Here is a 40,925-nt window from a genome sequence, read left to right on the forward strand (position 1 = left end):
GGCCATCAGGCCGCGCAGCTCGGCCTGGCGCAGCTTGCTGATGTCCTGCCCGCCGATCATGATCCGGCCCGCGTCGATGTCCGTCATCCGCAGCAACAGCCGGGTGAGGGTCGTCTTCCCGCCCCCGGACCGGCCGACGAGGCCGATCTTCGCGCCCCCGGCCACGGCCAGGTCGAGTACCTCGAAGAGCGGCTCGGCGCCCCCGTGGGCGAAGGTCACCCCTTCGAAGCGCACGTCGGCGGCCTTCGTCGGCAGGGGTTCCGGGGAGGGCGGATCGAGGACGGTCGGCGGCTCCAGGAGCAGTTCGGTGAACTGCGCGGCCTCCGTCATCGAGCTCTCCAGGCGGCGGTAGATCTGGTTGAACTCGAACATGATCCGCGTCGCGCTGGCGTAGTAGGTGAAGGCGACGATGACCGCCTCCACACCGTGCTCACCCCCGCCGAGGGCGATGGCGAGCAACAGGCCCAGTACGTTGGTCAGTACGGACATCGGCGCGACCAGCGTGTCGATGCGCAGGTTGCCGTAGTCCCACGAACGCAGCGTGAGCCGCCGCGATTCCGCGACGCGGGAGCGGTGTTCCGCGGCCTCCCGCGCCTCGGCGCCGAAGGAGCGCACGGTGTCCATGTTCATCAGGCTGTCGGCGACGTGACCCGACACCCGGGCGATGGCCTCCTCGCGCTGGGCGACGAGCGCCTGGCGGCGGCGGATCAGGGGCGCGACGCCCACCGCCGTCAGTGTGATCATCGCCAGGAGTCCGGCCACGAGCAGCGGGTCGTACTGCCACAGCACGACCGATGCGAACAGCAGGGGCACGAAGCTGCCCAGGACCGAGAAGGTCAGCGTGTCGACGAACTCCTCGAAGCGGGAGGCGAAGCTGAGGACCCGTTTGGTCAGTGATCCTGCGAAGTTGTCGTGGAAGAACGCGGCGTCCTTCGCGAACAGTTCGTCCATGCCGATCACGTAGAGGTGCTCGATGCCGCGGGCGTCGAGGCGGTTCAGGAAGTGCAGTCCGATGCGCCACAGTCCCTCGCCGAGCAGCAGGACCCCGGCCAGGCCGAGGACGTAGGGCAGCGCCCAGCCGATGCCGGTTGCGCCGCCCCCGTCCCCGCCCTCGCCGGCGATGCGGCCGACAAGCTTCGCGATGACCAGCGGAGCGATGTAGTTGATGCCGATGTTGCCCAGCGCCGGGCACAGCATCGCGGGCGCCGTCAGCAGGCGGAGCCGGGTCAACTCCCGTCCGTAGTAGCGGAGTGCGAGGAGCACCGGGCCCCTGCCGGGCGAACCCTTGCTCGATTCTGGCGATCCCATCCCATACCCTGTCTTCTCGGACCGGTAGGCCAGGTCGCAGTGTTCCGCAACACCGTCCGCCCGGTCCAAGCGTTTTCCGGGAGCCGGTGACGCCTATCGCGTCCGGCGCCGGAACAGTACGGAGGTCAGGGCCACGGCGACCGCCAGGATGGCCCCGCACCAGGCCAGGGCGGTCCAGGGGGCGCTGCCCGCGGGCTGGTCCAGGAGCAGCGCCCGGAGGGATTCGATGACCGGGGTGAGCGGCTGGTGGTCGGCGAAGCCGTGCAGCCAGTCGGGCATCGTGTCGATGGGGACGAAGGCGCTGGAGGGGTAGGGCAGGAACATCATCAGGAAGGTGAACCCGCCCGCGGCCTCGGGGGAGTCGGCGGCCAGACCGAGGGCTGCGGCCAGCCAGGAGATGGCGGTGACGTACGCGACGAGCAGTCCGGCGGCCGCGAGGAAGCCGGCCGGGCCCGCCTGGGGGCGGAAGCCGATGGCGAGGGCGACGGCCAGGACCAGGGTGGTGGAGAGCAGGTTGCGCAGGACCGATGCGGTGACGTGCCCGGCCAGGATGGGGACGCCGCCGATGTCGAGGGAGCGCAGCCGGTCGATGACGCCGTTCTTCATGTCCTCGGAGACGCTGACGGCGGTGGAGGCCGCGCCGAAGCCCGCGCAGAGCAGCATGGCGCCGGGGACCACGTAGGTCACGTACTGCGTACCGGTGTCGATGGCCCCGCCGAAGAAGTAGACGAAGATCAGCATCAGCATGACGGGCAGCATCAGGGCGGTGATCAGCATGTCGGGGCGGCGGCTGCTGATGCGCAGGCAGCGGCCGGCCAGGGCGAAGGAGGTCACGGGCAGGGCGGTCATCGGTCGGCTCCCGTCAGGGCGAGGAAAACGTCGTCGAGGGTGGCGCTGCGCAGGGTGAACCGGTCGACGTCGGTGCGTTCCGGGTCGAGTTCGTCGAGCAGGCTCCGGACGTGGGCGGCGGTGCCGTCGGTGGCGAGGCCCAGGGTGAGCGCCTCGGGGTCGAGGTGGACGGCGCGCGGGGCGAGGGCCTCGTAGGCGGCGCCGGTGGTGAGGGTCAGGTCCAGCCGGTGTCCGGCGACGCGGGACTTCAGCTCGGCCGGGGTGCCCTCGGCGGCGATGCGTCCGTCGGCGAGGACTGCGACGCGGTCGGCGAGTTGGTCGGCCTCCTCCAGGTACTGGGTGGTGAGCAGGACGGTGGCGCCGTCGGCGCGCAGTTCCCGTACGAGGTCCCACATGCCCTGGCGGCTGCGGGGGTCGAGGCCGCTGGTCGGCTCGTCGAGGAAGATCACCTCGGGGCGGGAGACGAGGCTCGCGGCGAGGTCGAGGCGGCGGCGCATGCCGCCCGAGTACGTCTTCGCGGTGCGGCCGGCCGCGTCGGTGAGGCCGAAGCGGGCGAGGAGTTCGTCGGCGCGGGTGCGTGCGGCGCGCGGGGAGAGTCCGGTGAGGCGGCCCATCATGCGCAGGGTCTCGGTGCCGGTCAGCAGCTCGTCGACTGCGGCGAACTGGCCGGTGAGGGAGATGCGTTCACGGACCCGGGAGCGTGCGGTAGCGGTGTCGTGCCCGGCGACGCGGGCGGTGCCGGAGTCGGCTGCGGTGAGGGTGGCGAGGATCCGGACGGTGGTGGTCTTGCCCGCGCCGTTGGGGCCGAGGAGGGCGAGGACGGAGCCGCGCGGGACGGCGAGGTCGATGCCGTCGAGGACGCGCAGTGCGCCGTAGGACTTGGTGAGGCCGGCGGCGTGGATACCGAGGTCGTGCGTCGTCATGAGAGGACACTCCCTTCTGCGTATGGCTTACTCTGTGCTGTGTAAGTAATACACAGAACTAGAATGGAGGTCAATCGAGTAGGGGCGGTCATGGCGGACGAGGACAGCGGTACCGGGCTACCGGCCAGCCTGGAGATGGCCTGGGGCCTGCGCGAACGCCCCGGGAAGGGGCCGCGCCCCACGCTCACGCTGCCCCGCATCGTGGAGGCGGCCGTCTCGCTCGCCGCCGCCGAGGGCATGGACGCGGTGTCGATGGGCCGGGTGGCCAAGGAGCTGGGCGTCTCGACGATGTCCCTCTACCGGTACGTGGCCGCCAAGGAGGAGCTGTACGTCCTCATGTCCGACGCGGGCGTGGGCACCCCGCCGCCGCTGCCGCCCGAGTCGGACGAGCAGGGCTGGCGCGAACTGCTGACGCACTGGGCGTACGCGCAGCGGGCCGTCCTGATGGCCAACTCCTGGATCCTGCGCATCCCGATCACTGCCCCGCCCGCGACCCCGAACCAACTGGCCTGGATGGACCGGGGGCTCGACGCCATGGCGGAGACGGGCCTGACGGAGAGCGAGAAGCTCTCCACGATCATCCTGATCGGGGGCCTGGTGCGGAACGAGGCCACCATGGCCGCCGACATGATGGACGCCATCATCAAGTCGGGCGTCGCCCCGCAGCAGGCCGTGGCCCAGTACGTCCGCACCCTGCGGCTGCTCGCCGGCCCCGAGAGCCACCCTGCCGTGACGCGACTGCTGGACTCGGACGCCTTCACCGGCTCCGGAGATCCGGACTTCCAGTTCCGCTTCGGGCTCGACCGGATCCTGGACGGGCTCGCACCGCTGGTCGCGGAGCGGGAGGCACCGCCGGCCCGCTGAGCGCGTAACTACCCGGCCAGCACTGCGGGTGTGGGGCCGTCGGGGCGGACCGTGATGCTGTACGCGGCCTTCGCCGGGACGGAGCGGAAGCGCGGGGTGTGGGCGGGCAGCAGGTGCTCCAGGAGCACGGTCGTCTCACGGAGGGCGAACTGCAGGCCCAGGCAGGCCCGGGGCCCGATGCCGAACGGCAGGTAGCTCCCCGGATGGCCGGGGCGTCCCCCCGGAGTGGTGAAGCGCCGCGGATCGAACCGCCCAGGGTCTGCCCAGAGTTCCGGGTCCCGGTGCGTGAGGTAGGGGCAGACCAGTACGTCGGTGCCGGCCTCGACGTCGTATCCGGCGAGGTTGTCGTCCTGCGCCGCGCAGCGCGGCAGTATCCAGGCGGACGGGTAGAAGCGCAGCGTTTCGTGGACGAGTGCCTGGACGGCCTGGCGCCGCTCGGGCGAGCCCTCGGCGCCCGCGGCGAGGGCCTGCTCCCGCGCCTGCGGATTTCGGTCCAGCAGCAGGTGGAGCCAGGTCAGGGTGGTGGCGGTGGTCTCGTGCCCGGCGACCATCAGGGTGACCAGCTCGTCGCGGATCAGCCGGTCGGTGTACTCGGGACGGGTTCCGGCCGCCTCGATCAGGACGTGCAGCAGCCCCGGGCCGTCGGGCCCGGCCTCGCCGCCGCGGGCGGCGGCGATGGCGAGGCCCGCCACGGCGTCGATGCGGGCCAGCTCGGCGGCGACGGCACCGCGGGCGGCGGTGCCGTCGGCCGGGAGGCTGGGCAGCGCGGCCACCACCGTCGGCAGGGCGGCCAGTTCGCGCTCCGTCGCGGGGTCGAGGGGGTGTCCGGTCAGGGACCGCCAGATGGCGTCCAGGGCGAAGCGGCGCATCTCCTCGCCGACGTCGAGGACCTGCCCGGTGCGGGCGTACCCGGCCCAGCGCGCCGCGGTGGTCCGGGCGGCGCCGGTGATGCGCTGCTCGTAGCGGCGCATGCCACGTCCGGTGAACTGGGTCTGGAGCAGGCGCCGCTGCCGCTGCCAGGCCTCGCCCGTCGCGGCGAGGACCCCGTCGCCGATCAGGAGCCTGGCGCGGTGCGAGCGCTTCACGTACCGGTCGGGGTGGAGCGCGAGCACGTGCTGCACGGCCTGCGGAGCGGTGATCAGGACGGTCGGGCGCGGTCCGAGCCGCAACGCGGCCACGCCGCCCACCCGTTCCTGCGCCTGGGTGAAGAGGTCGATGAGCTCCCCTCCCCCGGCCTGCCACTGCGCGATGAGGGCGTGATCCAGCTCGGGCACCCGGCGACCCGCCGGGGACGGACTCGCGAGGGGGCCGGGGCGGGCGTGGGTGGCCACGGATCTGCTCCTGTACGTCGGCACGGGCGAAGCGCGAACATCACGCACTGTAGTCGAGCGGGAGCAAGGGGCAACAGCCCGCCTCCGGCGCTGGCCGAACTCCCCCGAAATCCGGCTGACGTTCATCTGGCCTACCCGCCCGGGTCACGCGAGGCTCCCTCTCCGGTACCCCGGGCGCGCTCTGCTGAGGGCGCTCAACCACCCCTCAACCCCCAGAGGTCGATCCCGCCATGGCAGAACTCAACCGCCGCCGCTTCCTGCAGCTCGCCGGGGGCGCCGCCGCCCTGACGATGCTCAACGACAGCATCGCGCGCGCCGCCGCCATCCCCGCACAGGGCAGCACCGGCACCATCGCCGATGTCGAGCACATCGTGGTCCTCATGCAGGAGAACCGTTCCTTCGACCACTACTTCGGCGCGCTCCGCGGCGTCCGCGGCTTCGGCGACCCGCGCCCGGTGACCCTGCCGAGCGGCAAGTCCGTCTGGCACCAGTCCGACGGCGCCAAGGAGACGCTGCCCTTCCGGCCGCCGTCCGACGACCTCGGCATGGAGTTCCTCCAGGGCCTCAACCACGACTGGGCCGGCGGCCAGAGCGCCTTCAACCAGGGCAAGTACGACAACTGGGTGCCCGCCAAGACGCCCACCACCATGGCCTACCTGACGCGCGACGACATCCCCTTCCACTACGCCCTCGCCGATGCCTTCACGATCTGCGACGCGTACCACTGCTCGTTCATAGGCTCCACCGACCCCAACCGCTACTACCTCTGGTCGGGTCACACCGGAAACGACGGCAAGGGCGGCGGCCCGGTCCTCAACAACGCCGAGGCCGGGTACGGCTGGACCACCTACCCCGAGCGGCTGGAGGCGGCCGGGATCTCCTGGAAGGTCTACCAGGACATCGGCGACGGCCTCGACGCCGCCGGCTCCTGGGGCTGGATCAACGACGCCTACCGCGGGAACTACGGCGACAACTCCCTCCTCTACTTCAACAACTACCGCAACGCCCGGCCCGGCAACCCGCTCTACGACAAGGCCCGCACCGGCACCGACGCCAAGGCCGGCGAAGGCTACTTCGACAGGCTGCGCGCCGACGTGGCCGCCGGCACCCTGCCGAAGGTCTCCTGGATCGCGGCGCCCGAGGCGTTCAGCGAGCACTCCAACTGGCCTTCCAACTACGGCGCCTGGTACATCTCGCAGGTACTGGACGCCCTCACCTCCAACCCCGACGTGTGGGCCCGTACCGCGTTGTTCATCACCTACGACGAGAACGACGGCTTCTTCGACCACCTCGTTCCGCCGTACGCCCCCGCGAGCGCCGCGCAGGGCCTGTCCACCACGCCCACCGCCCTGGACGTCTTCCCCGGCAAGGCCGGGTACGTCGCCGGGCCGTACGGCCTGGGCCCGCGCGTGCCCATGCTCGTGGTCTCCCCCTGGAGCACCGGCGGCTACTCCTGCTCCGAGACCTTCGACCACACCTCCGTGATCCGCTTCATGGAGCAGCGTTTCGGCGTGGAGGAGCCCAACATCTCGCCGTGGCGCCGCGCCGTCTGCGGCGACCTGACCTCCGCCTTCGACTTCGCCCGCAAGGACACCAGCACGGTCGGCCTGCCCGACACCGGCGCCTGGGAGCCGCAGGACCGGGAGCGCCACCCCGACTTCCTGGCCCCCGCCCCGCCCGTCGGATCCATGCCGCGCCAGGAGAAGGGCCTGCGCCCCACCCGTGCGCTGAAGTACGCCCCGTACGTGGACGGCGCGGCGCTCACCGCCGAGGGCAAGTTCCGGCTCACGTTCAGCGGCGGCCAGGCACTGGGCGCGCAGTTCTACGTCACCTCCGGCAACCGCACCGACGCCCCCTGGACGTACACCACCGAGGCCGGCAAGTCGATCGCGGACACCTGGAACACCCGGTACTCGGCCGGGGTCACCGACCTGACCGTGCACGGCCCCAACGGCTTCCTGCGCGCCTTCCGCAACCCGGGCACCACCGCCGGCCCCGAGGCCACCGCCCGACACAACGCGGCCACCGGGAACCTTGACCTCACCCTCACCAACGCCGGCGGGTCGACCGCCACCCTCACGGTCACCAACGCCTACGCCGGCGGGCCGAAGCGCCTCACGGTCGCCCCGGGCGCCACGGTCACGTACAGCGTGCCCCTGAAGAACACGCGGCGCTGGTACGACGTGACCGTCACCGCATCCGGTGCCCCGGACTTCCGCCGCCGCTTCGCGGGCAAGGTGGAGACCGGCGCGGCCGGCCTGTCGGACCCGGCGATCCTGACGGACCAGTCCTCCTGACCCGAAGGCCGTGCCCCTGCCCCCCATGGGCGGGGGCACTGCCGTCCCCGGAACATGCCTGCGCGTGGCGGGCGGTCAGGCGTGCGGGGCCGTGGCGGTGAGCAGCCAGCCCGTGCCGCGCAGGCGCAGGGCGCCGTCGGCCTCGTGGGGGCGCAGGACGTCGGTCAGGCGGGCCCGGGCGCGCTCGCCGGCGCCGGATCCGGCCCGGGCGACGAGGTGCCGGCCGGGCCCGGAGTCCAGGAGGAACCCGGCCGCGTCCGCCGCGTCGCGCCCCCAGGTCCCGTACGCCGACACGTGCGTGGCGCGGACGTCGCGCAGCCCCGCCCCGCTCAGCAGTGCGGCCGCCTCACCGGGCGCCGCGAGCGAGAACATGCCGGGCCCGCCGGGCTTACCGAAGCCCTCCAGCGGGAGCAGGTCGCCGAGCGCCGCCAGAGCGGTCAGCCATTCGTTGCCCTCGGGCTCGGCGGCGCAGATCAGGGCCACGCGGCCACCGGGGCGCAGCGCGGCGGCGATGTTCGCGAACGCCGCCGCGGGGTCGGTGAAGAACATGATGCCGAACCGGCTGATGGCGAGGTCGAAGGCGGCGGGGGCGAGGGGGTGCACCTGGGCGTCCCCGTGTTCGAAGCGGACGTTGTCCAGGCCTTCGGCCTCGGCGCTCGCCCTGGCGCGTTCGAGCATGGGTCCGGAGAGGTCGAGGCCCACGGCGCGGCCGGCCGGCCCGGCGGCGCGGGCGGCCCGCCGGGTCGTGGATCCGGCTCCGCAGCCGATGTCGAGGACGCGTTCGCCGCGGGTGACGGCCGCGGCATCGAACAGCGGCTGGTCGAATCCGGCGTTGACGGCGTCCCAGCGGTCCTGATGGGCGGCCCAGTGGGCGCCCTCGTATCCGTTCCAGGACTGCGCCTGGCCGGTGTTCGCGATGCCGTGCATGGATGGAACCTCCTGCGAGAGGGGGTGCGGGGCCAACGCCCGAACCTTAGAATGGGCACCTGCCCAAACAGTATGGGCGCTCGCCCATACTGGCAATCCCCCTTTCTCCGGGAGGTCTTGGTGTCACCACGTGGAGTGGCCATCCCCGATCTGCGCGAGCGGCTCTTCGACGCGGCGGAGCGCGTCCTGGCCCGGGACGGGGCCGCCGCCCTGACCAGCAGGGCGATCACGACCGAGGCGGACTGCGCCAAGGGGGTGCTGCACACCCACTTCGACGGGCTGGACGAGTTCGTGGCGGAGCTGGTGCTGGACCGTTTCACCCGCTCGGCCGCGCTGGCGGCAGCACTCCCCGCACGGGCGGGCCGCGACTCGGTGGCCGGCAACCTGGTGGAGCTGTCCGCGACCGTACTGTCCCTGGACCCCGGTGTCGTCGGTCTGGCGGTGACCCGGCCCGCGGCGGCCCGGCGGGTCCGCGAGGCCTGGGCCGACGGCGCCCCCGGCTTCGACGCGATCCAGACGTCGATCGGGGCCTACCTCGATGCCGAACGGCACCTGGGACGCATCGGCCCCGGCACGGACACCGCTTCGGTCGCGCTGGCCATGGTGGGCACGCTGCACCACCTGCTGATGACGAGCCGGCCCGACGGCCCTCCCCCGCAGGACCAGGTCGAGCGACTGGTCCACGCCCTGACGAGCCCGTCCTGAGCGAGTGCCCGTCGCACGGCGGTGGGCCGTTCGGGGCGGGAGTGCGCGCCACGCGCGGCTTCGCGCCGGGCTGATGGTCACACTGAACGGGCGTGGCCGGCCACCGCGCGCCACGCGGCCCGCACCCGGGCCGGCCGGCGACCGGCGAGCTGTCGCCGTTCGACGGCAAGCCGGCACCGCTCGGGCACCGGCCGGGCGACGTGATGTGGCCGTGGGTGAGCAGCGCCACCGGGTACGACGTGATTCTCGACGCGCAGGTCAAGCCCTTCCTGCCGGACTTCTCCGCGCAGGCCCCGGTGACGGTCGATCAGATGCTGGACACCGAGTCCGTCGACTCCGCCGGCTACCGCTACGAGCCGCCCGGCGGCCCGTGACGGGAGCCTGCCCGGCATTCCGTAGCTGCCCTCTCAGGCGCCCCGGCCGGCCCCCGCGGCCCGCATGCCCCTGGTGCGGGCGGCCCTGGACCCCGTATCGGAGCCGAAGAGGCCGAGGACCTCAAGGGCGAGGTCCGGCTCGCGGGCCGAGGCCAGTACGCCTCCGCCGAAGGTCGAGCTGATGGCCGTGTCACCCGGCAGCGGTCCGGCGATGACGACACCCGGCAGGTCCATCAGCTCGCTGTGCTGCTGGAACGCCAGGTCGGCCCGGCCGGAGGACAGCAGGCTGCCGGCCGGCACGCCCGGCGCCGCCTGGACGAGCCGGCCGTCGAGCGCGTCGGCGAGACCCAGCCGGCCGATCAGCTCGATCAGGCCCGTCCCGCTGGGACCGGTGGAGTAGGCGATCTTCCTCGCGGACCGCAGAACGTCCCGCAGGTCGGAGTCCGAGTCGAGCACCGGAACCGGTGATCCCGTCGGCACGGCGGCCACGACCTGGGAGGTCCACAGCGGTCGAGCCGTGCCTGCCAGGAGGTGGCCCTCCTCCTCCAGCGCGGTGAGCGCTCCGTCGGCGAGCACGAGCAGATCGGCCTCGGCTCCCTCGCGCACCCGCCGGGCGATCTCGACCCCGCCCGCGGCCTCGAACCGTACGGGAAGCCCGTGCACGAGCCCGATCTGCTCGGACAGCTCGGCCAGCAGCGGCCGTGTCGCCATCGAGGACAGCCCGCAGATCACTCTGTTCACGTCGCCTCCTTGGTGTCCGGCAGATGGTACGGCGCTCGTCGGGGCCGCTCAACGCGGGTCTGCGAAACTGACCGCGTGAGCGCAACCCGGAGCACGGCGGCTGGAAAAGTCCTCGAAGTCCTCGCGGCCTTCGACCGCGAGCACCCGTCGCAGACACTGTCGGAGATCGCCCAGCGCACCGGCCTCGCCCTGAGCACGACGCACCGGGTGGTCGCCGAACTGGCCGGGTGGGGAGCGCTGGAGCGCGGCGAGGACGGGTCGTGGCACGTCGGGTTGAGGCTCTGGGAGATCGCCTCGGGGTGCCCGCGCACCCAGATCCTGCGTGATGTGGCGCTGCCGTTCATGCAGGACCTCTACGAGGCGACCCACGAGAACGTCCAGCTCGCGGTGCGCGAGGGCACGGAGCTGGTGTTCGTCGAGCGGATCGCCGGGCACCGGTCGGTGGAGCTGGTGACGATGGTGGGAGCCCGTTTCCCGATCGGCTCCACCGGGATGGGGCGGGTGCTGCTCGCCCACGCGCCGCCGGACATCCAGGAGGAGGTCCTCACATCGCCGCTGCGGGCCTGGACCCCGCACACCGTCACCGACCCGAGGACCCTGCGCACGCAGCTGGACCGCATCCGTCGCGAACAGGTCTTCGTCAGCGACCGGCAGCTCTCGGAGAGCACCGTCGCGGTGTCCGCGCCGGTACGGATCGGCCGGAACGGGCCGGTGAGCGCCGCTCTGGGGATCGTGATCACGGCGCGCGGGGCGAGCCGTGCCCGCGGGCTGCGCGAGCCGCTGCTGAGGGCCGCGTACGGGATCTCCGACGAGCTGGGCCGGCGCACCCGCCCCACTGCCTGAGATCCGAGCGGGCTTCCGCCTGACGGAAACGCCGGAGACCGGCCGCGGCCCCGGGTGTCAACGTTCGACGTGTTCGGAACGTTCACAACTGCCCAGGAGATGCCATGGCCGACGCCGTCGTCGACTCAGTTGCCTCGGTTCCCGTCGCAGTCATCGGCGCCGGTCCGGCCGGCCTGATGCTCGCTCACCTCCTGGGGCGGGCGGGAGTCGACACGATCGTGGTCGACACCCGCACCCGGCGTGAGATCGCCACGACGCAGCGGGCCGGCATCCTGGAGGCGGACGCGGCCCGGGACCTGGTCGAGACCGGCGTCAGCGACCGGATCCTGCGCGACGGCCACGAACACGAAGGCACCGAGCTGCGGTTCGGCGGCCGGGCGCACCGCATCCACTTCAAGGCGCTGGTCGGCGAGTCCGTGTGGCTCTACCCGCAGACCGACGTGTTCATCGACCTGGCCGACGCCCGGGACCGCGACGGCGGCACGGTCCACTTCGGGGTCGAGGACACCGAGGTCCTCGGGATCACCACCACCGCCCCGCGGGTCCGGTACACCGCGGCCGACGGGTCCCGGCACGAGGTCCGCGCGCGGTACGTGGTCGGTGCGGACGGGTCCCGCAGCATGTGCCGCAACCTGGTCCCCGAGGACCGGCGGGTGCGGTACGGCAAGGAGTACCCCTTCGCATGGTTCGGCATCATGGCCGAGGCACCGCCGAGCGCACCCGAGCTGGTCTACGCCCATTCCGAGCACGGCTTCGCGCTGATCAGCCAACGGACCGAGGCCGTACAGCGGATGTACTTCCAGTGCTCCCCGGACGAGCCCGTCGATGCCTGGCCGGACGACCGCGTCTGGGAGACGCTCCAGGCCCGGGTGGCCGGTGAGGACGGCTTCCGCCTCAAGGAGGGTCCGATCCTGGAGAAGACGGTGCTGCGGTTCCGCTCGTTCGTGCAGGAGCCGATGCGCTGGGGCTCGATGGTGCTCGCCGGGGACGCCGCGCACACCGTGCCGCCGACCGGCGCCCGCGGACTCAATCTCGCACTGCACGACGTGAAGGTCCTGGCCGAGGTCCTCCTGCGGGCGCTCGGCGCCGCGGGCGAGGCCGCGCTGGAGGACTACCAGCCGCGCGCGCTGCAACGGATCTGGCGGGCGCAGAACTTCTCCCACTGGATGACCCAGCTGCTGCACACCCCGCCCGGCGGCACTCCGTTCGATCTGCGGCGCCAACTCGGCGAACTCGACAACGTGGCGGGCACGCTCGCCGGCCGCACCTATCTCGCCGAGCAGTACACGGGCTGGCCCGTCGGCTGCCGGGGCTGACCCCGACGACCCCCAGGAGACAACCCATGATCATCGACTGTCACGGTCACTTCACCACGGCGCCGCCCCAGCTGGCCCGGTGGCGTGACCGGCAGGTCGCGGCGGTCGGCTCCCCCGCCGACGCGCCCGGTCCCGAGGACCTCGTCATCACCGACGACGAACTCCGCGAGGCCATCGAGGGCAACCAGCTGCGCCTCATGGACGAGCGGGGCACCGACCTCACGGTCTTCTCCCCGCGGGCCAGCTTCATGGCCCACCACATCGGCGACTTCCGGGTCTCGTCGACGTGGGCACGGATCTGCAACGACCTGGTCCACCGCGTCAGCACGCTCTACCCCGGCCGCTTCGCGATGGGCGCCATGCTGCCGCAGTCACCGGGCGTCGACCCGGCCACCTGCCTGCCCGAGCTGCGCCGCGCGGTCGAGGAACTCGGTGCGGTGACGGTCAACCTCAATCCCGACCCGTCGGGCGGTGATTGGACCGCGCCGCCGCTGACGGACCGCAGCTGGTACCCGCTGTACGAGGCGATGGCCGAGTACGACATCCCCGCGATGATCCACGTCAGCACCTCCTGCAACCCGGCCTTCCACACCACGGGCGCCCACTACCTGAACGCGGACACCACGGCGTTCATGCAGCTGGTCCAGGGCGATCTGTTCGCCGACTTCCCGTCGCTGCGGTTCGTGATCCCCCACGGCGGTGGCGCGGTGCCCTACCACTGGGGCCGGTTCCGCGGTCTGGCGATGGCTCTGGGCCGGCCGGACCCCGAAACGCTGCTGGACAACGTCCTCTTCGACACCTGCGTGTACCACCAGCCCGGCATCGACCTGCTCACGCGGGTCGTCCCCAGCCGGTCCGTGCTGTTCGCCAGCGAGATGATCGGCGCCGTCCGCGACGTCGACCCGCGCACCGGCCACCACTTCGACGACACGAAGCGGTACGTCGAGGCCACCGCGAACCTCACCGACGAGGAACGGGCCGCCGTCTACAGCGGCAACGCCCTGCGCGCCTACCCCCGACTCGCCGCCCGGCTCACCGCCGCCGGCCACTGACGCAGGAGAAGGACACATGGAACACACCCGGCTCGGTGTCGTCCGCACCGCCATCACCCGCGCCGACCCGAAGGACGTCGCCGCACTGTCGGCGTTCGGCGTCGCGACCGTCCACGAGGCGATGGGCCGGGTGGGTCTGATGCGCCCGTACCTGCGCCCCGTCTACACCCGGGCCCGGCTCTGCGGCACTGCGGTGACCGTGCTGCTGCAGCCCGGGGACAACTGGATGCTCCACGTCGCCGCCGAGCAGATCGAGGAGGGCGACGTGGTGGTCGCGGCCTGCACGACGGAGAGCGAGGACGGGTTCTTCGGCGAACTGCTGGCCACCTCGTTCCGCGCCCGTGGCGGCCGGGGCCTGGTCATCGACGGAGGAGTGCGCGACGTGGCCGACCTGGAGGAGATGGACTTCCCGGTCTTCGCCCGGGCGGTCAACGCCAAGGGCACGGTCAAGGCCACCCTCGGTTCGGTCAACATACCGGTGGTCTGCGCCAACGCCCTGGTCAGGCCGGGCGATGTCGTCGTGGCGGACCGCGACGGCGTCGTGGTGGTGCCGCGCGAGCGGGCCGCCGAGGTCGCCGGGGCGGCTGCCCGGCGCGAGGCGGCCGAGGAGGGCAAGCGGGTGCGGTTCCGCGCGGGCGAGCTCGGCCTGGACATGTACGGCATGCGCGGCCCGCTGGCCGGGCTCGGCCTTCGCTACGAGGACTGATGATGACGACGAGCTTCGAGAAGACCCCCGGCTGGCTGGACTGGTACGCCGACCCGAGCCGGCCGCGGTTCCGATTGCCCGAGGGGGCCGTCGACGCGCACTGCCACGTGTTCGGCCCGGGGGCGGTGTTCCCGTTCGCGCCCGAACGGAAGTACACCCCCTGCGACGCGTCCAAGGACCAGCTCTTCGCGCTGCGCGACCGCCTGGGCCTCACCCGCAGCGTCGTGGTCCAGGCGACCTGCCACGGCGCCGACAACAGCGCCATGACCGATGCCCTGCGGGCCTCGGGGGGCCTGGCCCGGGGCGTGGCGACGGTACGGCCGGGGGTCTCGGACGCCGAGCTGCGGGAGCTGCACGAGGCCGGGGTGCGCGGTGTGCGGTTCAACTTCGTCAAGCGGCTCGTCGACGCGGCGCCGCCGCAGGACCTGCGGGACGTCGTCGAGCGGATCGCCCCGTACGGGTGGCACGTCGTCGTCTACTTCGAGGCGGCCGACCTCGCCGGCCTGCGCGAGTTCCTGCTGTCGATGCCGGTTCCGCTGGTCGTCGACCACATGGGCCGGCCCGATGTCGCCAAGGACCCGTACGGCCCGGAGTTCGGGGCCTTCCTGGACTTCGTGCGGGCCAGGCCGGACATCTGGTGCAAGGTGACCTGCCCGGAGCGGCTGTCCGTGAGCGGCCCGCCGGCCCTCGACGGCGAGCGGTCGGCGTACCGCGACGTCGTCCCGTTCGCCCGCCGCGTGGTCGAGGAGTTCCCCGACCGGGTGCTGTGGGGCACGGACTGGCCGCACCCCAACCTCGCCGGCCACATGCCCGACGACGGTCTGCTCGTCGACTTCATCCCGGGCATCGCGCCGACGCCGGAGCTGCAGCAGCGGCTCCTCGTCGACAACCCGATGCGCCTGTACTGGCCGGAAGCCCGCTGACCGTCCCACCAGCTGATCCGTCTCACGATCGGAGTCCGACCTTGTCACTGGACAAGACCTACAAACTGGTGCCGGGGACCACCGTCTTCGACGCCGAGCAGTCCGCCAGGGGCTACCACCTCAACCAGTTCTGCATGTCGCTGATGACGGCGGAGAACCGCGAGCGCTACCTCGCCGACGAGCGTGCCTACCTGGACGCGTGGCCGCTGCGGGAGGAGCAGAAGCGGGCGCTGCTCGACCGTGACCTCAACGCCGCGATGGACGAGGGCGGCAACATCTACTTCCTCGCCAAGTGGGGCGCGACGCTGGGGTTCTCCTTCCAGCAGATGGCCGGCTCGATGACCGGGATGACCGAGGAGGAGTACCGCGCGATGATGGCCGGCGGCGGCCGCTCCGTCGAGGGCAACCGCATCGATCACGCGGTCCTGGAGGCGGCGCACGCCGATCCGGCGCCCCCGGCCGAACACGCCGTGATCACCGGCGCGGTCTTCACCTCGCACGTGCCGGCGATCGGCGCGGCGATGGACCACGACAAGACCGGGGAGCCCTATTGGAGGCCGGTCTTCGAGGGGTACGAGTTCTCCAGGGAATGGGAGAAGGAGAACCTCCCGGATGTGATCCTCCTGGTCTACAACGACCACGCGTCCGCGTTCGACCTGTCCTTGATCCCGACGTTCGTGCTCGGCACCGGCGCGGCCTATGCCACCGCCGACGAGGGGTACGGCCCCCGCCCGGTCCCCGGCATCGAGGGCGATCCCGACCTGGCCGCGCACATCGCGCACTCGCTCATCAGGGACGACTTCGACCTCACCCTCGCCAACGAGATGACCGTCGACCACGGCCTGACCGTCCCGCTGTCGCTGATGTTCGGGAACGTCGAGAAGTGGCCGTGCAAGGTGATCCCCTTCCACGTCAACGTGGTGCAGTACCCGGTGCCCTCGGGCGCCCGGTGCTTCGGGCTCGGCCGGGCACTGCGCAAGGCGGTCGAGTCGTACGACAGGCCGCTCAAGGTCCAGGTGTGGGGCACCGGTGGCATGAGCCACCAGTTGCAGGGCCCGCGCGCCGGGCTCATCAACCGCAAGTGGGACCAGGCCTTCCTCGACCGGCTGGTCGAGGATCCGGTCGGACTGTCACAGGTGCCGCACCTGGAGTACGTCGAGGAAGCCGGCTCGGAAGGCATCGAGCTGGTCATGTGGCTGATCGCCCGCGGGGCGATGGGCGACGTCGACGGGTCCGGACGGGTCGAGGTCAAGCACCGCTTCTACCACGTGCCGGCGTCCAACACCGCCGTCGGCCACCTGATCCTCGAAAACCACCCCCGGGCCCAGGAGCCCGCCGAAGGAGTCAACTGACATGACCTACGACCGAACCCTCCGGGTCGCCCTGGCCGGCGGCGGTGCCTTCGGCGCCAAGCACGCGGCCGCGCTCAAGCGGATCGATGGCGTCGAGGTGTCCGCCGTAGTGAGCAGCACCCTCGAAAGCGCCGAGAAGTTCGCCGCCGAGCAGGGGGTCGGCCGCGCCGTGGCGTCCCTCGACGAGGTGCTGGCGATGGACGACGTCGACGCCGTCGTCCTCGCCACCCCCACCCCCATGCACGCCGCGCAGACGCTGGCCTGCCTCGACGCGGGCAAGCACGTCCAGGTCGAGATCCCCCTGGCCTCCTCCCTCGCCGACGCCGAGGCGTGCCTGGAGGCGCAGCAGCGCACCGGGCTGGTCGCCATGGTGGGCCACACCCGGCGCTTCAACCCGAGCCATCAGTGGGTGCGTCGGCAGATCCGGGACGGCGCGTACAACATCCAGCAGATGGACGTGCAGACGTACTTCTTCCGCCGCACGAACCTCAACGCGCTGGGTGCGCCGCGCTCGTGGACCGACCACCTCCTGTGGCACCACGCGGCTCACACCGTCGATCTCTTCGCCTACCAGACCGGCTCGCCCATCGTGCAGGCCAACGCCGTCCAGGGCCCGATCCACCCCGAGCTGGGCATCGCGATGGACATGTCGGTCCAGCTGCGCGCGGCGAACGGCGCCATCTGCACCCTGTCGCTGTCGTTCAACAACGACGGTCCGCTCGGCACGTTCTTCCGCTACATCGGCGACACCGGCACCTACATCGCCCGCTACGACGACCTGGTCACCGGCAAGGACGAGCCGATCGACGTCAGCGGGGTCGACGTCTCGATGGACGGCATCGAGCTGCAGGACCGCGAGTTCGTCGCCGCCATCCGCGAGGGCCGCGAGCCGAACGCCTCCATCGCCCAGGTCCTGCCCTGCTACCGGACGCTGGCGGCCCTGGAGGAGCAGCTCGCGGGCTGAACAGCACGAAGCGGGCGGGGCCGTCGTGGCCCCGCCCGCTTCGTGCTCCCGGCCCGGGGCCGGTCAGGCGTAGTGGCGGTAGACGGCCTCGGCGACGCAGGCCGGCTTGTCGCTGCCCTCGACCTCGACGGTGAAGGTGACCGGCATCTGCACGCCGTTGCCCTTGACCTCCTCCACCGTGCCGACGGCTCCGTGGAGACGGATCCTCGCTCCGACGCGGACGGGGCTGGGGAAACGGACCTTGTCCAGGCCGTAGTTGACGCTCATCCTGGTGCCGGTGATGCCGAGCAGCTCGCCGAAGAGCGGGATGATCAGCGAGAGGGTGAGGTAGCCGTGGGCGATGGGGCCGCCGAAGGGCCCCTCCTCGGCCTTCTCCGGGTCGGTGTGGATCCACTGGTGGTCGTCGGTGGCGTCGGCGAAGGTGTTCACCCGGTCCTGGGTGATCTCCAGCCACTCGGTGCGGCCGAGGTCGGCTCCGCTGAGGGAGGTGAGTGCGTCGAGGCCGTCGGCGATGGCGATGGGCACGGGGAAGCCTTTCGATGGGGCGGGAGCGGTGGCGAAGGAGTCGCGTACGGCGGACTTGAGGATCTTTCCGGAGGCCGTGCGGGGCAGGCCGCCCGTGACGACGACGGACTTGGGGATCTTGTACTTGGCGAGCCTGCCCCGGAGGTGGCCGAGGATGTCGTCCTCGCCGGCGCGGGCCTCGGGCCTGAGGACGACGACGGCGCGGCCGACCTCTCCCCAGACCGGGTCGGGGATGCCGACGACCGCGCATTCGGCGACGTCGGGGTGGTCGAGGAGGACGTCCTCGACCTCGGCCGGGTAGACGTTCTCGCCGCCTGAGACGTACATGTCCTTGACCCGGTCGACGATGTAGGCGTAGCCGTCGGCGTCGGTCCGGGCGATGTCGCCGGTGCGCAGCCAGTCGCCGTCGGTGAAGGCGGCCGCGGTGTCCTCGGGCCGGTTCCAGTAGCCGGTCATGACGTGGGGGCCCTGGACGAGGACCTCGCCGCGTTCGCCGGGCGCGGTGTCGCCGCCGTCGGGCCGGACGATGCGGGTGTCGGTGAAGAAGTGCGGGACGCCGGCGGAGCCGGCCTTGACCGCCGCCTGCTCCCGGTCGAGGAAGAGGACGCCGGGGGACGCCTCCGTCATGCCGTAGCCCTGGCTGAAGGCGAGGCCGCGGTCGATGTACGCGGCGATGGTGCGGGCCGGGACCGGCGCGCCGCCGCAGTTGAGGGTGCGCAGGCTGGAGAGGTCGGTGCTCGCCCAGCGCGGCCGGGCGGCCATGGCGTCGTACATCGTGGGGACGCCGAACAGGTACGTGACGCGCAGGCGCTCGACGGTGTCGAGGACCAGGTCGGCGTCGAAGGCGGAGAGCAGGACCACCCGGCCGCCCTTGAGGAGGGTGGGCAGGCAGGTCATGTTGAGGGCACCGGTGTGGAACAGCGGGGCCACGGCCAGGGTGACCTCGTCCGCGGCGAGGTCGGTGTCGACGAGGACGTTGACGCTGTTCCAGACGATGTTGCCGTGGGAGAGGACGGCACCCTTGGGGCGGCCCGTGGTCCCGGAGGTGTACATGATCATGCACGGGTCCTCGGGGCGCACGGCCACGTCCAGGGGCTCGTCCGTGGCGCCGGCCGGGAGCTCCTCGTACGCGAGGGCGCCGTCGCCCGGTCCCTCGGGCCCTTCGAGTGCGATCCGGTGGCGCACCCCGGCCTCGTCGGCGGCGGCGCGTGCGGCCTCGGCCTGCCCGGGGGCGTGGACGAGGACGACGCTGCCCGAGTCGGAGAGGTTGTACGCCAGCTCCGGGGCGGCCAGCCGGGTGTTGAGCGGGACGAAGACCGCGCCGAGCGCTCCGGCGGCGAACAGGGTCTCCAGGAAGGCGGGGTGGTTGGGGCCCAGGTAGGCGATCCGGTCGCCGCTCGCCACGCCCAGGGCGCGCAGGCCGTGGGCGAGCCGCAGGACGCGCCGGTGGAGCTCCCGGTAGGTCAGGGTGAGCTCCCCGTGGACGACGGCGGTCCGGTCGGGTGTCTTGCGGGCCCGGCGCGCCGGCCAGGAGCCGATGCCTTGGTTCAGCACGAGCGTTTCCTTCAGTCGGTGGACAGGCCGAGCAGGCGGGCGGCGTTCTCCTTGAGGATCTTCGGCCGGACCTCGGGCTTGATGTCGAGCGCAGCGAAGTCGGCGAGCCACCGGTCGGGGGTGATGACCGGATAGTCGGAGCCGAACAGGACCTTGTCCTGGAGCAGGGTGTTGGCGTAGCGCACGAGCTGCGGCGGGAAGTACTTCGGCGACCAGCCGGACAGGTCGATGTGGACGTGCGGCTTGTGGGTCGCGACCGCGAGCGCCTCGTCCTGCCAGGGGAAGGAGGGATGTGCGAGGACGATCCTCAGCTCGGGGAAGTCGACGGCGACGTCGTCGACCGCCATCGGGTTCGAGTACTTCAGCCGGATGCCGCCGCCGCCCGGGACGCCGGCGCCGATCCCGGTCTGGCCGGTGTGGAAGAGGGCCGGTACGCCGAGTTCCTCGATGGCCTCGTACAGCGGGTAGGCGAGGCGGTCGTCCGGGGAGAAGGCCTGGATGCTGGGGTGGAACTTGAACCCGCGCACCCCGTGCTCCTCGACCAGGCGCCGGGCCTCGCGGACCCCCGCGCGGCCCTTGTGCGGGTCGACGCTGGCGAACGGGATCAGGACGTCGGCGTGGGCGGCGCAGCTCTCGGCTATCTCCTCGTTGGAGATCCGCGGGTGGCCGGTGGCGTGTTCGGCGTCGACGGTGAAGACGACGGCCGCCATGCGGCGTTCGCGGTAGTGCGCGGCCATCTCGTCGATGGTGGGCTGCCGGTGGCCGTGGGCCTTGAAGTAGGCCTCGGAGGCGCCGAACAGCTCGGGGCTGAGGGCCCCGTGGCCGTCCTTGGAGACCTCGGCGTGGGTGTGCATGTCGATGGCGGTCAGCGCGTCGAGGTCGAGCGCGAGCCCGCGGGGGCGGTCGGGGCGGTCGGCCATCTCACGCCTCCGGGGCCTGGGGCGCGGGGATTCCGTAGGTCTCGGGCTCGGCTCCGACGCCGCCCGGCCACGCGGCGGCGATCGCGTCGCCGCTCCAGCCTCCGTCGGCGAAGGCGACCGCCTTCTCCTTCGGGTGGGCCCACAGGGCCAGCCGGTCGCCACCGATGCCGATGGCCTGCCCGGTCACCGCGTCGGAGGCGTCCGAGGCCAGGAAGGTGATCAGGCCGGCGACGTCCTCGACGGTGCCGAGGCCCTCGTCCTTGCGCAGCCAGTCCGGCAGCGGTCCGCCGGTGCGCTCGGACTCCTCGATGACCGGGGCGAACGCCGGGATGGTCCTGGTCATCTCGGTGGCGGCGACGGGAACGACGGCGTTGACGGTGATGCCGGCGCGGCCCAGCTCCATGGCCCAGGTGCGGGCCATGGCGACGATGCCTGCCTTGGCGGCGGCGTAGTTGGTCTGGCCGAAGTTGCCGCGCTGGCCGGCGGGCGAGGAGATCAGGACGAGCCGGCCGCCGGTGCCCTGTTCGCGCATGCGGACGGCGGCGGCGCGGGCGCAGGTGAACGTGCCGCGCAGGTGGACCCGTACGACGTCGTCGAAGTCCTCGTCGGTCATCTTCCACAGGACCCGGTCGCGCAGGATGCCGGCGTTGGTGACGAGCACGTCCAGGCGCCCGAACGCCTCGACCGCCGCGTCCACGAGCCGCTGGGCGGCTTCGCTGTCGCCCACGGCGGCGGCGACGCCGGCCGCCCTGCCTCCCCGGGAGGTGATGGAGGCGACGGCGGCAGCCACCGTGTCCTCGTCGATGTCGTTGACGACGACCGCAGCACCCGCGGCGGCGAGGGCCTGAGCGTATGCGAGTCCGAGGCCGCGTCCGCTGCCGGTGACGACGGCGACCTTGCCCTGAAGATCCATGAGAGGTGCCTCTCGAAAGTGAGGGGAGGGGAATTGCCGAAAGCGCCGGCCGAGCCGGGATCGACAGGAATCCTGATGAACGCAGTCTGAGCAATCAGCAGGATTCCTGTCAATGCCCTAGGGTGGGACGGCCGCCGTGCCCCGGTGACACGGCACCGGGAGCGGTACGGGCCGCCCCGCGCGGGCCGTCACGACGGGAGGATGAACGTGAGCACGTCACTGCTCTACCTGGTCAAGAGAACGGAACTGGTGGTGCGCGCCCGCCTGGAGGAGCTGCTCAAGCCCGCCGGGGTCACGGCGTTGCAGTACACCGCCCTGACGGTGCTGGAGCGGCACGACGGCATCTCCGCGGCGCAGCTCGCCCGCGACTCCTTCGTCACCGCCCAGTCGATGGCCGACATGGTCCGCGCACTGGAGGGCCGCGGCCTGATCCGCCGCGAGCCCAATCCGGCCAACCGCCGCGAACGCCTCATCCTCCTCGCCGACCCCGGGCGGCGACTGCTCGCCGAGTACGCCGAACCGGCCCGCCGCATCGAGGAACGCATGACCGCCGGCATGAGCCGCGAGCAGACCGACGCGTTGCGGGTGGCGCTGAACGAGGCCTGGCGGGCCCTGTCCTGACCCGGCGCCCCCGCGGGGCGCTACGGCTCAGGCCTGGGCCGCAGCCGGGCGGAGCGCCGCCATCGCGCTGAGCATCAGTTCCAGGGCGAAGGGGTAGCCGCTGTCGCGCATGTCGGCGGCGAGCAGCGGGAAGGCCGCTGCGATGTTCGGGTGGGTGTCGGCCGACAGCCTGCCGTAGACCGAGTTCCAGACGGCCTCGTCCGCCTCCCGGGCCGCCTTCGGCAGCGCGAGCGCGGCGGCGTCCTGGGCGGCGAAGGCCAGGGCCTGGTCGACGAAGGCGTGGTAGGCGCGGACGGCGAAGGGGTCCGGGAAGCCCGCCGAGCGCAGGATGCCGAGGATCCGCTCGACGGCCCGGGTCTCGTGGAGGCGTCCCGTCGTACGGTACGCGCCGAGGACGGCCGCCTGCGGGTGGGACAGGTAGCAGGCGTGGATCCGCAGACCCATCGAGCGCAGGTCCTCCCGCCAGTCCCCGGTCGCCCGCCAGCCCTCCTGCGCCCTGCCGATCAGTTCGTCCGCGAGGGCGAGCAGGAGGGCGTCGGTGTTGTGGAAGTAGCGGTAGAGCGCGCTCGGGTCGGCGCCGAGTGCGGCGCCGAGCCTCCGTACGGAGAGCGCTTCGGCGCCGTGCTGGGCGACCAGCCGCAGCGCCGTCTCGACGATGAGCTGCTCCGAGAGGACGGCGCCCTGCTTGGTGGGCCTGCGGCGCTGGCGCCCGCCTTCGGGGATGACACGTTCGGACATGGCCGGGACCTTACGTCAACACCATTGACGTGTAAACGGGCTTACGGCTTCCATGGCGCCCATCCCCCGTCGCCTCACGCTCTGGAGCTTTCGAATGGCCAAGGCCGATCTGGTCTTCACCCGCGGCCCCGTCTTCACGGTGGATCCGGCCCGCACCCGGGCGACCTCGCTCGCCGTCATCGGCGACAGGATCGCGGCCGTCGGCCACGACGAGGTGCGCGAACTCGTGGGGCCCGGTACCGAGGTGGTCGACCTGACGGGGAAGCTGCTGCTCCCCGGCTTCCAGGACGCCCACATGCACCCGGTCTTCGCCGGGGTGGAACTGGCCGAGTGCGATCTGACCGAGACCATCGGCGTGGACGACTACCTGGCCCGGATCCGCGCCTACGCCGACGCGCACCCCGACCGCGAGTGGATCACCGGTGGCGGCTGGTCGATGGAGAGCTTCGAGGGGGGACTGCCGACCCGGCAGCTGCTCGACTCCGTCGTCCCGGACCGCCCGGTCCTCCTGTCCAACCGCGACCACCACGGCGCCTGGGCCAACACCCGGGCACTCGAACTCGCCGGGATCACCGCCGCCACCCCCGACCCCGCCGACGGCCGGATCGAGCGCGAGCCGGACGGCACTCCCAGCGGCATGCTCCAGGAGGGCGCCACCTCGCTGGTCGGCCGGCTGCTGCCGGCCAGCACGCCGGCGGAACTCCTCGCCGGGCTGCTGCGGGCCCAGAAGCTGCTCCACTCCCTCGGCATCACGGGGTGGCAGGACGCGATGCTCGGGGAGCTGGGCGGCCGGCCGGATCCCTCGGACGCGTACGTGACCGCGGCGGCGGACGGCTCGCTCACGGCCCGGGTGACCGGGGCGCTCTGGTGGGACCGGGCGCGGGGCGCCGAGCAGATACCCGAACTGGTCGCCCGGCGCGAGAAGCTGCGGGCCGGACGGTTCCGCGCGACCTCGGTGAAGATCATGCAGGACGGTGTCGCGGAGAACTTCACCGCCGCCATGACCTCCCCCTATCTGGACGGCTGCGGCTGCGCCACCGCCAACACCGGTCTGAGTTTCGTCGAACCGGGGGCGCTACGCGGATACGTCACGGAGCTCGACGCCCTCGGCTTCCAGGTGCACTTCCACGCCCTCGGCGACCGGGCCGTGCGCGAGGCCCTCGACGCGATCGAGTCGGCGGTGGCGGCCAACGGACACCGCGGCAACCGCCACCACCTGGCCCATCTCCAGGTCGTCCACCCCGAGGACCTCACCCGCTTCGCCGCGCTCGGCGCCCTGGCCAACATCCAGCCCCTGTGGGCGGCCCACGAACCCCAGATGGACGACCTGACCATCCCGTTCCTGGGTCCGGAGCGAGCCGCCTGGCAGTACCCGTTCGCCGACCTGGTGCGCGCGGGCGCGACCCTCGTCGCGGGCAGCGACTGGCCGGTGAGCAGCCCCGATCCGCTGGCGGGCCTCCACGTGGCGGTGAACCGCCGGGATCCCGAAGCCGACCACGACCGGATCTTCTACCCCGAGCAGCGGCTCGATCTGCCGACCGCGCTGGCCGCCTACACCGCCGGGGCCGCCCACGTGAACGGCCACGACGACGCGGGCAGCCTGCGGGCCGGCAACCTCGCCGACCTGGTCGTCCTGGACCGCGACATCCTCACGGCGCCCCCGGAGGAGATCGCGGAGGCGAGGGTGGAGCGGACCTACGTCGGCGGCCGGCTCGTCCACTCGGACTGAGCGGACCGGACCGATGACGCCCGTACGTCGAGTCGGGTCGGGACGAGCACCCCCGCCGTCTCACGGTCGCCGTGCTCCAGGACCGCCACCAGGTTCTCGATGCCCGCCTCCGCGATCGCCTCGGGCCGCAGGCTCAGGGTGGTCACGGGCGGCTCGGTGTGTTCGGCGGTGACGTCCTCGCTCACGCAGACGAGGAGCAGGTCGCCGGGGACGTCGTAGCCGAGCCGGCGCGCCGCGTCCAGGACGAGGGGCGGACTCGCCTCGGCCACGACGAGCAGGGCGTCGGGCCGTGCCCGGTCGGCCGCCCGGCCGTCCACCCGGCCGTCCGCCGGGTCGCCCGCGAGGGCGGTCTCGACGGCGCGGATGACGGGACCGTTGCCCGGCGCCGTGACGCGTACGACCCGTTCCGGCAGGCCGTGCTCCGCGCACCACGCGCGGTGCGCGGCGAACACCTCGGTGTGGAAGCGGGTGGTGCTGTCCGGCACCAGGAGGACGGGTCGGCGGGCGCCCTGCTCGCGGACGTGGTCGAGGGCCTCGCGAACGGCGGCGCCGGCGTCCACGTCCACCCAGTACGCCCCGGGCCGCCCCTCGACGGAGCGGTCGCTGAACACGGGGATGCGGGCGGCGAGGAGGTCCTCGACGATCGGGTCGTCGGCCACGGGGTCGGCGACGACCACCGCGTCGAGCGAGAGGTCGGCCCACTCGCTCTGCAGGGACCCGGCGGGCAGCAGCACCACGGCGTAGCCGCGTCGCAGCGACGTCGCCGCGGTGGCCGCGGTCAGCCGGGCGAAGTACGGCGACTCCAGGAAGGTCCAGGGGGCGTCGGCGAACTCACCGACCACGTATCCGATCAGTCTGGCCCGTCCCGCCCGCAGCCGGCGCGCGGTGGCGTTGGGCCGGTAGCCCATTCTGCGCGCGGTCTCGCGGGCCTTCTCCCGGACTTCGGGAGAGAGCCTCCCGGTGCCGTTCAGTGCCGCCGAGACGGTCGTCTTGGAGAGGCCCGCCTCGCGGGCCACGTCGACGAGGCGGACGCGCTGGAGGGGCGGCGAGGGCTGTCCGCCGTGCGGTGAGGCTTCGGTCATGCGACTGATGCTGCCACCCTCGTGACCTTTGCAAAACCGTTCCCGCACGGCCTTGTGCGGGAACGTTCCCGCATCAATACTCGCTCCATCCCCCAGCGCCCGTCACTACACCCGTAAAGGGGTGGGTCTGCATGCGCATGTCCCGAGCCATCGCGTTTCTCCTCTGTACCGCCGCCCTCGCGGCCGCCACCAGCGCCTGTTCCGGCGCCACCACGCCCGAGACCGCCGACGGCGCGGACTTCAAGGTCGCTCCGCTCTCGCCCCCCGCCGAGGGCCCCCTGGACTCCTTCACCTGGTCGCTGTACGCCGAGCCCTACACGCTCGACTACGCCCTCGCGTACGACTACCCGCCGAACACGGTGCTCGCCAACGTGTGCGAGCAGCTCATGCGGGTCACGCCCGACATGAGGATCGAGCCCGGCCTCGCGGTGAAGTACGACCGCCCCGACCCGCTCACGCTGGTCTACACCCTGCGCCCCGGGGTGAAGTTCCACGACGGCACGACCATGACCGCCGACGACGTGGTCGCCTCCCTCCAGCGCCAGATGGACCCGGCGACCGGCTCCCCCTGGGGTTCGGCGTTCAAGAACGTCGGCGCCGTGGAGAGGACCGGACCGCTGGAGGTGACGCTGCGGCTCACCAAGCCCGACGTCCTGCTCCACGAGCTGATGGCCGCCTCCCCCGGCACCATCGAGAGCGCCGCCACCCTCGCCAAGGCCGGCAAGGACTACGGCACTCCCGCGGGCAAGGTCAACTGCACCGGTCCGTACTCCCTCGACACCTGGTCCCAGGGCTCCGAGATCACCCTGAAGAAGCACGACGCGTACTGGGACCCCCAGCTCGCCCCCAAGTCCGCCGCCGTGAAGTTCACCTTCGTCGAGGACGTGGCGGCGCGCACCAACGCCTTCCTGTCCGGCACCGCCGACGGCGGATACATGGTGGCCCCAGCCACGGTCGGACAGCTGCGCTCCGGCGGCAAGGGCAGCGTCCTCTTCGGTCCCAACACCGCCGCCTCGAACCTCGCCGTGCTCGACTTCGGCGGGCCGCTCGGCGACGAGAAGGTACGCAGGGCCCTCTCCCTGGCACTCGACCGGAAGAACATCATCAAGGCCGCGGCCGGCGGCATCGGCGTCCCCGCCAAGGCCCCTGCGGCGCGCGGCGCGTGGGCACTCGCCCCGGAGAAGACCGCCGCGCTCTACGACACCCTGCCCGAGCCCGTTCACGACACCGCCGCCGCGAAGAAGCTCGTACAGGAGGCCGGTGCCGCCGGCCGCAAGATCACCCTGGTCACCAGCACGCTCGCCCCCGAGATCAGCGTCGTCGCCAACGCCGTGCAGGCCGCCGGCCGGGAGATCGGCCTGGACGTCGAGCTGAAGCCGGTGCCCCCGGAGGCGTACAGCAGCATCTTCGTCGACCCGAACGCACGCGCCGGCCTGGACCTGGTCATCACCAACGGGTACGACAACACGCCCGACCCGCTGGAGTTCTACCAGTACCTGCGCACCGGCGACTTCGGGAACTACGGCAACTGGTCGAACGCCGAGTACGACGCCGCCTTCGACCGGGCCAACGCCGAACCCGACGCCGGCAAGCGCGCGGAACTGACCGCGGAACTCCAGAGGATCGCGATGCGCGAGCTGCCGATCATCCCCCTCTACGAGGCGCCCTACCTGGTCTTCCTCGGCAAGCGCGTCACCGGCGCCCCGACCGGGATCGCCCAGCTGTACTACCCGTGGGCCGCGACGATCGGGGCCGCGGCGAAATGACGCGCTACCTCATCGGACGCATCCTCGGCCTGGTGGCGGTGCTGTTCGTGACCTCCCTCGTGGTCTTCGGCAGCGTCCACCTGGCCCCCGGCGACCCGGTGTCGTTCCTGCTCCGCGGCCGCCCGGCGACTCCCGGGGCCGTGGCCGCCCTGCGCTCCCAGTACCACCTGGACGACCCGCTGGCCGTGCAGTACGCGAAGTGGCTCGGCGGCGTCCTCCGGGGCGACTTCGGCAGCTCCGCCCAGTTCCACCAGGACGTCTCCGCCCTCATCGGCTCCCGGCTGCCCGGCACGGCCATGCTCGTCGGGTACGCGGCGCTGCTCGTCGCCCTCATCGGCGTGGCGGCCGGGATCCTCGCCGCGCTGCGGCCCGGGCCGCTGGACCGGGCGGTGCTCCTCGGCAGCGGCGTCGCCACCGCCACCCCGTCCTTCGTGACCGCGATCGCGCTCGTGTCCCTGTTCGCCGTCCGTCTGGGCTGGTTCCCCGGCCCCGGCGGCACGCCCGACGGATTCTCCGAACGGCTGTACCACCTGACCCTGCCGGCCTTCGCCCTGGCGCTGACGTTCGCGGGCCTGCTCGCCAGGGTGACCCGCTCGGCGATGCTCGACGAACTCGGCCGGGAGCACGTCGAAGTGGCACGCGCACGCGGCGTCCCGGGACGGACCGTGGTCCGCCGGCACGTCCTGCGCAACGCGCTCGGCCCGGTCGTCACCGTCGGCGGCACGATGCTCGCCGGACTCCTCATCAGCACCTCCATCGTCGAGACCGCCTTCGACGTGCCCGGCCTCGGCTCCCTGCTCGTGCAGTCGGTCACCGCCAAGGACTTCGCCGTCGTGCAGGCGATCACCCTGCTCAGCGTGGGCGCCTTCGTCCTCGTCAACCTCGCGGTGGACCTGCTCGCACCCCTCATCGACCCCCGGCTGTCGCTCCACGGGGAAGGCTCCTCATGACCGTCACCGCACCTCCGGAGCCCGCCGTCCTGCGCCGCAGGGCGGGGCTGCGCCCGCTGCGCCTCTTCGCCCAGGGGCCGTTGTTCACCGCTTCGGTCGCGGTGCTCGCCGCCCTCCTGCTGATCGCCGTGCTCGCCCCCGTCCTCGCGCCGTACGACCCCGAGGCCCTCGACCTCTCGGCGAGCCTGGCCGGGACCACCGGCGAGCACCTGCTCGGCACCGACCAGTCGGGGCGGGACGTCCTGTCGCGGCTGATGTACGGGGCCCGCACCGGGCTGCTCGGCCCGCTGCTCGTCGTCGGCGTCTCCACCCTGCTCGGCACCCTGCTCGGCGTGGTGGCCGCCTGGCGCGGCGGTTGGGCGGACTCCGTCCTGTCCCGCTCGATGGACATGGTCTTCGCGATCCCCGGACTCCTGCTCGCGATCCTGCTCGTCTCCGTCGTCGGCCCGGGGATGACCGCGCCCGTGATCGCGATGGCGGTGGCCTACACCCCGTACGTGGGCCGGCTGGTGCGCGGCATCGCGCGCCAGGAGAAGGCCCGCCCGTACATCGAGTCCTACCGGGTGCAGGGCTGGTCCGGCTGGAACGTCTGCCTGCGCCATCTGCTGCCCAACATCGCCCCCACCGTCTTCGCCCAGTCCGCGATGAACTTCGGGTACGCGCTGATGGACCTGGCGGCGCTCTCCTACCTCGGCTTCGGCGTGCAGCCGCCGACCGCCGACTGGGGCGCCATGATCAACGAAGGCCAGTCGGCCGTCCAGCAGGGGGCGATGCTGCCCGCCCTCGCGCCTTCCGCGTGCATCGTGCTCGCCGTGGTGGCGTTCGGCATCGTCGGCGAGGGCCTCGCCGACCGGATCGCGAGGCGGAAGCGGTGAACCGCATGAAGGAACAGCAGGGACAGACGGACGCGACTGCGGTCCCGGCCGGCGACGGGCGTCCGGTCCTGGAGATCGACGGGCTCGGCATCCGGCTGCCCGACGACCGGGCCGGGCGGCCGATCCTGGACGGGGTCGGCCTGCACGTACGCCGCGGGGAGAGCGTCGGCCTCGTCGGCGAGTCCGGCTCCGGGAAGTCGGTGGCGTGCCGCAGCGTCCTCGGGCTGCTGCCCGCGGGCGCACGCACCAGTGGCGAGGTCCGGGTCGCCGGCCGGGACGTGCTCACCATGGGCCGTGCGGAGCTCGCCGAGCTGCGGGCCCGGCAGGTCGCCATGGTCTTCCAGGACCCGCGCGCCTCCGTGAACCCGCTGCGCCGGGTCGGCGACTTCCTCACCGAAGGGCTGCGCGCGGCCGGAACTCCGGCAGCCACGGCGCAGGCCCGTGCCCTCGAACTCCTCGACGCGGTCGGCATCCGGGACCCGCGCGGCGCCCTGCGCCGCCGTCCCCACGAGTTCTCCGGCGGCATGCTCCAGCGGGTGGTCATCGCCGCGGCGCTCGCGGCCGAACCCGCGCTGATCGTCGCCGACGAGCCGACCACCGCCCTGGACGTCACGACCCAGGCGGAGATCGTCCAACTCCTCGCCCGGCTGCGGGCCGAGCGCGGCACGGGCCTGCTCTTCGTGACCCACGACCTCGAACTGGCCGCCACCGTCTGCGACCGGGTGTACGTGATGTACGCGGGCCGGATCGTGGAGACGCGCGGCACCGACGAGCTGTTCGACCGGCCCCGGCACCCGTACACCGCGGGCCTGCTCGCCTGCACGCCGGGCATCGAGGCGGGTGCGCCCGCGCCCCGCCCCATTCCCGGGCGTCCCGTCTCCCTGGCCGAGGCGCCGCCGGGCTGCGCCTTCGCCGCGCGCTGCGCCCACGCGGTGGCGCGCTGCTCCGACGAGAAGCCCGTACTCACCCGGCACGGCGACGGACTCGCCGCCTGCCACCGCGCCGACGAAGGGATCACGCTGTGACCGCCTCAGCGAGGGAGGTACCGGTCGTAGAGGGACCGGTCGTAGAGGGACTGGTCGTGGAGGGCCTGCGGAAGCGGTACGGGGACCACACGGCGGTCGACGGCGTGTCCTTCTCGCTGGCGCCCGGGGCCTGCCTCGCGATCGTCGGCGAGTCCGGCAGCGGCAAGACCACCACGGTCCGGATGCTCGTCGGCCTGGAGCGCCCGGACGGCGGGACCGTCCGCCTGGACGGCCGGGACCGCTCCACGCGGCCCCGGCGGCGGGCGGAGCGGCTGGCCAGGGCCCGGGAGATCCAGATGGTCTTCCAGGACCCGTACCTCTCGCTCGATCCCCGGGTGACCGTCTCCGGATGCCTGGACGAGGTGCTGCGCCTCCACACGGATCTCGACGCGGCCGGCCGCGGCACCCGGGTCGCCCGGCTCCTGGACCAGGTCGGCCTCGGCACGCGCGAGGCCGCCGCCCTCCCCCGCGACCTCTCGGGCGGCCAGCGCCAGCGCGTGGCCATCGCCCGGGCCCTCGCCGTGGAGCCCCGGGTCCTCGTCCTCGACGAAGCCGTCGCCGCGCTCGACGTGTCGATCCAGGCGCAGATCCTCGAACTCCTCGGTCGGATCCGCCGCGCATCGGGGATCGGCTACCTGTTCGTCACGCACGACCTGGCGGTGGTCCGCCACATCGCCGACGAGGTCCTCGTGCTCAAGTCCGGTCACGTCGTGGAGACGGGCCCGGCCGCGCGGGTCCTGGAGGCCCCGGAACACCCGTACACCCGGCTCCTCCTGGACTCGGTCCCCCGGCGCAGGCGGTCCCCCGCGGGCCACTGACCACGATCACGCGGCCCGCGGGGCCGGGCGCCCTGCCGGGGGGCGGACGCCGCTGCCGTGCCGTCAGGAGACGGTGATGAACCGGGCGGTGCTCGGCACCCCCTGTGGGTCCAGGGCGAAGAGCATGTAGGTGCCCGGCAGGACCACGCCCTTGTCGGCCGGGATCGCCACCGTGTAGGTGCCGTTCCCCGCGGCCGTGGACACCAGCGGGATCCGCCGCTGGTCGTTGTCGGTGGAGTGGGTCGCGGCCGCGGCCCGCATCAGGACGAAGGAGGCCACCGACCCCTGGGCGTCGACGGTGAGCGAGGTGCCGGCCGCGGCCCGGGGCGGCACGCCGCCGGTGATGACGGGACGCGGCTTGGGCGAGCCGTCCGCGTTGAGCAGGTACGGCGGCGTGAACACGGCCCCGTCGGCGTGGTTGGTCGCGCAGTCGCCGCACAGGCCGCCGCCGCCGGAGAAGATCCGCCCGTCGGGCAGCAGGTTCGCCACGCTGTGGTAGTTGCGCGGGACGGCCATGGTGGCGAGCGGGGTGAAGCTCCCGGTCGCCGGGTCCCACAGCTCGGGGGTCAGCACGGACGTGGCGTCGCTGAACGGCACGGGGTTCGCCTGCCCGCCGAACACGGCGACCTTGCCGTCGGGCAGGACGACGCTGTTGCCGAAGGCGCGGGCGTGGCCCATGTCGCCCGTGCGCGCGGCCCGGACCTGGCTGCCGTCGATGCTCACGGTGTACGCGCGCCGGGTGGCGGGCGTCTTCTCGTACGCGGGCGAGCCGCCCAGGGTGAGCAGTTTGCCGATGTCGTACGCGACGGAGTTGCCGGTCATGGCGTCCTGGCTGTCGGCCCGGGTGCCGGCGGAGGTGATGCTCCCGTTGCCGCCGGTCGTGATCCAGTTCATCTGCTTGCTCGGGCCCAGCTGGAGCACCTTGCCGCCCGAGGTGGCGTGCAGCCACATGTGGTTGTCGGCTCGGTAGGCGCCCGCCGGGTCGGCCGTCAGGGCCGGGGCGGCGGGGACGCCGGGGAGCCGCCGCCAGGTGTTGGTGTCCGGGGACCAGACCTCGCCGGCCTTGTCGCCCGTGGCTCCGCTCCAGGATCCGCCGAGGACGAAGGCCTCGCCGGTGGAGAGCAGGGTCATGGCCTGGTAGCCGCGGGCGGTGTTCATGCTGGTGGTCGCGGACCAGGCATCGGTGGCCGGGTCGTAGATGCTCGCCTTCTCCGCGTTGCTGCCGCCGGTGACCAGGACCCGGCCGTCGGCGAGCATCGCTATGCCCGGGCAGAACATGTCGTGGCCGGTGTTGTCGACGCGGCGCTGGGTGACCCTGCCCGTCTTCAGGTCCAGGATCGCGGTCTGGGTGTAGCCGTTGCTGCCGCCGAAGCGGTCGACCGAGTACGCCGACCAGGCCAGGAGCTTGTCGCCCGGCAGGACGGCGGTGGCCACCGGCACCAGGGGGAAGCCGGTGATCCGGTCCCAGGAGCCGTGGGCGGCCGGGCTGGCCGGTCCGCTCAGGCGTATCTCGGCGGCGGAGGCCCAGGGCCCGCGGTTGCCGGCCTCGCCGGTCACGGTCAGGCGTACGTAGCGGGCGTTCTCGGTGCGGGTGAAGGTGGCGGTCTTGACGGTGTCGTCGTCGCGCCAGGTGCCCGCGGAGACCGGTGCACCGAAGGTGGTGCCGTCGGTGCTCGTGGTGATGGTGTACGCGCCCGCGCGCCCGTTGGGGCCGTCGTTGCGGGGCTGGTAGACCAGGGCGGAGACGGGCGTCGTGCGGTGCATGTCGACGGTGATGCTGTGCGGCAGCGGGGCCGGGGTCCCGGACCACTTGCTGTGCCAGATCGTGGCGGCGTCGCCGTCGAGGGCGTTGGCCGCGCGGCCGTTCTCCCCGGCGGTCTCCTCGTTGCTCGCCGTGGCGGTCCATCCGGTCCGGGGCAGGTCGACGGTGGCGGCCGGGGTTCCGGGGTCGCCGAGGAGGTTGAGCTCCGCGGCGGAGGTCCAGGGGCCGCGGTTTCCGGCCTCGGTGAGGGCGGTGAGCCGGACGAACCGGGCGCCCTGCGGGGCGAATCCGAGGCTCTTGGCGCCGGCATCGTCCGCGAGGGTGCCGGTGGCGACCGGGCTGCCCCAGTTCTGGCCGTCGGCGCTCACGCTGATGCGGTACTCACCGATGCGCCCGTTGGCCCCGCCGGTGCGGGGCTGGTACACGAGCGCCGAGACCACCGTCGTGCGGTGCATGTCGATGGTGATGCTGTGCGGCAGCGGGGCGGGGGTGCCCGTCCACTTGCTGTGCCAGATGGTGGCCGCGTTGCCGTCGAGGACGTTGGCCGCACGGCCGTTCTCGCCGACGGTCTCCTCGTCGCCGGCCGTGGCGGTCCATCCGGTCCGGTCGAGGACGGGAGCCGTCGGCTCCATGGCGTTCGCCGGGGCCACGCCGTGGTGCGGCGACAGGTTCGCCGTCTGCCGGCCGAAGGACCCGGGCGCCGGCCGGGGTGTCGGGCCGTGGCCGCCCGCCCCCGTGCTCGCCACGCCGAGCCAGGGGGTGACCCCGACGAGCAGCGAGCCGAGGGCGAAGGCGATGAGCAGATGGGGGCGGCGTAACGCTCGGGCAAGGGCGCGGATGCCTTTGGGCTGCAATCGGACCTCCTGGGCGAACCGTGAACCGTGAACCGCTTCGGGCCCTCTAGAACATAAGTCAGCACATATCAACTCGACCGCAGTTCAGAGGAGTTGGCGCGATCCAGCGCCGCCGCACGCGAATCCGCCCCCTCCGCCGGACCCGGCGATGGCGCGACTCGCCACCTTCGAGTGGTGTCGCCCACACCCGGTATGCGCGGTTTCCAAGGCGCGCCCGGGAGGCCGCACTTCGATCCCCAGGACGAAACGGGATGCCTGCCTTGAGGCCTCAAGGATGGCCGTCCCAGGACGAGTTGCCGGGTACGGAATCCACGGGCCGTTGTCGGAGGCGGGTGGCACCATCTGGCCCGGTGGTCCCATCAGCTACAGGGGGTAGGCATGGAGAGCACGACCACGCACGCATGGCCGCGCGGGGCGGAGGCCGCGGACGTCGAGGCGCTGGAGCGCTGGCTGGCCTGCCACGGCTGGGAGGTCGACCCGATGGTGTTCATGGCCGGCGGCCTGGGCCCGGCGGTCCAGGTCCGGCGGATCGGGTCCGGGCCGGACGGCGAGGCCGGGCTGCTGATCCTGCCGGGCGAGACGGTGGAGTTCGCCGGGGCCCGGATGCGGATCGCACACCGAGCCCTGGCAGGCACCGCAGCAGCCCGGGCCTGCGTCTAGGGGGTGTCTGGCGGTGCTCGTCAGCGCGGCCGCCTGCGCCGCCCTGACCGCCCCGCCCCGACTGGTCCGCAGACGAGCAGAGGCCGTATCGGATGCATCCGATACGGCCTCTGCTCTACGACTCTTTCGAGTCGGGACGACAGGATTTGAACCTGCGACCCCTTGACCCCCAGTCAAGTGCGCTACCAAGCTGCGCCACGTCCCGATGTGCCTTCGACCTGGGCCTTCGCCCCGCCCGGCGGCACATGCAGAACATTACCCCACGCAGAGGGGTGTGCATGCACCCGTAATCGGGGCCGGGCAGGATGTGGGTGTGAACGCACGGGATCGGGACGGTGAGGGGCGGGCGCGCAGTGCGCGGCCCCGGGATGGGCTGGGGCGGCCGCTGCCGTACGGGGCGCCCGGCGTGGAGCGGCAGCCCGAGGGGGTGGTGCGGACGCCCGGGGAGACCGTCGCGGAGGCGCAGCGGCTGCTGGACGCCGGGATGCCGTTCCACGCGCACGAGGTGTTCGAGGACGCCTGGAAGTCCGGGCCCGCGGAAGCGGCCCCGCTGTGGCGCGCCCTCGCGCAGCTCGCGGTCGGGCTGACCCACGCCGCGCGCGGGAACGCGGTCGGCGGGGCCCGGCTGTTGCTGCGCGGGGCCGACGCGCTGGCCGGGGTGGATGGGTCCGCGTACGGGATCGACGTACCGGGGCTGGTCGGCTGGGCCGGGGAGCTGGCCCCGCGCGTGGCGGACGGCGCCCTCGTGGACGCGGCGGCGGAGGCCCCGCACCTGGCGGGTTAGACGACCACCGCGGCCGGCTGGAGGAGGTCCCAGCGGTTGCCGTACAGGTCCTCGAAGACGGCGACCGAGCCGTACGTCTCGTGGCGCGGCTCCTCCAGGAAGCGGACGCCCTCGGCGGTCATCCGGGCGTGGTCGGCCGCGAAGTCGTCGGTGTAGAGGAAGAAGCCGACCCGGCCGCCGGTCTGGTCGCCCACGCGGGCGCGCTGGGCGTCGTCCTTGGCGCGGGCCAGGAGGAGCGCGGTCTCCTTGGCGCCCGGCGGGCGGACCACGACCCAGCGGGAGCCTTCGGGGCGGGCGGTGTCCTCGGCGAGGTCGAAGCCGAGGGCGCGCGTGTAGAAGTCGATGGCCTCGTCGTAGTCGTTGACGACCAGGGCGGTGAGGGCGATGTGGGCGGGCATGGCCTCATTGTGCTCGGGCCCGGGCCCGGGCTCAGCCGTGCACCTGCGCTCCGAGGAGTACGACTTCCAGCGTGCGCGGGCCGTGTACGCCCTCCACCCGGTCGAGTTCGATGTCGCTGGTGGCGGAGGGGCCCGAGATCCAGGTCAGCGGGCGCGTCGGGTCGAGCAGCGGCAGGGCCAGCGGAACCGAGTCCACCACCTGGTCCGGGACGCGGACCACGCAGACGTGGTGGTCGGGGACGAGCGTGATCCGGCGGCGGCCCTGGGCGGGGCCGCCGTCCAGGACGACGGTGCCGGTCTCCGCGATGGCCAGGGCGCAGCCGGTGACGACGCTGGCGACCCGGTCCAGCTCGTGCGCCGTTGACGCGGCGCGGTCGTGGATGCGGGTCTGGTCGGCCGCCGAGAGCCAGTACGGGGGCAGGCCGGGCGGTACGAGGACCGTCTCGGCGCCGCGTGCGGCGAGCAGGCTCGCCAGCAGCAGCGCGAGGCCGTCCTCGTCGGTGCGGTGGACCTTCGCGCGGTACTCGGCCAGGTTGGCGGCGAGCAGGTCCACGCTCTCGGCCGGGGTACGGGTCCCGTGGACCCGTAGGTAGTCCCGGGGAATCTCCGCCTCGGGTCCCGCGCCGAGTCCCGTGCCGGTGCCCGCCTCGGGCACGGCGCGGCGGATGCGGGCCAGGATGCGGTCCTTGCTGCTCACTGCGGGGTCTCCCGTTCTCGGGCCGCCCACCAGTCGCGGAAGGACTGTGCGGGGACGGGGGGCAGTTCGCGGGCGTCGGTCCAGGCCCGGCCCGGGCCCGGGAGCCTGCGGGGCGCGAGCCGGCGGGCCCGGGCCAGCAGGCGTTCGCCGGCGCGCAGCGCTCCCGGGCGGTCCAGGAGGAGCCGGGCGGCGCGCATCGCGGCCCGTTCGGCGGCGTGGCCGTGCGCGGGGCGGATCCGTACGCGGATGCCTTCGCGGGTCACCGGGCCGCCCTGGGCCACCCGTTCGCGCAGGTGGACCAGGACCTGCGGGATGTCGATGGCGACCGGGCAGACCTCGTAGCAGGCCCCGCACAGGGTGGATGCGTAGGGCAGCGTGGCGTCGATCTCGCTGCCGGTGCCCCGGAGTTGGGGGCTGAGGACGGCTCCGATGGGGCCCGGGTAGACGGAGCCGTAGGCGTGGCCGCCGGCACGTTCGTAGACGGGGCAGACGTTCAGGCAGGCGGAGCAGCGGATGCAGCGCAGGGCCTGGCGTCCGGTCTCGTCGGCGAGGGTGTCGGTGCGGCCGTTGTCGAGGAGGACGAGGTGGAAGGCGGACGGCCCGTCGCCCTGCCCCGGGCCGGATCCGTTCGCGGTGCCGGTCCACATGGTGGTGTACGGGTTCATCCGCTCGGCCGTGGAGGAGCGCGGGAGCGTCTGGAGGAAGATCTCCAGGTCCCGGAAGGTGGGGACGACCTTCTCGATGCCGACGACCGAGATCAGGGTCTCGGGCAGGGTCAGGCACATGCGGCCGTTGCCCTCGGACTCGAAGACGACCATCGTGCCGGTCTCGGCGACCATGAAGTTGGCGCCGGACACGGCGACCTTGGCCCGCAGGAACTTCTCGCGCAGGTGCAGGCGGGCGGCTTCGGCGAGTTCCCTCGGGTCGTCGCCGAGCCCTTCGGGCGCGGGGCGGCCCCAGCTCGCCATCTCGGAGCGGAAGATGTCGCGGATCTCGCCCCGGTTGCGGTGGATGGCCGGGACCAGGATGTGCGAGGGCCTGTCGTGGCCCAGTTGCACGATGAGCTCGGCGAGGTCCGTCTCGTAGGCGGCGATCCCGGCCGCCTCCAGGGCCTCGTTGAGCCCGATCTCCTGGGTGGCCATCGACTTGACCTTGACGACCTCCCGTTCTCCGGTGGCCAGCACCAGCCCGGTCACGATGCGGTTGGCCTCGTCGGCGTCGACCGCCCAGTGGACGGTTCCGCCCGCGGCGGTGACGGACGCCTCCAGTTGCAGCAGGTACCGGTCGAGGTGGCGCAGGGTGTGGTCCTTGACGGCCTTGCCGGCGGCGCGCAGCCGGTCCCAGTCCTCCAGTTCGGCGACGGCTCGGGCCCGTTTGTCGCGGATGGTGTGCGTGGCGTGCCGGAGGTTGGCGCGCAGCACGTCGTCGCGTACGGCCTCCCGCGCGGCGGCGGGGAAGGCCGGCATGCCGAGATGCGTGCCCGTCATGACAAGGGTTCCTCCTCGGTCGCGGCCAGGATCTCGGCGAGGTGCAGGGCCCGGACCGGGGAACCGGCGCGGCGCAGGAGGCCGTCGAGGTGGGCGAGGCAGGAGTTGTCGGCCCCGCACAGCACCCGGGCGCCGGTCGCGGCCGCGTTGGCGATCTTGTCGGCGCCCATGGCCGCCGAGACGTCCGGGTTCTTGACGGCGAAGGTGCCGCCGAAGCCGCAGCACTCCTCGGCGCCGGGCAGTTCGATCAGTTCCAGGCCCTTCACCGCGGCCAGCAGCCGCCTCGGCCGGTCCCCCAGCCCGAGGCTCCGCAGTCCGTGGCACGAGGGATGGTAGGTGACGGTGTGCGGGAAGTACGCGCCGACGTCGGTGACCCCGAGTACGTCGACGAGGAACTCGGTCAGCTCGTACACCCGCGGTACGAGCTCCCCGGCCAGCTCGGCCAGTGCGCCGCCCCGCCCTTCGGCCTCGGCCAGGCGCCCCATCCGCGGGTAGTGCTCGCGGATCATCGCCGCGCAGGAGCCGGAGGGCGTGACCACGTACTCGTACCCGGCGAAGGCCTCGGCGGTGCGCCGCAGCAGCGGCTCCGCCTCGTGCCGGTAGCCCGTGTTGTACTGCGGCTGGCCGCAGCAGCTCTGGGCGGCCGGGAAGTCCACCGCCACGCCGAGGCGCTCCAGCAGACGTACGACGGCGATGCCGGTCCGCGGGTAGAGCGCGTCGTTGACGCAGGTGACGAACAGGGCGGCTCGCATGACGGGCAGAATAGCCGGGTGAAGAAGTTCTCAGTGATCGGCATAGGCGCAGGCGACCCGGACCACCTGACCCTCCAGGCGGTCAAGGCGATCGGCGCGGCGGACGCGTTCCTCATCCTGGAGAAGGGCGAGGAGAAGGCGGATCTGACCGGGCTGCGGCGCGCGATGCTCGACGCGCACGCCCGCCCCGGCCACCGGCTGGTGGAGGGCCGGGACCCGGACCGCGACCGGACCCCGGCCGACTACACCCCGACCGTGGACGGCTGGCGCAGTGCGCGGGCCGAGATCTTCGAGCGGTTCATCGCCGAGGACCTCGCCGAGGGCGAGACCGGGGCGTTCCTGGTCTGGGGCGACCCCTCCCTCTACGACTCCACGCTCGCGATCCTCGACGAGGTGCTGGAGCACGGCCGCGTGGCCTTCGAGCACGAGGTCGTGCCCGGCATCAGCAGCATCTCCTCGCTGCTCGCCCGGCACCGGACGAACCTGAACCGGGTCGGACGCCCGGTCCAGATCACCACCGGCCGGCGCCTCGCGGCGGGCTGGCCGCAGGACGTGGACGACGTGGTGGTGATGCTGGACGCGCGGCACGCCTTCACCGCCCACCTCGACCAGGACCTCTTCATCTACTGGGGGGCCTACGTCGGCACCCCGGACGAGATCCTGGTCTCGGGGAAGCTGGCGGAGGTCGCCGGCCGCATCGAGGAACTGCGTACCGAGGCCCGTGCCCGCAAGGGCTGGATCATGGACACGTACCTGCTCAGGCGCGGCTGACGTACTCGCCGAAGGCCGCGGCGAGGCGCTCGTACTCCTCGGCGCGGTTGTAGACCTGTCCGCAGACCCGGATCCCGCCGCCGCCCGGCCAGGGCCAGATCAGCACCCGGATCCGCAGCCGCGCCGCGATCTCCTCGCGCAGCTCGCGGGCGGCCTCGTGGGTCTCGGCGACGCCGGGCGGCAGCTTCAGCGTGCGCATGGCGAGGCCGTCGGTGTGCGGGAGCGCGGTGATGCCGGGGAGCTCGGCGAGCAGGGCCGCGCCGTGGGCGGCCAGCGCGCTGTTGTGGGCCCGGACCTCGGCGGCGCCGAGCCGCTCCAGCAGGTCCAGGCCGTCGGGGGCGGCGAGCCAGCCGGTGTAGTCGACGGTGGCGCGGTTCTCGACGGAGCGCGGGTACCCGTGCTCGTGCTCCCAGGAGGGTACGAGCGGCCGGACGCGGTCGCGGTGCTCGGGGGCGACGGCCAGGATCGCGCTGCCGGGCGGGGCGTAGCCCCACTTGTGGAGGTTGCCGAACCAGAAGTCGGCGCCGCCGCCGAGCGGGTCGGCGATCATGCCGGGGGCGTGCGCGCCGTCGACGACGGTGGTGATGCCCCGGTCGGCGAGCTCGGCGAGGAGCCGGGGCGAGGCGATGAGCCGGGCGGTGGGCGAGCTGATGTGGTCGAGTACGGCGACCCGGGTCCTCGGGGTGACGCCGGCGAGCACGGCTTCGCGTACGGCGTCCTCGTCGGGCAGCTCCGGGTCCAGGGCGACGGTGGTGACGGGCGCGCGGCGGGCGCAGGCCGCGACGACGGTGCCGTAGCCGTGGTCGGTGACCAGGATCTCGTCGCCGTCGGCGAGGGGGATGGCGTCGAGGGCGAGGTTGGCGCCCTCGGTGGCGTTGGAGATGAACGCGAGGCCGTCCGGGTCGGCCCCCAGCAGTGCGGCGATCCGGCCGCGGGCGTCGGCGAGCCGCTCGGGGATGCCGATGAAGAAGCTGTCGGGGTCGGCGTGCGCCTCGGCGCGCAGCTCGGCCTGGCGCTCCTGGACGGGGGTCGGCACGGCGCCGAAGGAGCCGTGGTTGAGGTGGGCGATCCCGGGATCGAGGTGGAACAGGGCCCGCCCGCCCGGGAACTCGCCCGGCGGGTCGGCGGGCTTGTGGACCGGGCTTATGGGCTCGCTCAATTGGGCCTCCGTGGGTGCGGCGCGCAGGTGTCGAACGGATCGATCGGATCCATTGGACCGATTGGATCATCCCGCAGCGCCGGGCGCGAGGGTGCGGTCAGGCCGCCGGGGGCCTCATCTCCTGGCGCAGCGTCCGCGGCGCGGCCGACGCCGGACTCGCCCGCCGCGAACCGCAGGAGGGGCTAGTACTGCAACCGCATCTGGAGAATGTGACCTCGGCGTTTGTAGTGGGAGCGGCGGGCTCGGGCCTGGCTGCGTCGTCGGAAGCGTGACCAGTGCAGATGGTGCTCGTTGCTGTGACAGTGGCGCGTGACGACGACGTGGCCCATCAACCGGCGGATCTCTGGGACGCTGAGGGGTATGAGGTCTTGCTCGTCGTCGAGAGCGCCCCTTTTGCGGCTTCTGCGGCGCGGATGGCAGTCAGGTAGGCGAGGGCGGCCATGGCCAGGGTGATGTGGCGGTACCAGGCCCGGTAGAGCCGCACCTGGTAGTGGTCCAGACCGCACTCTCCCTTTGCGGTCTGGAAGCACTCCTCCACCGCCCACCTCGCGGCAGCCACTTTGACCAGGTCTTTCAGGCGGGAAGCGACCGGGCCGTAGCAGACGTAGTA

The 40,925-nt window shown here is 72.7% G+C and carries 38 protein-coding genes, 1 tRNA gene and 2 pseudogenes (1 of these 41 cut by a window edge); 21 read left to right on the plus strand and 20 right to left on the minus strand.

The features are described 5' to 3' along the window. The 3 genes from AB0M99_RS18060 to AB0M99_RS18070 form a co-directional block, all read right to left on the minus strand. Positions 1-1,308, minus strand: partial view of an ABC transporter ATP-binding protein gene (locus tag AB0M99_RS18060; RefSeq protein ID WP_365921440.1) — the 5' portion only. The gene continues 525 nt to the left of window position 1, outside the view; the window shows 1,308 of its 1,833 coding nt (coding positions 1-1,308); its start codon is at positions 1,306-1,308; its stop codon lies beyond the left edge, outside the window. 93 nt (positions 1,309-1,401) lie between these two features. Further along, a complete protein-coding gene (locus tag AB0M99_RS18065; protein ID WP_365921442.1) occupies positions 1,402-2,157 on the minus strand; it encodes an ABC transporter permease in 756 nt (251 codons plus the stop codon). Continuing rightward, positions 2,154-3,080 carry an ATP-binding cassette domain-containing protein gene (locus AB0M99_RS18070; RefSeq protein ID WP_365921444.1) on the minus strand — a complete coding sequence of 309 codons (927 nt, stop codon included), beginning with the start codon at positions 3,078-3,080 and terminating at the stop codon, positions 2,154-2,156. Before AB0M99_RS18070 ends, AB0M99_RS18065 begins: the two co-directional genes overlap by 4 nt. A gap of 63 nt (positions 3,081-3,143) precedes the next feature. On the opposite strand from AB0M99_RS18070, the gene AB0M99_RS18075 reads away from it, so the two are divergent. After that, a complete protein-coding gene (locus AB0M99_RS18075) occupies positions 3,144-3,944 on the plus strand; it encodes a TetR/AcrR family transcriptional regulator (protein WP_365921446.1) in 801 nt (266 codons plus the stop codon). A gap of 8 nt (positions 3,945-3,952) precedes the next feature. Here AB0M99_RS18075 and AB0M99_RS18080 read toward each other — a convergent pair whose 3' ends face one another. Beyond that, entirely contained in the window at positions 3,953-5,275 is a 1,323-nt protein-coding gene (locus tag AB0M99_RS18080) for a cytochrome P450 (protein WP_365921448.1), read from the minus strand. 230 nt (positions 5,276-5,505) lie between these two features. On the opposite strand from AB0M99_RS18080, the gene AB0M99_RS18085 reads away from it, so the two are divergent. After that, positions 5,506-7,572: a phosphocholine-specific phospholipase C gene (locus tag AB0M99_RS18085; protein ID WP_365921450.1), complete on the plus strand. Its 2,067-nt coding sequence runs from the start codon at positions 5,506-5,508 to the stop codon at positions 7,570-7,572. Positions 7,573-7,647: 75 nt separating this feature from the next. Here the strand turns inward: AB0M99_RS18085 and AB0M99_RS18090 are convergent, their stop codons facing one another. After that, on the minus strand, positions 7,648-8,499 hold the full coding sequence (locus AB0M99_RS18090; protein ID WP_365921452.1) for a class I SAM-dependent methyltransferase: 852 nt from the start codon (positions 8,497-8,499) through the stop codon (positions 7,648-7,650). Positions 8,500-8,619: 120 nt separating this feature from the next. On the opposite strand from AB0M99_RS18090, the gene AB0M99_RS18095 reads away from it, so the two are divergent. Continuing rightward, the gene (locus tag AB0M99_RS18095; RefSeq protein ID WP_365921454.1) at positions 8,620-9,204 is read left to right on the plus strand and encodes a TetR/AcrR family transcriptional regulator; all 585 of its coding nucleotides are present in this window, start codon (positions 8,620-8,622) and stop codon (positions 9,202-9,204) included. A gap of 92 nt (positions 9,205-9,296) precedes the next feature. Beyond that, positions 9,297-9,578, plus strand: coding sequence for a hypothetical protein (locus AB0M99_RS18100; protein WP_365921456.1), 282 nt, complete (start codon positions 9,297-9,299; stop codon positions 9,576-9,578). A gap of 33 nt (positions 9,579-9,611) precedes the next feature. On the opposite strand, the gene AB0M99_RS18105 is transcribed toward AB0M99_RS18100, so the two are convergent. After that, positions 9,612-10,319, minus strand: a complete 708-nt coding sequence (locus AB0M99_RS18105) for a substrate-binding domain-containing protein (RefSeq protein WP_365921457.1) — start codon at positions 10,317-10,319, stop codon at positions 9,612-9,614. A 75-nt stretch (positions 10,320-10,394) separates the two neighbouring features. Between AB0M99_RS18105 and AB0M99_RS18110 the strand changes: the two genes are divergently transcribed. The 7 genes from AB0M99_RS18110 to AB0M99_RS18140 all read left to right on the plus strand — a co-directional run bounded on the left by AB0M99_RS18110 (position 10,395) and on the right by AB0M99_RS18140 (position 17,475). Then, positions 10,395-11,162, plus strand: coding sequence for an IclR family transcriptional regulator (locus tag AB0M99_RS18110; RefSeq protein WP_365921459.1), 768 nt, complete (start codon positions 10,395-10,397; stop codon positions 11,160-11,162). A gap of 104 nt (positions 11,163-11,266) precedes the next feature. Next, positions 11,267-12,478 carry a 4-hydroxybenzoate 3-monooxygenase gene (locus tag AB0M99_RS18115; protein WP_365921461.1) on the plus strand — a complete coding sequence of 404 codons (1,212 nt, stop codon included), beginning with the start codon at positions 11,267-11,269 and terminating at the stop codon, positions 12,476-12,478. 26 nt (positions 12,479-12,504) lie between these two features. Then, positions 12,505-13,530 carry an amidohydrolase family protein gene (locus AB0M99_RS18120; RefSeq protein WP_365921463.1) on the plus strand — a complete coding sequence of 342 codons (1,026 nt, stop codon included), beginning with the start codon at positions 12,505-12,507 and terminating at the stop codon, positions 13,528-13,530. 16 nt (positions 13,531-13,546) lie between these two features. Then, positions 13,547-14,236 (plus strand): 4-carboxy-4-hydroxy-2-oxoadipate aldolase/oxaloacetate decarboxylase, encoded by a 690-nt coding sequence (ligK, locus tag AB0M99_RS18125; protein ID WP_365921465.1) that lies wholly within the window; start codon positions 13,547-13,549, stop codon positions 14,234-14,236. A 2-nt stretch (positions 14,237-14,238) separates the two neighbouring features. Continuing rightward, positions 14,239-15,159: an amidohydrolase family protein gene (locus AB0M99_RS18130; RefSeq protein ID WP_365921515.1), complete on the plus strand. Its 921-nt coding sequence runs from the start codon at positions 14,239-14,241 to the stop codon at positions 15,157-15,159. 41 nt (positions 15,160-15,200) lie between these two features. Then, positions 15,201-16,511, plus strand: coding sequence for a protocatechuate 4,5-dioxygenase subunit alpha (ligA, locus tag AB0M99_RS18135; RefSeq protein WP_365921467.1), 1,311 nt, complete (start codon positions 15,201-15,203; stop codon positions 16,509-16,511). Position 16,512: 1 nt separating this feature from the next. Then, positions 16,513-17,475: a Gfo/Idh/MocA family oxidoreductase gene (locus AB0M99_RS18140; RefSeq protein WP_365921469.1), complete on the plus strand. Its 963-nt coding sequence runs from the start codon at positions 16,513-16,515 to the stop codon at positions 17,473-17,475. A 63-nt stretch (positions 17,476-17,538) separates the two neighbouring features. Here AB0M99_RS18140 and AB0M99_RS18145 read toward each other — a convergent pair whose 3' ends face one another. The 4 genes and pseudogenes from AB0M99_RS18145 to AB0M99_RS18160 form a co-directional block, all read right to left on the minus strand. Beyond that, positions 17,539-18,000 (minus strand): MaoC family dehydratase, encoded by a 462-nt coding sequence (locus AB0M99_RS18145; protein WP_365921516.1) that lies wholly within the window; start codon positions 17,998-18,000, stop codon positions 17,539-17,541. Positions 18,001-18,030: 30 nt separating this feature from the next. Beyond that, positions 18,031-19,554: pseudogene (locus AB0M99_RS18150) on the minus strand (long-chain fatty acid--CoA ligase); the annotation flags it as partial. A gap of 11 nt (positions 19,555-19,565) precedes the next feature. After that, entirely contained in the window at positions 19,566-20,474 is a 909-nt protein-coding gene (locus AB0M99_RS18155; protein WP_365921471.1) for an amidohydrolase family protein, read from the minus strand. Position 20,475: 1 nt separating this feature from the next. Continuing rightward, complete coding sequence (locus AB0M99_RS18160) at positions 20,476-21,387, minus strand: SDR family NAD(P)-dependent oxidoreductase (protein WP_365921473.1); 912 nt, start codon at positions 21,385-21,387, stop codon at positions 20,476-20,478. Positions 21,388-21,594: 207 nt separating this feature from the next. Between AB0M99_RS18160 and AB0M99_RS18165 the strand changes: the two genes are divergently transcribed. Next, a complete protein-coding gene (locus AB0M99_RS18165; RefSeq protein ID WP_365921475.1) occupies positions 21,595-22,008 on the plus strand; it encodes a MarR family transcriptional regulator in 414 nt (137 codons plus the stop codon). A gap of 27 nt (positions 22,009-22,035) precedes the next feature. Here the strand turns inward: AB0M99_RS18165 and AB0M99_RS18170 are convergent, their stop codons facing one another. Then, a complete protein-coding gene (locus tag AB0M99_RS18170; protein WP_365921477.1) occupies positions 22,036-22,746 on the minus strand; it encodes a TetR/AcrR family transcriptional regulator in 711 nt (236 codons plus the stop codon). A 94-nt stretch (positions 22,747-22,840) separates the two neighbouring features. On the opposite strand from AB0M99_RS18170, the gene AB0M99_RS18175 reads away from it, so the two are divergent. Then, positions 22,841-24,475, plus strand: coding sequence for an amidohydrolase (locus tag AB0M99_RS18175; protein ID WP_365921479.1), 1,635 nt, complete (start codon positions 22,841-22,843; stop codon positions 24,473-24,475). On the opposite strand, the gene AB0M99_RS18180 is transcribed toward AB0M99_RS18175, so the two are convergent. After that, positions 24,442-25,557, minus strand: a complete 1,116-nt coding sequence (locus AB0M99_RS18180; protein ID WP_365921481.1) for a LacI family DNA-binding transcriptional regulator — start codon at positions 25,555-25,557, stop codon at positions 24,442-24,444. The genes AB0M99_RS18175 and AB0M99_RS18180 overlap by 34 nt on opposite strands. Positions 25,558-25,688: 131 nt before the next feature. Between AB0M99_RS18180 and AB0M99_RS18185 the strand changes: the two genes are divergently transcribed. Genes AB0M99_RS18185 through AB0M99_RS18205 form a run of 5 tightly spaced genes read left to right on the plus strand, consistent with a single transcriptional unit; the run spans position 25,689 to position 30,991 of the window. Continuing rightward, positions 25,689-27,323 carry an ABC transporter substrate-binding protein gene (locus AB0M99_RS18185; protein ID WP_365921483.1) on the plus strand — a complete coding sequence of 545 codons (1,635 nt, stop codon included), beginning with the start codon at positions 25,689-25,691 and terminating at the stop codon, positions 27,321-27,323. Then, complete coding sequence (locus AB0M99_RS18190; protein WP_365921485.1) at positions 27,320-28,273, plus strand: ABC transporter permease; 954 nt, start codon at positions 27,320-27,322, stop codon at positions 28,271-28,273. Before AB0M99_RS18185 ends, AB0M99_RS18190 begins: the two co-directional genes overlap by 4 nt. Then, positions 28,270-29,148 (plus strand): ABC transporter permease, encoded by an 879-nt coding sequence (locus tag AB0M99_RS18195; protein WP_365921487.1) that lies wholly within the window; start codon positions 28,270-28,272, stop codon positions 29,146-29,148. The genes AB0M99_RS18190 and AB0M99_RS18195 overlap by 4 nt, the downstream gene beginning before the upstream one ends. Before the next feature lie 5 nt (positions 29,149-29,153). Beyond that, positions 29,154-30,173 (plus strand): ABC transporter ATP-binding protein, encoded by a 1,020-nt coding sequence (locus AB0M99_RS18200; protein WP_365921489.1) that lies wholly within the window; start codon positions 29,154-29,156, stop codon positions 30,171-30,173. After that, entirely contained in the window at positions 30,170-30,991 is an 822-nt protein-coding gene (locus AB0M99_RS18205; RefSeq protein WP_365921491.1) for an ATP-binding cassette domain-containing protein, read from the plus strand. Before AB0M99_RS18200 ends, AB0M99_RS18205 begins: the two co-directional genes overlap by 4 nt. Positions 30,992-31,054: 63 nt before the next feature. Here the strand turns inward: AB0M99_RS18205 and AB0M99_RS18210 are convergent, their stop codons facing one another. Beyond that, positions 31,055-33,607, minus strand: coding sequence for a discoidin domain-containing protein (locus tag AB0M99_RS18210; protein WP_365921493.1), 2,553 nt, complete (start codon positions 33,605-33,607; stop codon positions 31,055-31,057). A gap of 378 nt (positions 33,608-33,985) precedes the next feature. On the opposite strand from AB0M99_RS18210, the gene AB0M99_RS18215 reads away from it, so the two are divergent. Then, on the plus strand, positions 33,986-34,267 hold the full coding sequence (locus AB0M99_RS18215; protein ID WP_365921495.1) for a hypothetical protein: 282 nt from the start codon (positions 33,986-33,988) through the stop codon (positions 34,265-34,267). Positions 34,268-34,398: 131 nt separating this feature from the next. Here AB0M99_RS18215 and AB0M99_RS18220 read toward each other — a convergent pair. Next, positions 34,399-34,472 (minus strand) — tRNA-Pro (locus AB0M99_RS18220). Positions 34,473-34,574: 102 nt separating this feature from the next. On the opposite strand from AB0M99_RS18220, the gene AB0M99_RS18225 reads away from it, so the two are divergent. Next, the gene (locus AB0M99_RS18225) at positions 34,575-35,051 is read left to right on the plus strand and encodes a DUF309 domain-containing protein (protein ID WP_365921518.1); all 477 of its coding nucleotides are present in this window, start codon (positions 34,575-34,577) and stop codon (positions 35,049-35,051) included. On the opposite strand, the gene AB0M99_RS18230 is transcribed toward AB0M99_RS18225, so the two are convergent. Genes AB0M99_RS18230 through AB0M99_RS18245 form a run of 4 tightly spaced genes read right to left on the minus strand, consistent with a single transcriptional unit; the run spans position 35,048 to position 38,385 of the window. Continuing rightward, a complete protein-coding gene (locus AB0M99_RS18230) occupies positions 35,048-35,449 on the minus strand; it encodes a VOC family protein (RefSeq protein WP_365921497.1) in 402 nt (133 codons plus the stop codon). The genes AB0M99_RS18225 and AB0M99_RS18230 overlap by 4 nt on opposite strands. A gap of 31 nt (positions 35,450-35,480) precedes the next feature. Beyond that, a complete protein-coding gene (locus AB0M99_RS18235) occupies positions 35,481-36,146 on the minus strand; it encodes an LUD domain-containing protein (protein ID WP_365921499.1) in 666 nt (221 codons plus the stop codon). Continuing rightward, entirely contained in the window at positions 36,143-37,633 is a 1,491-nt protein-coding gene (locus AB0M99_RS18240) for a lactate utilization protein B (protein ID WP_365921501.1), read from the minus strand. Before AB0M99_RS18240 ends, AB0M99_RS18235 begins: the two co-directional genes overlap by 4 nt. Next, a complete protein-coding gene (locus AB0M99_RS18245) occupies positions 37,630-38,385 on the minus strand; it encodes a (Fe-S)-binding protein (RefSeq protein WP_365921503.1) in 756 nt (251 codons plus the stop codon). The genes AB0M99_RS18240 and AB0M99_RS18245 overlap by 4 nt, the downstream gene beginning before the upstream one ends. A gap of 18 nt (positions 38,386-38,403) precedes the next feature. On the opposite strand from AB0M99_RS18245, the gene cobF reads away from it, so the two are divergent. Beyond that, positions 38,404-39,156 carry a precorrin-6A synthase (deacetylating) gene (cobF, locus tag AB0M99_RS18250; protein WP_365921505.1) on the plus strand — a complete coding sequence of 251 codons (753 nt, stop codon included), beginning with the start codon at positions 38,404-38,406 and terminating at the stop codon, positions 39,154-39,156. Here the strand turns inward: cobF and AB0M99_RS18255 are convergent. After that, positions 39,143-40,315, minus strand: a complete 1,173-nt coding sequence (locus AB0M99_RS18255) for an aminotransferase class V-fold PLP-dependent enzyme (RefSeq protein ID WP_365921507.1) — start codon at positions 40,313-40,315, stop codon at positions 39,143-39,145. The genes cobF and AB0M99_RS18255 overlap by 14 nt on opposite strands. Positions 40,316-40,643: 328 nt before the next feature. After that, a pseudogene (locus AB0M99_RS18260) lies at positions 40,644-40,925 on the minus strand (IS701 family transposase); the annotation flags it as partial.

This window comes from Streptomyces sp. NPDC051183, from assembly GCF_040682455.1.
Classification (GTDB): Bacteria; Actinomycetota; Actinomycetes; order Streptomycetales; family Streptomycetaceae; genus Streptomyces.

Bases quoted from the DNA above. Each gene is read 5' to 3' on its own strand.
- AB0M99_RS18185 (WP_365921483.1), top strand. From the start codon at position 25,689: ATGCGCATGTCCCGAGCCATCGCGTTTCTCCTCTGTACCGCCGCCCTC.
- AB0M99_RS18070 (WP_365921444.1), bottom strand. From the start codon at position 3,080: ATGACGACGCACGACCTCGGTATCCACGCCGCCGGCCTCACCAAGTCC.
- AB0M99_RS18140 (WP_365921469.1), top strand. From the start codon at position 16,513: ATGACCTACGACCGAACCCTCCGGGTCGCCCTGGCCGGCGGCGGTGCC.
- AB0M99_RS18190 (WP_365921485.1), top strand. From the start codon at position 27,320: ATGACGCGCTACCTCATCGGACGCATCCTCGGCCTGGTGGCGGTGCTG.
- AB0M99_RS18155 (WP_365921471.1), bottom strand. From the start codon at position 20,474: ATGGCCGACCGCCCCGACCGCCCCCGCGGGCTCGCGCTCGACCTCGAC.
- AB0M99_RS18120 (WP_365921463.1), top strand. From the start codon at position 12,505: ATGATCATCGACTGTCACGGTCACTTCACCACGGCGCCGCCCCAGCTG.
- AB0M99_RS18180 (WP_365921481.1), bottom strand. From the start codon at position 25,557: ATGACCGAAGCCTCACCGCACGGCGGACAGCCCTCGCCGCCCCTCCAG.
- AB0M99_RS18245 (WP_365921503.1), bottom strand. From the start codon at position 38,385: ATGCGAGCCGCCCTGTTCGTCACCTGCGTCAACGACGCGCTCTACCCG.
- AB0M99_RS18090 (WP_365921452.1), bottom strand. From the start codon at position 8,499: ATGCACGGCATCGCGAACACCGGCCAGGCGCAGTCCTGGAACGGATAC.
- AB0M99_RS18115 (WP_365921461.1), top strand. From the start codon at position 11,267: ATGGCCGACGCCGTCGTCGACTCAGTTGCCTCGGTTCCCGTCGCAGTC.
- AB0M99_RS18175 (WP_365921479.1), top strand. From the start codon at position 22,841: ATGGCCAAGGCCGATCTGGTCTTCACCCGCGGCCCCGTCTTCACGGTG.
- AB0M99_RS18160 (WP_365921473.1), bottom strand. From the start codon at position 21,387: ATGGATCTTCAGGGCAAGGTCGCCGTCGTCACCGGCAGCGGACGCGGC.
- AB0M99_RS18130 (WP_365921515.1), top strand. From the start codon at position 14,239: ATGACGACGAGCTTCGAGAAGACCCCCGGCTGGCTGGACTGGTACGCC.
- AB0M99_RS18065 (WP_365921442.1), bottom strand. From the start codon at position 2,157: ATGACCGCCCTGCCCGTGACCTCCTTCGCCCTGGCCGGCCGCTGCCTG.
- AB0M99_RS18215 (WP_365921495.1), top strand. From the start codon at position 33,986: ATGGAGAGCACGACCACGCACGCATGGCCGCGCGGGGCGGAGGCCGCG.
- AB0M99_RS18200 (WP_365921489.1), top strand. From the start codon at position 29,154: ATGAAGGAACAGCAGGGACAGACGGACGCGACTGCGGTCCCGGCCGGC.
- AB0M99_RS18075 (WP_365921446.1), top strand. From the start codon at position 3,144: ATGGAGGTCAATCGAGTAGGGGCGGTCATGGCGGACGAGGACAGCGGT.
- AB0M99_RS18240 (WP_365921501.1), bottom strand. From the start codon at position 37,633: ATGACGGGCACGCATCTCGGCATGCCGGCCTTCCCCGCCGCCGCGCGG.
- AB0M99_RS18085 (WP_365921450.1), top strand. From the start codon at position 5,506: ATGGCAGAACTCAACCGCCGCCGCTTCCTGCAGCTCGCCGGGGGCGCC.
- AB0M99_RS18230 (WP_365921497.1), bottom strand. From the start codon at position 35,449: ATGCCCGCCCACATCGCCCTCACCGCCCTGGTCGTCAACGACTACGAC.
- AB0M99_RS18195 (WP_365921487.1), top strand. From the start codon at position 28,270: ATGACCGTCACCGCACCTCCGGAGCCCGCCGTCCTGCGCCGCAGGGCG.
- AB0M99_RS18170 (WP_365921477.1), bottom strand. From the start codon at position 22,746: ATGTCCGAACGTGTCATCCCCGAAGGCGGGCGCCAGCGCCGCAGGCCC.
- ligK (WP_365921465.1), top strand. From the start codon at position 13,547: ATGGAACACACCCGGCTCGGTGTCGTCCGCACCGCCATCACCCGCGCC.